Annotated in this window: 65 protein-coding genes (1 of these 65 cut by a window edge); 38 read left to right on the top strand and 27 right to left on the bottom strand. The window is 58.0% G+C overall.

The genetic code is table 11. The features are described from left to right. The 5 genes from DS906_RS17210 to DS906_RS17190 form a co-directional block, all read left to right on the top strand. Window positions 1–362: the end of a PLP-dependent aminotransferase family protein gene (locus tag DS906_RS17210; protein ID WP_113791338.1), read on the top strand. Its footprint begins 838 nt before the window's first position; only the last 362 of its 1,200 coding nucleotides appear in the window; the start codon falls outside the window, past its left edge; it ends in the stop codon at window positions 360–362. A gap of 45 nt (window positions 363–407) precedes the next feature. Beyond that, window positions 408–803: a hypothetical protein gene (locus tag DS906_RS17205; RefSeq protein ID WP_113791337.1), complete on the top strand. Its 396-nt coding sequence runs from the start codon at window positions 408–410 to the stop codon at window positions 801–803. Window positions 804–941: 138 nt separating this feature from the next. Then, entirely contained in the window at window positions 942–4,397 is a 3,456-nt protein-coding gene (locus DS906_RS17200) for a chromosome segregation SMC family protein (protein WP_113791501.1), read from the top strand. A 54-nt stretch (window positions 4,398–4,451) separates the two neighbouring features. Further along, complete coding sequence (locus DS906_RS17195) at window positions 4,452–4,802, top strand: hypothetical protein (RefSeq protein ID WP_113791336.1); 351 nt, start codon at window positions 4,452–4,454, stop codon at window positions 4,800–4,802. A 224-nt stretch (window positions 4,803–5,026) separates the two neighbouring features. Then, window positions 5,027–5,365 carry an acyl-CoA thioesterase gene (locus tag DS906_RS17190; protein WP_113791500.1) on the top strand — a complete coding sequence of 113 codons (339 nt, stop codon included), beginning with the start codon at window positions 5,027–5,029 and terminating at the stop codon, window positions 5,363–5,365. Window positions 5,366–5,410: 45 nt separating this feature from the next. Here the strand turns inward: DS906_RS17190 and DS906_RS17185 are convergent, their stop codons facing one another. The 3 genes from DS906_RS17185 to DS906_RS17175 are packed head-to-tail and all read right to left on the bottom strand — an operon-like array spanning window position 5,411 to window position 8,468. Beyond that, on the bottom strand, window positions 5,411–6,574 hold the full coding sequence (locus tag DS906_RS17185; RefSeq protein ID WP_113791335.1) for a lytic murein transglycosylase: 1,164 nt from the start codon (window positions 6,572–6,574) through the stop codon (window positions 5,411–5,413). 11 nt (window positions 6,575–6,585) lie between these two features. Further along, a complete protein-coding gene (gene cbiB / locus DS906_RS17180; protein WP_113791334.1) occupies window positions 6,586–7,506 on the bottom strand; it encodes an adenosylcobinamide-phosphate synthase CbiB in 921 nt (306 codons plus the stop codon). After that, window positions 7,503–8,468, bottom strand: a complete 966-nt coding sequence (locus DS906_RS17175) for a threonine-phosphate decarboxylase (RefSeq protein ID WP_113791333.1) — start codon at window positions 8,466–8,468, stop codon at window positions 7,503–7,505. The genes cbiB and DS906_RS17175 overlap by 4 nt, the downstream gene beginning before the upstream one ends. Window positions 8,469–8,650: 182 nt before the next feature. Here DS906_RS17175 and DS906_RS17170 point away from each other — a divergent pair, with 182 nt between their 5' ends. After that, window positions 8,651–9,013 (top strand): response regulator transcription factor, encoded by a 363-nt coding sequence (locus DS906_RS17170; RefSeq protein ID WP_108861296.1) that lies wholly within the window; start codon window positions 8,651–8,653, stop codon window positions 9,011–9,013. Here the strand turns inward: DS906_RS17170 and DS906_RS17165 are convergent. Next, entirely contained in the window at window positions 8,995–9,984 is a 990-nt protein-coding gene (locus DS906_RS17165; protein ID WP_113791332.1) for a glutathione S-transferase family protein, read from the bottom strand. The genes DS906_RS17170 and DS906_RS17165 overlap by 19 nt on opposite strands. 215 nt (window positions 9,985–10,199) lie before the next feature. Between DS906_RS17165 and DS906_RS17160 the strand changes: the two genes are divergently transcribed. Continuing rightward, window positions 10,200–10,553: a hypothetical protein gene (locus DS906_RS17160; RefSeq protein WP_113791331.1), complete on the top strand. Its 354-nt coding sequence runs from the start codon at window positions 10,200–10,202 to the stop codon at window positions 10,551–10,553. A 36-nt stretch (window positions 10,554–10,589) separates the two neighbouring features. On the opposite strand, the gene DS906_RS17155 is transcribed toward DS906_RS17160, so the two are convergent. Beyond that, a complete protein-coding gene (locus tag DS906_RS17155; RefSeq protein WP_113791330.1) occupies window positions 10,590–11,762 on the bottom strand; it encodes a MalY/PatB family protein in 1,173 nt (390 codons plus the stop codon). 94 nt (window positions 11,763–11,856) lie between these two features. Here DS906_RS17155 and def (DS906_RS17150) point away from each other — a divergent pair, with 94 nt between their 5' ends. Genes def (DS906_RS17150) through DS906_RS17130 form a run of 5 tightly spaced genes read left to right on the top strand, consistent with a single transcriptional unit; the run spans window position 11,857 to window position 14,281 of the window. Beyond that, window positions 11,857–12,375, top strand: coding sequence for a peptide deformylase (gene def, locus DS906_RS17150; RefSeq protein ID WP_113791329.1), 519 nt, complete (start codon window positions 11,857–11,859; stop codon window positions 12,373–12,375). After that, a complete protein-coding gene (gene def / locus DS906_RS17145; RefSeq protein ID WP_113791328.1) occupies window positions 12,372–12,866 on the top strand; it encodes a peptide deformylase in 495 nt (164 codons plus the stop codon). The genes def (DS906_RS17150) and def (DS906_RS17145) overlap by 4 nt, the downstream gene beginning before the upstream one ends. A 2-nt stretch (window positions 12,867–12,868) precedes the next feature. After that, window positions 12,869–13,774: a methionyl-tRNA formyltransferase gene (gene fmt, locus DS906_RS17140; protein ID WP_113791327.1), complete on the top strand. Its 906-nt coding sequence runs from the start codon at window positions 12,869–12,871 to the stop codon at window positions 13,772–13,774. Between the two features lie 14 nt (window positions 13,775–13,788). Further along, window positions 13,789–14,043 carry a hypothetical protein gene (locus DS906_RS17135; protein ID WP_113791326.1) on the top strand — a complete coding sequence of 85 codons (255 nt, stop codon included), beginning with the start codon at window positions 13,789–13,791 and terminating at the stop codon, window positions 14,041–14,043. Between the two features lies 1 nt (window position 14,044). Next, window positions 14,045–14,281, top strand: a complete 237-nt coding sequence (locus DS906_RS17130; RefSeq protein WP_058273291.1) for a GlsB/YeaQ/YmgE family stress response membrane protein — start codon at window positions 14,045–14,047, stop codon at window positions 14,279–14,281. Window positions 14,282–14,287: 6 nt separating this feature from the next. Here DS906_RS17130 and DS906_RS17125 read toward each other — a convergent pair whose 3' ends face one another. The 7 genes from DS906_RS17125 to DS906_RS17095 all read right to left on the bottom strand — a co-directional run bounded on the left by DS906_RS17125 (window position 14,288) and on the right by DS906_RS17095 (window position 18,774). Then, window positions 14,288–14,890 carry an alpha/beta hydrolase gene (locus DS906_RS17125; protein WP_113791325.1) on the bottom strand — a complete coding sequence of 201 codons (603 nt, stop codon included), beginning with the start codon at window positions 14,888–14,890 and terminating at the stop codon, window positions 14,288–14,290. Window positions 14,891–14,944: 54 nt separating this feature from the next. After that, a complete protein-coding gene (locus tag DS906_RS17120) occupies window positions 14,945–15,568 on the bottom strand; it encodes a trimeric intracellular cation channel family protein (protein WP_058273289.1) in 624 nt (207 codons plus the stop codon). Next, window positions 15,565–16,032, bottom strand: a complete 468-nt coding sequence (rnhA, locus tag DS906_RS17115) for a ribonuclease HI (protein ID WP_108861286.1) — start codon at window positions 16,030–16,032, stop codon at window positions 15,565–15,567. The genes DS906_RS17120 and rnhA overlap by 4 nt, the downstream gene beginning before the upstream one ends. Next, a complete protein-coding gene (locus tag DS906_RS17110; RefSeq protein ID WP_233494829.1) occupies window positions 16,025–16,612 on the bottom strand; it encodes a bifunctional 2-polyprenyl-6-hydroxyphenol methylase/3-demethylubiquinol 3-O-methyltransferase UbiG in 588 nt (195 codons plus the stop codon). Before DS906_RS17110 ends, rnhA begins: the two co-directional genes overlap by 8 nt. Then, window positions 16,609–17,061 (bottom strand): DUF3429 domain-containing protein, encoded by a 453-nt coding sequence (locus tag DS906_RS17105; protein ID WP_113791323.1) that lies wholly within the window; start codon window positions 17,059–17,061, stop codon window positions 16,609–16,611. Before DS906_RS17105 ends, DS906_RS17110 begins: the two co-directional genes overlap by 4 nt. Next, window positions 17,058–18,008, bottom strand: a complete 951-nt coding sequence (ispH, locus tag DS906_RS17100; RefSeq protein ID WP_113791499.1) for a 4-hydroxy-3-methylbut-2-enyl diphosphate reductase — start codon at window positions 18,006–18,008, stop codon at window positions 17,058–17,060. The genes DS906_RS17105 and ispH overlap by 4 nt, the downstream gene beginning before the upstream one ends. Before the next feature lie 193 nt (window positions 18,009–18,201). Beyond that, window positions 18,202–18,774 (bottom strand): NYN domain-containing protein, encoded by a 573-nt coding sequence (locus DS906_RS17095; protein ID WP_058278950.1) that lies wholly within the window; start codon window positions 18,772–18,774, stop codon window positions 18,202–18,204. Window positions 18,775–18,928: 154 nt separating this feature from the next. Here DS906_RS17095 and folK point away from each other — a divergent pair, with 154 nt between their 5' ends. The 11 genes from folK to DS906_RS17040 all read left to right on the top strand — a co-directional run bounded on the left by folK (window position 18,929) and on the right by DS906_RS17040 (window position 27,334). Then, window positions 18,929–19,486 carry a 2-amino-4-hydroxy-6-hydroxymethyldihydropteridine diphosphokinase gene (gene folK, locus DS906_RS17090; protein WP_113791322.1) on the top strand — a complete coding sequence of 186 codons (558 nt, stop codon included), beginning with the start codon at window positions 18,929–18,931 and terminating at the stop codon, window positions 19,484–19,486. A gap of 94 nt (window positions 19,487–19,580) precedes the next feature. Next, on the top strand, window positions 19,581–19,934 hold the full coding sequence (gene rpoZ / locus DS906_RS17085; RefSeq protein ID WP_113791321.1) for a DNA-directed RNA polymerase subunit omega: 354 nt from the start codon (window positions 19,581–19,583) through the stop codon (window positions 19,932–19,934). Window positions 19,935–19,960: 26 nt separating this feature from the next. Beyond that, a complete protein-coding gene (locus DS906_RS17080) occupies window positions 19,961–22,093 on the top strand; it encodes a bifunctional (p)ppGpp synthetase/guanosine-3',5'-bis(diphosphate) 3'-pyrophosphohydrolase (RefSeq protein WP_113791320.1) in 2,133 nt (710 codons plus the stop codon). Window positions 22,094–22,109: 16 nt separating this feature from the next. Continuing rightward, complete coding sequence (locus DS906_RS17075; RefSeq protein ID WP_113791319.1) at window positions 22,110–22,808, top strand: DUF2062 domain-containing protein; 699 nt, start codon at window positions 22,110–22,112, stop codon at window positions 22,806–22,808. Further along, window positions 22,801–23,547, top strand: a complete 747-nt coding sequence (locus DS906_RS17070; protein ID WP_113791318.1) for a pyridoxine 5'-phosphate synthase — start codon at window positions 22,801–22,803, stop codon at window positions 23,545–23,547. Before DS906_RS17075 ends, DS906_RS17070 begins: the two co-directional genes overlap by 8 nt. After that, on the top strand, window positions 23,544–24,167 hold the full coding sequence (locus DS906_RS17065; protein ID WP_113791317.1) for a LysE family translocator: 624 nt from the start codon (window positions 23,544–23,546) through the stop codon (window positions 24,165–24,167). Before DS906_RS17070 ends, DS906_RS17065 begins: the two co-directional genes overlap by 4 nt. A 67-nt stretch (window positions 24,168–24,234) precedes the next feature. Beyond that, on the top strand, window positions 24,235–24,714 hold the full coding sequence (locus tag DS906_RS17060) for a hypothetical protein (RefSeq protein WP_147235295.1): 480 nt from the start codon (window positions 24,235–24,237) through the stop codon (window positions 24,712–24,714). Continuing rightward, the gene (gene acpS, locus DS906_RS17055) at window positions 24,711–25,130 is read left to right on the top strand and encodes a holo-ACP synthase (RefSeq protein WP_113791315.1); all 420 of its coding nucleotides are present in this window, start codon (window positions 24,711–24,713) and stop codon (window positions 25,128–25,130) included. The genes DS906_RS17060 and acpS overlap by 4 nt, the downstream gene beginning before the upstream one ends. Window positions 25,131–25,187: 57 nt before the next feature. Next, window positions 25,188–26,027, top strand: a complete 840-nt coding sequence (gene lepB / locus DS906_RS17050) for a signal peptidase I (RefSeq protein ID WP_113791314.1) — start codon at window positions 25,188–25,190, stop codon at window positions 26,025–26,027. Further along, complete coding sequence (rnc, locus tag DS906_RS17045; protein ID WP_113791313.1) at window positions 26,024–26,701, top strand: ribonuclease III; 678 nt, start codon at window positions 26,024–26,026, stop codon at window positions 26,699–26,701. The genes lepB and rnc overlap by 4 nt, the downstream gene beginning before the upstream one ends. Window positions 26,702–26,857: 156 nt before the next feature. After that, window positions 26,858–27,334, top strand: coding sequence for a hypothetical protein (locus tag DS906_RS17040; RefSeq protein ID WP_113791312.1), 477 nt, complete (start codon window positions 26,858–26,860; stop codon window positions 27,332–27,334). Window positions 27,335–27,361: 27 nt separating this feature from the next. On the opposite strand, the gene DS906_RS17035 is transcribed toward DS906_RS17040, so the two are convergent. After that, a complete protein-coding gene (locus DS906_RS17035; protein WP_113791311.1) occupies window positions 27,362–28,738 on the bottom strand; it encodes a multicopper oxidase family protein in 1,377 nt (458 codons plus the stop codon). A gap of 157 nt (window positions 28,739–28,895) precedes the next feature. Between DS906_RS17035 and era the strand changes: the two genes are divergently transcribed. From era to DS906_RS17020, 3 genes are all read left to right on the top strand, one after another. Next, window positions 28,896–29,804, top strand: coding sequence for a GTPase Era (era, locus tag DS906_RS17030; RefSeq protein WP_113791310.1), 909 nt, complete (start codon window positions 28,896–28,898; stop codon window positions 29,802–29,804). Further along, window positions 29,801–30,130, top strand: coding sequence for a DUF1491 family protein (locus tag DS906_RS17025; protein ID WP_109312284.1), 330 nt, complete (start codon window positions 29,801–29,803; stop codon window positions 30,128–30,130). Before era ends, DS906_RS17025 begins: the two co-directional genes overlap by 4 nt. A gap of 103 nt (window positions 30,131–30,233) precedes the next feature. Further along, window positions 30,234–30,557, top strand: a complete 324-nt coding sequence (locus DS906_RS17020) for a SemiSWEET transporter (protein WP_113791309.1) — start codon at window positions 30,234–30,236, stop codon at window positions 30,555–30,557. Window positions 30,558–30,586: 29 nt separating this feature from the next. Here the strand turns inward: DS906_RS17020 and DS906_RS17015 are convergent, their stop codons facing one another. After that, complete coding sequence (locus DS906_RS17015) at window positions 30,587–30,892, bottom strand: hypothetical protein (protein WP_113791308.1); 306 nt, start codon at window positions 30,890–30,892, stop codon at window positions 30,587–30,589. Window positions 30,893–31,017: 125 nt separating this feature from the next. On the opposite strand from DS906_RS17015, the gene recO reads away from it, so the two are divergent. Then, on the top strand, window positions 31,018–31,743 hold the full coding sequence (recO, locus tag DS906_RS17010) for a DNA repair protein RecO (protein WP_113791498.1): 726 nt from the start codon (window positions 31,018–31,020) through the stop codon (window positions 31,741–31,743). Here recO and DS906_RS17005 read toward each other — a convergent pair. The 3 genes from DS906_RS17005 to DS906_RS16995 form a co-directional block, all read right to left on the bottom strand. Next, entirely contained in the window at window positions 31,727–32,119 is a 393-nt protein-coding gene (locus DS906_RS17005) for an META domain-containing protein (protein WP_113791307.1), read from the bottom strand. The two genes, recO and DS906_RS17005, sit on opposite strands and share 17 nt — an antisense overlap. 49 nt (window positions 32,120–32,168) lie before the next feature. Then, complete coding sequence (locus DS906_RS17000; protein WP_369935167.1) at window positions 32,169–32,723, bottom strand: hypothetical protein; 555 nt, start codon at window positions 32,721–32,723, stop codon at window positions 32,169–32,171. 217 nt (window positions 32,724–32,940) lie between these two features. Continuing rightward, the gene (locus DS906_RS16995; RefSeq protein WP_113791306.1) at window positions 32,941–34,632 is read right to left on the bottom strand and encodes an acyl-CoA dehydrogenase family protein; all 1,692 of its coding nucleotides are present in this window, start codon (window positions 34,630–34,632) and stop codon (window positions 32,941–32,943) included. 145 nt (window positions 34,633–34,777) lie between these two features. Between DS906_RS16995 and DS906_RS16990 the strand changes: the two genes are divergently transcribed. After that, complete coding sequence (locus tag DS906_RS16990) at window positions 34,778–35,542, top strand: sulfite exporter TauE/SafE family protein (RefSeq protein ID WP_113791305.1); 765 nt, start codon at window positions 34,778–34,780, stop codon at window positions 35,540–35,542. Here DS906_RS16990 and DS906_RS16985 read toward each other — a convergent pair. The 3 genes from DS906_RS16985 to DS906_RS16975 form a co-directional block, all read right to left on the bottom strand. Then, entirely contained in the window at window positions 35,539–36,003 is a 465-nt protein-coding gene (locus tag DS906_RS16985; RefSeq protein ID WP_233494828.1) for a hypothetical protein, read from the bottom strand. The genes DS906_RS16990 and DS906_RS16985 overlap by 4 nt on opposite strands. A 111-nt stretch (window positions 36,004–36,114) precedes the next feature. Beyond that, window positions 36,115–36,405: a hypothetical protein gene (locus DS906_RS16980; RefSeq protein WP_058273655.1), complete on the bottom strand. Its 291-nt coding sequence runs from the start codon at window positions 36,403–36,405 to the stop codon at window positions 36,115–36,117. Between the two features lie 366 nt (window positions 36,406–36,771). Beyond that, the gene (locus DS906_RS16975; RefSeq protein ID WP_113791304.1) at window positions 36,772–38,370 is read right to left on the bottom strand and encodes a phosphoenolpyruvate carboxykinase; all 1,599 of its coding nucleotides are present in this window, start codon (window positions 38,368–38,370) and stop codon (window positions 36,772–36,774) included. Between the two features lie 347 nt (window positions 38,371–38,717). On the opposite strand from DS906_RS16975, the gene DS906_RS16970 reads away from it, so the two are divergent. The 7 genes from DS906_RS16970 to DS906_RS16940 are packed head-to-tail and all read left to right on the top strand — an operon-like array spanning window position 38,718 to window position 44,131. Further along, window positions 38,718–39,422, top strand: coding sequence for a response regulator transcription factor (locus DS906_RS16970; protein WP_113791303.1), 705 nt, complete (start codon window positions 38,718–38,720; stop codon window positions 39,420–39,422). 32 nt (window positions 39,423–39,454) lie between these two features. Next, window positions 39,455–41,164, top strand: coding sequence for a sensor histidine kinase (locus DS906_RS16965; protein WP_113791302.1), 1,710 nt, complete (start codon window positions 39,455–39,457; stop codon window positions 41,162–41,164). A gap of 3 nt (window positions 41,165–41,167) precedes the next feature. Beyond that, window positions 41,168–41,638 (top strand): HPr kinase/phosphorylase, encoded by a 471-nt coding sequence (locus DS906_RS16960; RefSeq protein ID WP_113791301.1) that lies wholly within the window; start codon window positions 41,168–41,170, stop codon window positions 41,636–41,638. Next, window positions 41,623–42,516, top strand: coding sequence for an RNase adapter RapZ (rapZ, locus tag DS906_RS16955; protein ID WP_233494827.1), 894 nt, complete (start codon window positions 41,623–41,625; stop codon window positions 42,514–42,516). The genes DS906_RS16960 and rapZ overlap by 16 nt, the downstream gene beginning before the upstream one ends. Beyond that, window positions 42,513–42,905, top strand: coding sequence for a PTS sugar transporter subunit IIA (locus DS906_RS16950; protein WP_108861263.1), 393 nt, complete (start codon window positions 42,513–42,515; stop codon window positions 42,903–42,905). The genes rapZ and DS906_RS16950 overlap by 4 nt, the downstream gene beginning before the upstream one ends. Before the next feature lie 17 nt (window positions 42,906–42,922). After that, the gene (locus DS906_RS16945; protein WP_058273259.1) at window positions 42,923–43,192 is read left to right on the top strand and encodes an HPr family phosphocarrier protein; all 270 of its coding nucleotides are present in this window, start codon (window positions 42,923–42,925) and stop codon (window positions 43,190–43,192) included. 39 nt (window positions 43,193–43,231) lie between these two features. After that, window positions 43,232–44,131 (top strand): lysophospholipid acyltransferase family protein, encoded by a 900-nt coding sequence (locus DS906_RS16940; RefSeq protein WP_113791300.1) that lies wholly within the window; start codon window positions 43,232–43,234, stop codon window positions 44,129–44,131. 71 nt (window positions 44,132–44,202) lie between these two features. Here DS906_RS16940 and DS906_RS16935 read toward each other — a convergent pair whose 3' ends face one another. Then, window positions 44,203–45,078: a 3-hydroxybutyryl-CoA dehydrogenase gene (locus tag DS906_RS16935; RefSeq protein WP_113791299.1), complete on the bottom strand. Its 876-nt coding sequence runs from the start codon at window positions 45,076–45,078 to the stop codon at window positions 44,203–44,205. A gap of 163 nt (window positions 45,079–45,241) precedes the next feature. On the opposite strand from DS906_RS16935, the gene DS906_RS16930 reads away from it, so the two are divergent. Further along, the gene (locus DS906_RS16930; protein WP_233494826.1) at window positions 45,242–46,063 is read left to right on the top strand and encodes a DUF6473 family protein; all 822 of its coding nucleotides are present in this window, start codon (window positions 45,242–45,244) and stop codon (window positions 46,061–46,063) included. Window positions 46,064–46,123: 60 nt separating this feature from the next. Here the strand turns inward: DS906_RS16930 and DS906_RS16925 are convergent, their stop codons facing one another. The 6 genes from DS906_RS16925 to DS906_RS16900 all read right to left on the bottom strand — a co-directional run bounded on the left by DS906_RS16925 (window position 46,124) and on the right by DS906_RS16900 (window position 50,267). Beyond that, window positions 46,124–47,053: an electron transfer flavoprotein subunit alpha/FixB family protein gene (locus DS906_RS16925; RefSeq protein WP_113791297.1), complete on the bottom strand. Its 930-nt coding sequence runs from the start codon at window positions 47,051–47,053 to the stop codon at window positions 46,124–46,126. After that, window positions 47,053–47,811 (bottom strand): electron transfer flavoprotein subunit beta/FixA family protein, encoded by a 759-nt coding sequence (locus DS906_RS16920; protein ID WP_058278923.1) that lies wholly within the window; start codon window positions 47,809–47,811, stop codon window positions 47,053–47,055. Before DS906_RS16920 ends, DS906_RS16925 begins: the two co-directional genes overlap by 1 nt. A gap of 264 nt (window positions 47,812–48,075) precedes the next feature. Then, window positions 48,076–48,648 carry a cob(I)yrinic acid a,c-diamide adenosyltransferase gene (locus DS906_RS16915; protein ID WP_058278922.1) on the bottom strand — a complete coding sequence of 191 codons (573 nt, stop codon included), beginning with the start codon at window positions 48,646–48,648 and terminating at the stop codon, window positions 48,076–48,078. Further along, window positions 48,649–48,852, bottom strand: a complete 204-nt coding sequence (locus DS906_RS16910) for a twin transmembrane helix small protein (RefSeq protein WP_113791296.1) — start codon at window positions 48,850–48,852, stop codon at window positions 48,649–48,651. It lies immediately after the preceding gene. 101 nt (window positions 48,853–48,953) lie between these two features. Next, window positions 48,954–49,781 (bottom strand): SDR family NAD(P)-dependent oxidoreductase, encoded by an 828-nt coding sequence (locus DS906_RS16905; RefSeq protein ID WP_113791295.1) that lies wholly within the window; start codon window positions 49,779–49,781, stop codon window positions 48,954–48,956. Window positions 49,782–49,850: 69 nt separating this feature from the next. Beyond that, window positions 49,851–50,267, bottom strand: coding sequence for an SH3 domain-containing protein (locus DS906_RS16900; protein ID WP_233494825.1), 417 nt, complete (start codon window positions 50,265–50,267; stop codon window positions 49,851–49,853). A 397-nt stretch (window positions 50,268–50,664) separates the two neighbouring features. Here DS906_RS16900 and DS906_RS16895 point away from each other — a divergent pair, with 397 nt between their 5' ends. Together DS906_RS16895 and DS906_RS16890 are read left to right on the top strand one after the other, a co-directional pair. After that, window positions 50,665–53,013 (top strand): DNA topoisomerase IV subunit A, encoded by a 2,349-nt coding sequence (locus tag DS906_RS16895; RefSeq protein ID WP_113791294.1) that lies wholly within the window; start codon window positions 50,665–50,667, stop codon window positions 53,011–53,013. A 97-nt stretch (window positions 53,014–53,110) separates the two neighbouring features. Continuing rightward, window positions 53,111–53,704 carry a hypothetical protein gene (locus tag DS906_RS16890; protein WP_113791293.1) on the top strand — a complete coding sequence of 198 codons (594 nt, stop codon included), beginning with the start codon at window positions 53,111–53,113 and terminating at the stop codon, window positions 53,702–53,704. Window positions 53,705–53,836 lie beyond the last annotated feature (132 nt).

Below are 53,836 nucleotides of genomic sequence, written 5' to 3'. Positions count from 1 at the left end.
ACCAGATGGCCATTGACCAGGTGGCACGGGCTTGCTTCGACACGCATATCCCGATGCTGCGTCGTGTCTACGGTGCCCGCCGCGATGCCATGCTGCAGGCGTTGCAGGACCATATGCCAGACGGGGTTCAGTGGACCAGGCCCGAAGGCGGCATGTTCGTGTGGTTGACATTGCCGGTCGGTACACACGGGGCCGATTTGTTGGCCCGCGCGCTGGACACGGTCAAAGTCGCCTTTGTCCCGGGTGGGGCGTTTTTCCCTGATGGCAGCGGGACCAACACAATCCGGCTAAGTTTCTCGAACTCGGATGAGGATATGATCAGCGAAGGTATTCGCCGATTGGGTGAGGTTTTGCGCGCCTGACCGGCGGAAAGGTTTTGTTAACCTTGATGGCGCAATGCTGGGGGCATGGTCCGGTATCTGTCCCTCCTTGTGCTGGCCGCTTGCTCGGCCGGCACGCCCCACTTTCGCGATGTGCCGGCGACCCGCGTGGCGGTGAACGGCAGTGTATTTGACGTGCGGGTCCGCGATCAACTGGCCGAGGCTGTACGCATCAACTCTCAATATGCTCCGCGCCTTGGCCCCATTCGCGTCCGGGCCGCACTGGCTATGGCACAGGTGTCGGGTTGCCCGTTGTTGGATGTTCTGGGCGACGCTGCGGTCACCGTGGGCATTCTGGGTTGCGACCGAGAATTGGGGAAAAAGCTGATTTTCGGCAGCCTTCTTCGCGGTCCCTATGAATGTACCGACTATGGCTACTATGAAGACTATGGCTATCAGGTTTTTGAGTGCGCTCCCTACTGAGATACGCGCTTTTTCGCGTATTTTGACAAGATATTGTGGATAACTTGGTAAGAAATCCCATATCCTGCGTTACTCCGTTGACTCACCCCCAACGGGTTGCGCAGACTTCCAGATATAGGAATCATGGGACGAGCGGCTTTGCGTTTCAGCAAACTCAAACTCACCGGCTTCAAAAGCTTTGTTGATCCGACCGATCTGATCATCGCGGATGGTTTGACCGGTGTGGTGGGCCCAAATGGCTGCGGCAAGTCCAATCTTCTGGAAGCGTTGCGTTGGGTAATGGGTGAAAATCGCCCCAAATCCATGCGCGGCGGCGCTATGGAGGATGTGATTTTCGCGGGTGCCGCCACGCGCCCAGCGCGCAACTTTGCCGAAGTTGTGCTGACCCTGGACAATTCCGAACGTCTGGCACCCTCGGGTTTCAATGACAGCGATCAGCTTGAGATTTTCCGCCGCATCACGCGAGATGTAGGCAGCGCCTACAAGACTAATGGCAAGGATGTGCGGGCGCGTGACGTGCAGATGCTATTCGCCGATGCTTCGACTGGTGCGCATTCGCCTGCACTGGTGGGGCAGAACCGCATTGCCGAGTTGATCAACGCCAAGCCCCGTGCGCGCCGCCGCATTCTGGAAGAGGCGGCGGGCATCTCTGGCCTGTATCAGCGTCGCCACGAGGCAGAGCTTAAGCTGAAGGGCACCGAATCCAACCTGACCCGTGTCGATGACGTGCTGGAACAGCTGGGTACCCAATTGGCACAGCTTGCGCGTCAGGCGCGTCAGGCCGCACGGTACCGCGAGATTGGCGAGCAACTGCGGCAGGCCGAAGGCATGCTGCTCTATCGCCGCTGGAAAGAGGCTGATATGGCTCGCCAGCAGGCCGAAGACGTCTTGCGCGAGCGGATCACCGAAGCCTCGCGTGCCGAGGCTGAAGCGCGCGCCGCCAGCGCCAAGCGGTTTGAAATCGAGGAAACTCTGCCGCCTCTGCGCGAGGAAGAAGCCATTGCCGCCGCCGTCTTGCAACGGCAGCAGGTGCAGCGCGATCAACTGACCGATCAGGAAACCCGCGCGCGTCAGACGATCGAAACACTGACCAACCGCATTCAGCAGCTGGCCAACGATATCGAACGCGAAACCGGCTTGAACCGGGACGCGGGCCAGATGATTGAGCGTCTGGAATGGGAAGCGCGCGAACTGGCCAAAGCGGCAGAAGGGCATGACGACAAAGTGGCTGAGGCCGCCGAGATCGCGCGCGAAGCCGCATCTGTGCTGCAAGACCGAGAAGATCACCTGTCGCAGGAAACCGAAGATGTGGCGCGTCTTGTGGCGCGTCACCAGTCGGCTCAGCGTTTGGTCGAAGACAGCCGCAAGACGCTGGCCCGGTCCGAGGGTGAGGAAGAGAAAGCCCGTGCTGCGGTAGACGAAGCCCGCGATGCTTTGACCCACGCCAGCGAAGCGTTTGAGGAAGCGCACGAAGGTGAGGAAGAAGCGCGCGAGGCCGCTGAGGCCGCCGACGAAGCGCTGGCCGCAGCGGACGAGCTGCGCAATGAAACGCAGGCGAGAGAAGCCGAAGCGCGCGCTCAGCGGTCTGAGGCCGAAGGCGAGTTGGGTGCGATCCGTGCCGAGACATCCGCCTTGGCCAAGCTGGTCGAAAGGGATACGGCCGAAGGCGGGCAGGTTTTGGATCTGCTGCGGGTCGAGCCCGGCTATGAAAAGGCGCTGGGGGCGGCACTGGCTGACGACCTGCGTACACCTTTGGTCGATGCCGATGGACCATCCGGCTGGGTGCAGGTGTCAGGCTACGATGCAGATCAGCCCCTGCCCGATGGGGCTGAACCATTGGCCCTGCATGTCTCGGGCCCAAACCGTCTAAGCCGCCGGATCGTTCAGATCGGATTGGTTGATGCGGATCAGGGCGCGCGGCTGCAAGCCTCATTGAAGCCGGGGCAGCGTCTGGTGTCCCGTTCGGGTGACTTGTGGCGTTGGGACGGGTTCCGGGCCTGGGCTGAAGATGCGCCAAGCGCTGCAGCCTTGCGGTTGGAACAGCTCAACAAGCTTGAAGCTCTGAAACAGGAACTTACCCGCGCCGAAGCGCAGGCTGATGGTGCCCGCGCCGCGCATGAGGCGCTGTCACAGCAACTGGCGGATGTCACCGAGGCAGACCGTCGCGCACGTGAAGCCCGCCGCGCTGCTGATCAGCGGATGGCGGAATCCGCGCGCCGGTTAAGCCGGGCTGAGGCCGACCGCAATCTGGCTGAGGGCAAGCTGGAAACGCTGACCCTTGCAGTAGATCGGCACAAGGACGATGCCATGTCCGCCCGCGCGCAACTGCGCGAGGCCGAAGGTGCGCTGTCCGGCTTGGGTGATGTCGACAGCGCGCGTGCGCAGGTTGAGGATATCAAGCAGACGGTTGAGGCTGCCCGGATCACCATGCTGACCCACCGCTCATCCCATGATGAGCTGCGTCGTGAAGGCGAGGCACGGACCCGGCGGGCCCAGGAAGTGACCAAGGACCTCAGTGGCTGGCGGCACCGGCTGGAGTCAGCAGAAAAACGTATCTCGGAACTCGTCGAACGCAAGGAAAGCTCTGAGGAGGAACTGTCCGAGGCGATGGCCGCCCCGGGTGAGATCGCCGAAGCCCGCGAAGAACTGAACGAGTTGATCGAGACAGCCGAGGCCCGACGTGCCGAGGCCGCCGACAAACTTGCCGAGGCCGAAACCCAGCAGCGCGAGGTTGTGCTGGCCGAGCGTGAAGCTGAGCGTTTGGCGTCTGAAGCCCGCGAATCCCGTGCGGCGGCTGAGGCGCGCTGTGACGCGGCCAAGGAAAGCGTCGTGGCCGCCGCTGAGCGGATCGCTGAAGATCAGCAGCTGACGCCGAACCAGTTGCTGAACCAACTGGATGTGAACCCCGACCAGATGCCTGCAGCCGACGCATTGGAGGCCGAGGTCAACCGCCACAAGCGCCAACGTGACGCGATGGGGGCCGTAAACCTACGCGCCGAAGAAGACGCCAAGGAAGTTCAGGAAGAGTTTGATACCCTGAACAGCGAAAAGGCCGATCTGGAAGAAGCGATCAAGGCCCTGCGCAGCGGCATCGCCAGCCTCAACCGTGAGGGTCGTGAGCGCCTGCTGACCGCGTTTGAGCAGGTGAACTCGAACTTCGCGATGCTGTTCAAACACCTGTTTGGAGGCGGTGAGGCCAATCTGGTCATGGTCGAAAGCGATGATCCGCTGGATGCCGGGCTCGAAATCATGTGCCAACCGCCGGGCAAGAAGCTGTCGACGCTTAGCCTGCTGTCGGGCGGGGAACAGACCTTGACAGCAACGGCGCTGATCTTTGGCGTCTTCCTCGCCAACCCCGCGCCGATCTGTGTGCTGGATGAGGTCGACGCGCCCCTGGATGACGCCAACGTCACCCGCTTCTGTGACTTGCTGGACGAGATGTGCCGCCAGACGGACACTCGGTTCCTGATCATCACCCACCATGCGGTGACCATGGCACGGATGGACCGGCTGTTTGGCGTGACCATGCAGGAACAGGGCGTCAGTCAATTGGTTTCGGTCGACCTGAAAAAGGCCGAACAGATGGTCGCCTGATCGTTCACTGCAACGTTATGCCTCAATCGCCCGGTGGCGGGGTAAGGTGGCCGCATGACCCGATATCTGATCCTTGCCTTATTGACTGCCAGCCCGATTGTGGCGGCGGAATGGCCAACGAAACCCGGAGATGTTCCGCTTTCATCTGCCGAGCTGGACGCCCTGGCGGGGCGAACGCTGACCTTCTATGACGACGGACAGTCCAAGTTTTCGGCTGGTGGGGCCTATTCCTTTACCTATGCCAGCGGGGAATCCGCGTTCGGGACATACTCCATCGCCGATGACGGCAGTGTCTGCATCGCCTATCGAAACGGGTTCAGCCGCTGTGATCTCTATGTCCGCAGCGGTAAGCGTCTGGTCCTGATTGACGAGAAAGGCGACAGATATCCGGTCCGGTCTGAGTAATTCAGCAAACTTCCCAGTGCTCTCAATACAGCGTCTGGCATTGTGTTTGTGATTGTCAGGGCTCGCAATAAGATCATGGGGCGACAGAGGTGCGCAGACCGTGCTAGCCAAAAAAGGAAAAATAAGTGAGCGAAGCATCCAAAGACACGTTGGCTCTTGGAAAACAACGCAGCTCTCATGGGCGTCAGCAGGACGAAGGCGTGCTGGTGATTCGCAGTATCGCAATGCCGGCAGACACGAACCCTTCAGGGGATATTTTTGGCGGGTGGCTCATGTCGCAGATGGATTTAGCAGCCGGAAACATGGCCGGGCGGGTTTCGCAAGGGCGTGGCGCGACTGTGTCGGTCGAGGCCATGCAATTCCTGCGTCCGGTTAAGGTTGGGGATGAAGTCACACTTTATGCGACGCTGTTGAAAGTTGGGCGCACATCGATGCGCATTCACGTGGATGCATGGGCCCGCCCGAGGTATTCCGAAAAGGCGCAAAAGGTCACGGATGCGGATTTCGTATTTGTTGCGTTGGACGAAAATGGTGCGCCGCGACCGGTATTTGACGAGACATAAGTCGGGGGGGGCGCAAATACGCCCAGCCGACATTTGAGCGTTGCGTCAGAGGCTGTTCAACAACTCTGCCGTCGGCCAAGCATCCGCAGGCAGCCCTAGCCGTACCTGTTCAGCCTGAACAGCTGCGCGCGTTCCCGCACCAAGGATGCCGTCGATCTTGCCCACGTTATGCCCACGCGCTTGTAACTTTGTCTGCAACTGCTTCATCTGCGCACCCGACAGGCCTTGTGGCGGGTTCCCTGCGTCATAGACTTGCCCGCCTTCCAACCGAGTGCCGAAATAGGCGGCGGTCAGGACATAAACAAAGCTTTGGTTCCATTCGAAATAGACGTCAAAGTTTGGGTAGGCCAAAAATGCGGGGCCGTTGCGACCCTGTGGCAGGATCAGCGATGCGGGCAGGTTGGCCAAAGACCCGCTGCGCGCTTGAACGCCCATCGCCTGCCATTCGGACACGGACCGCAACTTGCCGGGGCCGGCCAGGGACCAGTCCATCTGGGCGGGAACAGTTACCTCCTGCAGCCAGGGTTCACCCGGACGCCAGCCCAGATGTGACAGCATCTTGCCACCCGACATCAGCGCATCCGGGGCTGAGGTTTTTAACGAGACCTTGCCGTCGCCATCCCCGTCCACGCCATTTTCCAGAATGTCGCGGGGCAGCATCTGCACCATGCCGATCTCACCTGCCCAGGCACCGGTCGTACGGTTGGGGTCAAAACCCCCTTGGCTGTAGAGCTCGATGGCCGCAAAAACCTGTGGTCGGAACAGCTCAGGTCGGCGGCAGTCATGCGCCAGCGTGACCAGGGCGTTGCGGGTGTTGAAGTCACCTTGTACCGCGCCATAGTCAGTCTCGAACGCCCAGAATGCCAGCAATACACCGCGCGACACGCCGTATTCCCGCTCAATCCGGTCAAACACCGCATCGTATTTGCGAGACATGGATTTACCGCGATCTATCCGGTTCTGCGAGATCAGGCGGCGTGAAAAATCGATGAACGGTATTTGGAATACGCCCTGCGCCCGATCCGCCTTTAGAACCGCGCTGTCCTGCTGAACACCTTTGAAAAAGCTGTTCACGGTGGATTTGTCGAACCCTTGCTGAATGGCCTCGGCCTTCAGACCCTTCACGAAGGAATTGAACCCGCCGCCACATTGGGCCAAGGCGGGAGAGGCGAGCAGGGTGGCGGCAATGATGCCGGAGAGAAAACGCATTTTTAATTCCGTCAGAAAATGAAGCTTGCTCCAACCCACACCGACACGAGGCCCAGCGCAAGCCCCCATACCTGCCAAAGCATGTCACATGCGCGGAAAACCTCCGGCGCGCCGATGTCACGTCGCGCATCACCGTTGACCCAGGCCAGATCGCGGACCTGACCATCATAGCTGCGTGGCCCGGCAAGGGCGACGTTCAGTGCGCGCGCCATGGCGGCCTCGGGCCAACCGGCGTTGGGTGAGATATGGCGACGTGCATCCGCGACCATTTCGGGCCAGCGCGCCCATTGACCGGATAGCGCCACGATCATCACGCAGGTCAGACGGGCGGGGATAAGGTTCAACACATCGTCCAGACGCGCCGCGGCCCAGCCGAAATCGCGGTACTTTTCCGACCGGTAGCCGATCATGCTGTCCGCCGTGTTGACTGCCTTGTAGATCAGCAACCCCGGCAGGCCCGCGACCAGAAACCAGAAGGCGGGCGCAATTACGCCGTCGCTGAGATTTTCGGCAGCGCTCTCAATCGCAGATCGCGCGACCTGCGCCTCGGTCATGTCCCGCGTATCGCGCGAAACGATCATGGCGACTTTGGCGCGGCCCTCGGCCAATGAGATGCGCAGCCCGTCACCGACATCGCGGACATGGGTCACCAGTGACTTCTGTGCCAGCAGAATTGCGGCAAGGATGATTTCGATCACCGGCCCAAACAAGGTCAGGGTGCGGCCCAGAATCAATGCGCCAAAGATCAGCACCACCACGACGGCTACGCCTTTCAGGAGCCTATTCGTTCCGCGGTTCAGGCGCTGGTCCAGCCAGCCGATGGCGGTTCCAATCATCACTGCCGGATGACGAATGCGCGACCAGAGCCAATCTGGCTCTCCAAGCGCCGCGTCCAGACACATCGCGCAAACCAGCAGAAATGCTGTGCTCACAACGCGGCCTCAAGCTGACGCCACCCGTCTGCGGACGGCAAGCCAAGGCGCAGATAAGTGTTTGAGTAGGGGAATATGCGGCTCCAGATATGGGCGCGGGCCAGCTTGGCCTGCCAAGCGGCGGCATCGTCGACGTCATAAAGGCGGAACAACGTGGTGCCCCCGACCAGTTTTGCCCCCTTGCCGGTCATGATCCTGTCCAGCTGTTCTGTCGATGCCGCCAACTGCTGACGGGTCGCTTTGGCCCAGTCTGTGTCCCGCAGCGCCCGTTCCCCGATCCGAAGGGCAGGGCCAGAGACGGACCACGGCCCGGTCAGATCGTTCAGCTTTGTGATCAGGTCAGGGCGGCCAATCGCAAATCCCAACCGTAGCCCGGCCAAACCCCAGAACTTGCCGAAACTTTTCAACACGATCACACTGGGCTGCTCGGCCAGGTGAATTAGGGATGCATCAGGGCAAACGTCACAAAAACTCTCATCAATCACGGTCAGCGGGGCATTGGCGTCCTCTACGGTCCAGATACGTCCATCCGGATTATTCGGGTGCACAAGGACGCGCGCCTCGGCTGGACCGTTCGATTGAACTGTCCAACCCTGCGCCGAAAAAGCTGCCGCGTGTTCGTTGTAGGTGGGGGCTGTGATCTGCACCCGACCCGTCGCAGCAAGGGCAGGCATGCGGGCGATTACTGCTGAAGCGCCGGGCGCGGGCAGAATCGCTGCACCATCTGGAACAGACCAGAACTGGCGTGCTGCGGCAGACAGCCGTTCGAACGCGCCGTGATCCGGCAGCGCGGCCCAGTCCGACGGGGTCAGTCCCGACACCGGATACGGGTGTGGGTTGATGCCAGTGGACAGGTCCAGCCAATTGTCGCGTGCCCCGCCGAACCGGGAGATAGCACCGTCCAGCCCGCCGCCATGGTCGCGCGAGGCACGGGGGTTCAAATCTGCGTTTGGGCTTGCCATCGATGTTCTCGCTGGAATTGCGTGTTTCCGGTGCTTCAAGCGGATTTTCGCCGCTTACACAAGCAAATCCGCGTGATCGACCCGATTGACCGGCACCATTAACACTTTGTTAAGGAATAAGCGTGATCACAAACCACGGGGGTCGGCACCGCACACTCTACCAAGTGCCGAGGTTGTTGCAAATGAATGTACTGATTGTTGAGAGTAACCCCGACCTTGGTCGGGTCTGGAAAAGACATCTGGAACGGCAAGGCGCCGAAGTGACGCTTGTTGCCGGGCAAGAGGCTGCGATCCTTGCGCTGTACGGCACGGATTTCGATATCATCGTGTTGGATCTGGTGTTGGAAAATGGCAGCGCGTTGGCAGTGGCTGATTTCGCCAGCTATCGCCGCCCCGAGGCGCGGGTGATCTTTGTCACCAACACCACCTTTTTTTCAGACGGGTCGATCTTTGCCCACAGTCCAAACGCGTGCGCTTATGTGCAAAGCGGCACGCCGCCAGAAGATCTGGCGGCGATGGTTGAACATTACGCGGCGGGTCGCTGACCGCGCCCGTGCGGTTCCATGTAGTCCAAAACCGGGTTGATCGGGATGATCCGATGCGGGTTGATGCTTTCGTGGCTATAGTGATAGTGGCGCACGATGTGGTGCATGTTGACCGTCGATGCGACGCCCGGCCTTTGATATAGCTCGCGCGTATAAGCCCATAGGTTGGGGTAATCGATCAGCCGCCGCCGGTTGCATTTGAAATGCAGATGATAGACGGGATCGAACCGGATCAGCGTCGTGAATAAGCGCCAGTCGGCCTCGGTCAGGCGATCCCCCATCAGATATCGGTTTAAAGCCAAACGATCCTCTAGCCAGTCCAGCGTTTCAAACAGCGGGTCCACGGCGGTGTCATAGGCCTGTTGACTGGTGGCAAAGCCGGATTTGTAGACGCCGTTGTTGACGTTGGAATAGATGCGCGCATTCACCTCTTCGATCTCATCGCGCATCGCTTCGGGCCAGTAATCGTCGGTGTTGCCGGTGATCCCGTCAAAGGCCGAATTGAACATGCGGATGATTTCCGAGCTTTCGTTCGAAACAATCGTCTGCTGTTTCTTGTCCCACAGGATCGGCACTGTGACACGACCCGAATAGGTAGGGTCGGCCTTGGTGTAAACCTGGTGGGCAAAGCCCAGACCGTACAATGTGTCCCCGGTTGCCCCATGGTCATCAGTCTCGAAGGTCCAGCCCTTGTCCAGCATGTCGGGATGTACCACCGAGACTGAGACGTGCTTGTTCAAACCTTTCAGTTCCCTGAAGATCAGAGTGCGGTGCGCCCATGGACAGGCCAGGCTGACATAGAGGTGGTAGCGGTCGGTTTCAGCGTTGAAGCCACCCTTGCCCGATGGTCCGGCGCTGCCATCTACCGTCAGCCAATTGCGAAACTGCGCGGCGCTGCGTTTGAACGCGCCGCCAGTGGATTTGGTGTCATACCAGGTGTCGTGCCATTTACCGTCGACCAACAGGCCCATTGCTCATGCCCTCCGAAAAGCGTTTGTGCCAAACATAGGCGGGTACATGGGGCGTTCCTATGCGAGGGCGCGCGCATCCTTCCTGCGCATACGCACAGGATGGATTGGGATTTCCGTGCAACAAATTGAAATCCCTGCGCTGACTGTGATCAGGTTCACTGGATTTTTACAATTTGCGCCTCACAATAGAAGACACTGCTGGGGGAGATATTTTTATGAGTACTTATGTTTCAAAGGAAATTACTGCCGAATTGGATGCGGCGCGAATCGCAGGATTGAAAAAGATCAGCCGCCTTCGTGTCGATATTGGCGACAATACCTACAAGATTCTTCGATTGTGGAAAGATGGATTTACAGTTGAGGCCGATACCACACCTCAACTGCGCGGGCTTGTGGATATCTATGATGGTGTCAATCACTTGTACCAATGCCTAATCATCGCGGATGAGGATGAAGCAGGCGAAATGCGATACGAATTCAAGCGCAGCACAGCCGCTGCCGACAAGGCTCCGCTGGATTTCTACCGCGCGCCGGACGCGCCGATTGCGCTGTTGGGACGCGAGGATTGAGGGCAGAGCCAACGACATCGCCGTTGGCCGCCTCGGTCACTGCAAATCAGTAAATGCATGCTTTAGTCGGGCGCATGCCTCTTCGACCCGTGCACGCTGAGTGGCCAGGTTAAACCGTTCGAAGGTCTCACCACCTGCGCCGAAACCGGGGCCTGAGGACGTTGCGATTTTGGCATCTTCGCGGAGGCGGCGGACAAACTCTTCATGGGTCATGCCGGTTCCTGAGAATTCTACCCAAGCCAGATAAGTAGCCTGCAACGGCATGGACCACAGACCAGGGATCTCGGCGATTGCTGCGTCTAAGACCTGGCAGTTGCCCGCCAGATGCGCGACCTGTTCGTCAACCCACGTCGCACCCTCGGGCGAATAGGCGGCAGTTATCATCGCCACGCCCAATGCGCTGGGGTCATAATCCAGCGTCTGAATGCGGTGGCGCATGGCCGCGCGCAGTTTGGGGTCAGGAATAATCATGTTACCGGTCCGTTGACCGGCGATGTTGAATGTCTTGGACGCCGCAGTCAGGGTCACGGTCCACGGTCGCGCATCCGGCGCAGCCACATCCATCGGCACGAACGTATTGCCAGGATAGACCAGATCGTGGTGGATCTCATCCGAGACCAAAATCAACCCATTACGTTCGGCGAATGCGGCCACGGCACGCAGTTCATCCGGTGTCCACACCCGGCCCGAGGGGTTTTGCGGCGAGCACCACAACAACAACTTTTCCGACCCGTCCAGACGCGACTGAGCATCGTCCAGATCCAGGCCATAGGTTTCGCCTTGGCGAACTAGCGGGCACTCGACAACGCGACGTCCCGATTTGTTCACCTTGTGGGCAAACTCATGGTAGACGGGGCTGAAGATGACGGCGCCGTCGCCAGGTTCGCTCCAGACATCCAGAGACAGGGCGATTGCATTGCCTAACCCCTGTGAAGTCAGCACCCAATCGGTGTCAATGTCCCAGCTATGGCGGTTCTTCATCCACCACTGAATCGATGCCAGATATTCCGGGTGAATCCACGAATACCCAAAGACCCCATGGTCAGCCGCTTTTCGAACCGCATCAATTACGCAAGGCGCTGTTGGGTAATCGGAATCTGCCGTCCACATGGCCAACCCGTCCTGCGGGGGCACACCGTAGATTTGCTCCATCTTATCCCATTTTGAACTGTTGGTTTTCCGGCGGTCGATCAGGTCGTTGAAAGTCATGTCTGCTCCATCTGTCCGGTCGAAAGCTAGCCACAATTCCAGCGGGTGCAAGGGGGGCGTTGCGGCGCGGGGCGGGATGGCCTAAATCAACCCCATGAAACGCAATATCCTGATCCATCCCGACCCCCGCTTGAAAAAGGTCTGCGCGCCTGTGGCAGATATCAGCGACGAGCTGCGCAAACTGGCCGACGACATGCTGGAGACGATGTATGACGCGCCTGGCGTTGGTCTGGCCGCGCCTCAGATCGGCGTGCTGGATCGGTTGATCGTGTTGGACTGCATTAAGGAAGAGGGCGAAGCCCCGCGTCCGCTGATCATGTTCAACCCCGAGGTTATCGCCTCGTCCGATGAGACCAATGTCTACGAGGAAGGCTGCCTGTCGATCCCCGAGCAATTCGCCGAAGTCACGCGCCCCAAAGTGGTTGATGTCACGTGGATCGACCGGGATGGCAATTTGCAGCAGGACACATTCGACGGCCTGTGGGCGACCTGTGTTCAGCATGAGATCGACCATTTGAACGGCAAGCTGTTCATCGACTATCTCAAGCCGCTGAAACGGCAGATGATCACGCGAAAGATGCAGAAACTAAAGCGCGAGCAGGCCCGCGCATGACCGCTCGCACCTGCCTGCCATGGCCCGACAAACTCCTGCGCACCAAGGCCGAGGGCGTCGCCGAGATCACCGATGAAATCCGCGCCATCTGGGACGACATGATCGACACGATGGAGGCGATGCCCGGTGTTGGCCTTGCCGCGCCGCAGATCGGCGTCATGTTGCGGCTGGCTGTGGTGGACGGCTCGACCGAACGGGGTAAGGCGGTGCGTCTGGCCAACCCGGAAATCCTGCACAGCTCGATCGAATTGCGCGAACATGATGAGGCCAGCCCGAACCTGCCCGGTGTCTCTGCCAAGGTGAAACGCCCGCGCGCGGTGACGGTCAAGTTCCTGAATGAGCAGGGGATGGTGGATCGCCGCGACTTTGTCGGAATCGAGGCCACAAGCGTACAGCACCAGATCGACCATCTGAACGGAAAGATGTATTTCGACCGGCTCAGCAAGGTCAAACGGGACATGCTGCTGCGCAAAGCCAAAAAGCTGGGGTAGAGATGCGCGTTGTATTCATGGGTACGCCCGACTTTTCGGTTCCGGTTCTGGATGCGCTGGTCGAAGCCGGGCATGATATTGTCGCCGTGTATTGCCAGCCCCCGCGCCCAGCTGGTCGGGGCAAAAAGGACCGTCCGACACCGGTTCACGCACGAGCCGAAGCGTTAGGCCTGACTGTCCGCCATCCGGTGTCTCTGAAATCGTCAGATGAACAGGATGCCTTTGCTGCACTGAACGCAGATGTGGCTGTGGTGGTCGCTTATGGCCTGATCCTACCGCAGCCCGTTCTGGACGCGCCTGCCCAGGGATGTCTGAATATCCATGCCAGCCTGTTGCCGCGCTGGCGCGGGGCGGCCCCGATCCATCGTGCCATCATGTCCGGCGATGCGCAAACCGGTATCTGCATCATGCAGATGGAGGCCGGGTTGGACACAGGCCCGGTTCTTATGCGCGAAGCAACCGATATCGGGATCGAGGAAACCACCGACCAGTTGCATGACCGGCTGTCGATAATGGGCTCCAAACTGATCGTTGAGGCTTTGCATGACCTGCCGGATCTGACGCCCGAGCCGCAGCCCGAGGTCGGTGTGACCTATGCCGCCAAGATCGACAAATCAGAGGCACGGATTGACTGGTCCCGGCCCGCAGCCGAGGTGGACCGGCAGATCCGCGGTCTGTCCCCGTTCCCAGGTGCCTGGACCGAGATTGACGGAGACCGCGTGAAACTACTGGCGTCGCGTCTGGCCGAGGGGCAGGGCGTACCCGGCGAAGCTCTGGACGATGCTTTGACAGTTGCTTGCGGCGAGGGTGCCGTTGATCTGTTGCGCCTGCAACGGGCGGGCAAGGGCGCACAGGATAAGGAAACCTTTCTGCGGGGCTGGCCTGTGGCCAAGGGAAGCCGGATTTAGAAGGAATAACAGACTTGTACATGACTTTGATGGGGACGGTGTTGATCGCAGCCGTCGTTGGAAGCCTCGCGGAAAAAACCGGGTTTACCCGAAACGGCTATCTGCAATCTATCATCATTTGTATCGGCGGTGCCTTTCTGTTTTTCTTTGTTCAGATCATGTTTGGCAGGATGTTCGGGTTTAACCTTGCTTTTGGGTCCCCGGGATTGAACGCTATTGTGTCATCCGTCGGCGCGCTGATCATCGTGCCGACCCATTGGAGGAAGTGACATGCCTGTCATCGCCCTGATCGTCATCGGAGCCGCCGCAGGGTTCCTGGCCACCCGTTTAATGCGGATCGAGGCCAACATCCCCACAACCATGTTGATTGGCATCGTTGGTGCACTGGTTGGCGGATTTCTGTTGCGGGCCTTGATCACCGTGGCAGGATGGTTGTCCGGTTTTGTGGGCGCCGTTCTGGGGGCTCTGCTGGTGATCTGGATCTGGCAGACCTATCTACGACGTTGAGCGGGGCTACCGCTCGTCGCAAATCACTGTTGATCCCAACGATTTCGAATTGCGCGTCGCCATATTGAAGCGATTGGCTTCCTCTGCTGACATCCAGTGCATTTCGTCCTCGGACGCTGCATCAAGCGTGAACCAATAAAAGGCCGGGTCGACACCAATATCATTGAAATAGTCGAGATAGCGATCGTGCTCGGGGTGGTTTTCGGGCAGGTTGGCGGCCACATATCCGCCGCCGCCCCAGCTATGAACCCCGACACATGCGCCAGGTTCCAGAGTGCGACGATTGCCTGCCAGGAACAGATCGGTACCACCAGAGGCGACCAAGCCGTTTGAAGGCACCACTGTATTGAACCCTTCATCCCGAATAACGCGGCTGAAAACGACATTTGCATCATCATCGACCGAGCCTTCGATGTTCTGCAGTACAAGTGTCTTTATCTCGGGGTTGGCCGCAGTGATTTCTTCAAAAGCGCTGAGTGTCGTGTGATCAATAGCCCCCGAAGCAACGATTTCGTCGCCCTGTACAACGAAGCTGACCGCGTCGTATCGCTCTGCACACGCACCCAGAAGAGCCAGTGAGGCGACAAAAACGGGGAAAGTGAATTTCATTTCAGTTCTCACTTCTGTGGCACAGGAAATGCAGATCGAACATTTTGCACCCATTTATTGCCGCGGCGGGCGCGCCTTGTAAACCGGAAGCCGCCAGCCAAACACCAATGATCCCGCCCGCAATGCCCAGCAGATCAACGCACATGCGGCCAGTGTGGCCAGCTCGTCGAAACCAAGTCGGGTCGCGATCACAGCGGCAAAAGCCCCGGCAAACGCGCAAGAGACATAGAGCTCACCCTGTTTCAGGACCAGTGGCACTTCGTTGCAGACCACGTCCCGCATTAAGCCGCCAAGGCAGCCCGTTGTGACGCCCATCAACACAACGATGACACCGGATTGGTTCAGCGACAAGGCTGCGCCAGCACCTGCTGCCGCGGCAATCGACAGGGCGAAACTGTCCAGCCAGACCAGCAAATTGTATCGGCTTTCGACCAAATGGGCAGTGAAAAACACCACCACGGCAGCCGCTGTGGCGATCAGGATATAGTCCGGTTGACCGACCCAAAACACCGGGTGCCGGTCCAGCAGCAGGTCGCGGACGGTTCCGCCGCCCACAGCAGTCAGGCAGGCCATAAAGGCAAAACCGACCAAATCCAGCTGTGCCCGGCTGGCTACCAGTGCGCCCGTCAGGGCAAAAACCAGAACTGAGGCATAGTCGAGCAGCGCCAGACCGCTCACGTTTGCGCCTTTTTTGGTTTGAACGGGGCCATGCCCGCGCGGGCCAGCTCGTCGGCTTTTTCGTTTTCGGGATGGCCCGCGTGGCCCTTGACCCATTCCCAGGTCACGTCATGGCGTGCCTGTGCCTCATCCAGTCGCTGCCACAGATCGACATTCTTGACCGGTTTCTTGTTCGAGGTCTTCCAGCCGTTGCGCTTCCAGCCGAAAATCCAGCCGGTGACGCCATTCTTCACATAGGCGCTGTCGGTCACCACAGTGATCTTCGAAGCCCGCTCCAGCGTTTCCAGCGCACTGATCGCTGCCAGCAATTCCATGCGATTGTTGGTGGTTTCAGCCTCGCCGCCGTTCAGCTCGCGTTCTTTCAGGACTTTCTCGCCATCCATTGCGCGCATCAGCACACCCCAGCCCCCCGGGCCAGGATTGCCCGAACAGGCACCATCGGTATAGGCAAACAACTCAGGCATGGGCGATCACCAGAATGAAGCCGTCATAAGACCCGGCCAGACCTTTGCCCACTCCGGTTGTGATCCGATCGATTGTGAACCCTGCCTCGGCCAGCGCCTCTTCGATCTCGGTCTGTGAGAAATAGGTGTAATAGCGATCAATGTCGTCGCGGTGTTCACCGGTTCCCAGTTTCAGACCAAGGAAAAAGATACTCTCAGGCTTGAGTGCCCGGTGGATGGCCGCCAAATGGCGCGGGAAATCCTTGCGCGGCGCATGCAACAGCGAAAAGCTGGCATAGATGCCGTCAAACGTGGCCGTTTCGGTCACATCGTCAAATGTACCGACATGCGCATCTACGCCATTTTCGCGGGCGTGTTCCACAAAGGCCGGCGTGGCATCCAGCGCCCGAACCCGCAGCCCCTCGCGCAGGAAAAACATGCTGTCCGCGCCGGGACCTGAGCCGAGGTCCAGCACATAACCGCCCGGCGCAACCGCTTCGGCAAAGGCCATACGCGCCTCAACCTGTTCGGGCGGCAATGGGACGCTCAGGTACTCGGCAACACGCGTGGTGTAGGCGTCAATTGTCTTGCGGTCGGTCACAGGTACACTCCTACGGCAAGGCATATCAGGACGATGGCTGTCAGCAGAACGCGCAGCCTCAGCCACCATGTCGGGGTCAGTCGCCAATATGCAAATATCGCGTCCAGCATCAGCAAACCGGCGAAGCCGTACATCAGGTTGATGCCTGCCTCGACAGGTCCACCGCCGGTCATGAAAAACGCCCAAAGCGCCGGGAGGACTGACAGCATATAGCATGTCGCTGCCTTACTGCCCGAGGTCTTGGTGGCGAACCCCCACAGAACACCGGACATAAAGCTGAGGATCACCGAGCCGTAGAACAGTTGAACGTACGGCCCGACGAACCGCGCCCCAAGCTCTTGCCTGCCCCAATCCTGCAAATCGCCGTTCAAGGAGGTCAGCGCGCCCCAAATGAACGGGATCAACCCCGCCAGCGCAATAACCAACGGCGCCCTGGGGACGCCTCTCATGCGGTTTGCCTCAGGACGCGGGGTACTTTGAATTCGACATTTTCGACGGCGGTTTCGACCAGTTCAACCGTCACGTCATAGTGGGTGTTAAAAGAGTCAATCACCTCATTCACCAGCACTTCGGGTGCTGAAGCGCCTGCGGTAATGGCGATGGTTGAGATGCCTTCCAGCGCCCGCCAGTCGATATCGTGGGCGCGCTGCACCAATTGCGCATAGTTGCACCCGGCGCGCGCAGCGACTTCGACCAGTCGGCGTGAGTTTGAAGAGTTCGGTGCGCCAACAACAAGCAAAGCATCCGACTTCGGAGCCACGGCTTTGACGGCCTCTTGCCGGTTGGTGGTGGCGTAGCAGATGTCTTCCTTATGCGGGCCAACGATGGCCGGGAACCGGGCTTCGAGGGCCGCGATAATATCCTTGGTGTCATCCACCGAAAGCGTCGTTTGGGTGACAAATGCCAGCTTTTCCGGATTGCGCACCTGAACCGAGGCCACGTCATCAACGGTTTCGACCAGCAGCACTTCGCCATCAGGCAACTGACCCATGGTGCCGATGGTTTCTGGATGGCCCTTGTGCCCGATCATGATCATCTGCAATCCGGCTTCTGCATGGCGCTGTGCCTCGACATGGACCTTGGAGACCAGCGGGCAGGTGGCATCGACATAGATCATCTCGCGCTGGGCCGCCGACGCGGGAACGGATTTCGGTACGCCATGCGCTGAAAAAATAACGGGTCGGTCGTTAGGACACTCGTCCAACTCTTCGACAAAAACGGCCCCCTTGGCGCGCAGACCATCGACGACGAATTTGTTGTGCACGATTTCATGCCGCACATAGACCGGGGCACCCCATTTCTGCAGCGCCATTTCAACGATCTTGATCGCCCGGTCGACACCGGCGCAGAACCCGCGCGGCGCGGCAAGGTAAAGGGTAAGGGGCGGCTTGGTCATGTCTTGGTCTCCATAGGCCACAGGTAAGTCTTTTCCCGGCTATGGTCCAGACAGGACATTGTCATTGATCTGACATGAAACACCGCTAAACAGCAGGTGTTTCAGTACCTGCTTTTAGTAAAAGAAGCGCGGCCAGGTTGGTACAGCCTGACCGCGCTAATTTCTTCCCTCGGGTTTGGTGAGTGGCCCGGTTTTACTGTCCACCCGCAGCAACGCTGCGTGGCTCCATGGGCATTTCGCGTGGGGGCCGCCCGATCACGTCGCGCAGGTCCTCAAGCTCGATGAAGTTGTCAGCCTGGCGGCGCAACTCGTCCGAGATCATCGGCGGCTGGCTGCGGATGGTCGAAACCACCGAAACGCGCACGCCCTGACGCTGCAGGCTGGCAATCAGCGGGCGGAAATCCCCATCGCCCGAAAACAGCACAATATGATCGACACGCGGTGCCAGTTCCATGGCGTCGACTGTCAGTTCGATGTCCATGTTACCTTTGACTTTCCGACGCCCCATGCTGTCGGTGTATTCCTTCGCCGGTTTTGTCACCATGGTGAAGCCGTTGTAATGCAGCCAGTCAACCAAGGGGCGGATCGGGGAATACTCGTCGTTTTCCAATAGCGCCGTATAGTAAAAAGCCCGAAGCATCTTGCCGCGGCGCATAAACTCCTGGCGCAGCAATTTGTAGTCGATGTCAAACCCCAGTGCTTTTGCGGCCGCATAAAGATTCGAGCCGTCGATGAACAGCGCTAGCCGTTCGTCTTTATAGAACATAAATAGGTCCTTCCGGTACAATACAGAGCGCCGTGGTGTTACGTGAGTGGGTATTTGAAAAATAGGCGGCGCGCTGATCTTCTATAATTAGGCCATTTCGGTCGTATCGCAAGCATGCAATTCGCCGAATATAGTGAATGGAACGTACAAATCTATGTCAAAAGCGGTTATCGCGCTGGGCGCAAATCTCAAATTGAGAGGTATTGGCCCCAAGGTGACACTTCAAAGCGCACTTGACGCGATCTTGCGTCAAGGAGTGGTGATTCGTGCCGTTAGCCGTTTTTTTGAGACCCCGTGCTTCCCGGCCGGTGCCGGGCCGGACTACGTCAACGCGGCTGCTTTGATCGAAACGGACAGGACACCGGCCGATTTGTTGCACCTGCTTCACCAGATTGAGCATCATTTTGGCCGCGAAAGGGTGCAGCGATGGGGTATGCGAACGCTGGATCTGGATCTGGTGTGCTATGATGATCTGGTTCTGCCGGATCGCACCGAATATGATAGCTGGCTGACCCTGCCAGCACAGGAACAGACGCAAAAGGCGCCGGACCGGCTGATTATCCCACATCCGCGCCTGCAGGATCGTGCTTTTGTACTTGTTCCGATGGCGGACGTCGCCCCGGATTGGCGCCATCCTGTGCTGGGCCGGACGGTAACCGAAATGCTGGCAGACCTGCCTGCGGCGGATATTGCAGAGGTCACGGCTGTGTGAACGGTGCATTTGCAGCATTTCTTGCTTGTCAAGGCAGAGATTCGCCCTTAGATAAACCTCTTCCTGACATGGATTCAGTAACGGAGAGCGCCCCATGGCCCGCGTGACGGTTGAAGATTGCGTAGACAAGGTTCCTAACCGGTTTGAACTGGTGGTGCTTGCCGCCCATCGTGCGCGCGAGATTTCTGCCGGCGGCCCGATCACCGTCGACCGTGACAATGACAAGAATCCCGTCGTGTCGCTGCGCGAGATTGCAGACGAAACCCAAAGCGCAGATGATCTGCGCGAGCGCCTGATCGAGGCTAACCAGACCCAGATTGAGGTCGACGAGCCGGAAGAAGATCAGATGGCTCTGTTGATGGGTGCGGAATCGGACAAACCTGCCGATGACGATATGTCGGAAGAGAAGCTGCTGCGCGCTCTGATGGAGGCTCAAGGCCAGGGGTAATCCCCAAAGATAAAGGTGCGGACCGGATGATTTCTGCAGACGACCTGATTGCGCTGGTCCGCAACTACAACCCCAAGACTAATGCTGACCGCATCGCCCGAGCATATGAGTTCGGAAAGCAGATGCATGACGGTCAGTTCCGCCATTCAGGCGAACCCTATTTCACGCATCCCGTTGCCGTTGCCGCCATCCTGACCGAACAGCGTCTGGATGATGCGACGATCATTACGGCGTTGCTGCATGACACGATCGAAGACACCAAGGCCAATTATGGCAAAGTGTCCGAACTGTTCGGGGAAGAGGTTGCCAAGCTGGTCGATGGCGTCACTAAGCTGACCAACCTGCAACTGTCCAGCCGCGAAACCAAACAGGCCGAGAATTTCCGCAAGCTGTTCATGGCGATGTCCAAGGACCTGCGGGTCATTCTGGTCAAGCTGGCCGACCGTTTGCACAACATGCGCACCATCAAGGCAATGCGCCCGGAAAAGCAGGTGCAGAAGGCACGCGAGACGATGGATATTTATGCGCCGCTCGCAGGTCGCATGGGTATGCAGTGGATGCGCGAAGAGCTTGAGGATCTTGCTTTCCGGGTTCTGAATTCCGAAGGTCGCCAGTCGATCATTCGCCGCTTTATCACCTTGCAACGTGAAACCGGCGACGTGATTCATCGGATCACCGGCGACATGCGGCACGAGCTGGAAAAGGCGGGCATCGAAGCCGAAGTGTTTGGTCGCGCCAAAAAGCCTTATTCGATCTGGCGTAAGATGCAGGAAAAGGATCAGGGCTTTTCGCGCCTGTCCGACATCTACGGCTTTCGCATCATCACCCGGTCCGAGGAAGATTGTTATCGTACGCTGGGTGCCATTCACCAACGTTGGCGCGCAGTGCCGGGTCGGTTCAAGGATTATATCAGCCAGCCGAAATCAAACGGCTATCGCTCGATCCACACAACAGTTTCCGGCCGCGACGGGAAACGGGTCGAGGTTCAGATCCGCACCCGTCAGATGCATGATGTGGCAGAAACCGGCGTTGCGGCGCATTGGTCGTACCGCGACGGTGTCCGCTCGGAAAACCCTTTTGCCGTTGATCCGGCCAAGTGGATTGCGAACCTGACTGAACAGTTCGACAGTGAGGAAGATCACGAAGATTTCCTCGAAGCGGTCAAGCTGGAAATGTACTCGGACCAGGTGTTTTGCTTCACGCCCAAGGGGGACGTTGTGAAGTTGCCGCGCGGGGCAACGCCGATTGATTTCGCCTATGCGATCCATACCCGTATTGGCCATGCCTGTGTTGGCGCCAAGGTGGACGGCATCCGCGTGCCATTGTGGACGCGGATCAAGAACGGTCAGTCGGTGGATGTGATCACGGCTGACGGCCAGACGCCTCAGGTTACGTGGCTTGAGATTGCAGTGACCGGCAAGGCCCGCACCGCGATCCGGCGCGCCCTGCGCGAGGTCGACCGCGAGCGGTTTATCAAACTGGGTAAGGAGCTTGCACGTTCCGGTTTCGAACATGTCGGCCGGAAGGCCACTGACAAGACGCTTGATACTGCGGCGAAACACCTGCGCCTGAAGGATCGTCACGAATTGCTGGCGCGTCTCGGCAGCGCAGAGCTAACGGCGCATGATGTGGTCAGCGCCGTTTACCCTGAACTGACACAGGATGAAGGGGACGCCATTTCCCCTCGCCGTGCGGTGATCGGCCTTGAACCCGGTCAGAAATTTGACCGCGCGCCCTGTTGTCAGCCCTTACCGGGTGAACGCATCGTAGGCATCACCTATCGCGGCAAGGGTGTTGTGGTGCATGCTATCGATTGCGACCGCCTGTCCGAGTTCGAAAGCGAACCAGATCGCTGGGTTGATCTGCACTGGCATTCTGGCACGCACCCGGCCGTTCATGGTGCAACACTGGACGTCACGATTGGCAATGATGCCGGGGTGCTGGGCCGCATTTGTACGTTGATAGGCGAGAAAAAGGCCAATATTTCGAACTTGGAATTCGTCGACCGCAAACCCGATTTTTACCGCCTTCTGGTCAGTGTCGAATTGCGTGACCTGGAGCAGTTGCATTCGCTGATGCTGATGCTTGAGGCCGAAAGCGATGTTGCCGCGGTCGAGCGCTATCGTGACAGGACCAAAACCGCCGTAGCGGCTGGCTGAGAAGGGGTGATCAGGAGTGGTATTTAAGCGCCGAGACCGACGCTCGCCTGTCCAGATCGCGTCTGAATTCGTCTATCCCCGTGGTGGATGGACGCGGGCCTTTCACTACGTGAAGCATCGTGTCCGTAGGCTGCCGGACTCGCCCGAGCGCATTGCGCGTGGCATCGGTGCAGGCGTCTTCGCCTCATTCACTCCGTTCTACGGATTGCATTTTTTGGTAGCTGCAGTGGTGGCGCGCCTGCTGAATGGCAATATTCTGGCCGCTCTGAGTGGAACATTCTTTGGCAACCCACTCACCTATGTGCCAATCGGCGTGGTTTGCCTGCAGACCGGGCATTTCCTGCTGGGAACCAAATTCCACAAGGGTGATACACATGGGCTGATGGGCAAGTTCACAGATGCAATGGGTGATCTGAAGAACAACTTTATTGCCATGTTCACCGACCGTGTCGCGGACTGGCATGGGCTCAGCATCTTCTATAACGAGGTGTTCTTTCCCTACATGATTGGCGGTGTTCTTCCGGGCATTCTGGCGGGTGTAATCTGCTCTTATCTCAGCTTGCCGCTGATCCGCACCTATCAGCAGCGCCGTCGCGACAAGATCAAGGCAAAGTTTGACGAAATCAAACGCTTGGCCGAAACAAAGTCTGCCGTTCCATTGATGAATGCCCTAGGTTCAGACCAGGGGCTTAAGAAGGATTCGAGCGATGTCTGAAAACCACCTGCGTCTTGGGGTAAATATCGACCACGTGGCCACAGTTCGCAACGCGCGGGGCGGGGCCTATCCTGATCCGCTGCGTGCCGCCAAGCTGGCAGAAGAGGCTGGGGCTGACGGGATTACCGCGCATCTGCGCGAAGACCGCCGCCATATCTCGGACGCTGATATCGACGGCCTGATGGAGGTCCTGTCGGTGCCTCTGAACTTTGAGATGGCCGCGACGCCCGAGATGCAGAAAATTGCCTTGCGCCATAAGCCGCATGCCGTTTGCATCGTCCCGGAAAAGCGCGAAGAACGCACCACCGAAGGCGGGCTGGAGGTCGCGCGCGAGGAAAACAAGCTGGCTCATTTTATCGCTCCGCTGCGCGATGCCGGGTGTCGTGTGTCGATCTTTATCGCTGCTGATCGGCGCCAGATCGAGGCGGCGCATCGTATCGGCGCCGAAGTGATCGAGCTGCACACCGGTGCATATTGCGATGCCATGGCCGAAGGCCACGACGACAAAGCCAACAGTGAGTTGGAAGCCCTGCGCGAAATGTCCGCTTTTGCGCATTCACTGGGCCTTGAGGTCCACGCGGGTCACGGCCTGACCTATGATACCGTACAACCGATCGCGGCGTTCCCAGAAGTGCGCGAGCTGAATATCGGCCACTTCCTTATTGGTGAGGCCATTTTTCGCGGCCTCACGCCTGCCATGGCCGAGATGCGGCGTCTAATGGATGAGGCGCGCGGATGATCACGCCCGGTTTTGTTGCCATCTGGTTTGCCTGGCTGATGGCTGGCGGTTCTCCGGGGCCTGCAACAATGGGGATCGCCGGAACCGCAATGAATGAAGGTCGCCGCGCTGGCCTGGTGTTTGCCTTGGGCATTTGCGCTGGTTCTGCCGCTTGGGGCATCGCCGCTGCGCTGGGCCTATCAGCAATCATGCTGGCCAATGTTTGGGTATTCGAGGTCATCCGCTATGTAGGGGTGGCCTATCTGGCCTGGCTGGCGATCAAGGCTCTGCGTCGGGCGATGACATCTGATGAGGTTGCTATAGGCAACCCTGTCACCGGCTCTTTTCGCACAATCTTTGCCAAGGGCGCGGCCATTCACCTGACCAACCCCAAGGCGATCCTGAGTTGGGGGTCGATCTATGCCATCGTCGCCCCGAATGATGCCAGCCTGTCGATGTTGATGAGCTATTTCGCCATGCTTTACGCAGGATCGTTGTTGGTCTTCATTGGCTACGCCTTCCTCTTCTCTTCCGAGCGTATGGTGCGCGTCTACAGCCGCGCCCGTCGCTGGTTCGACTTCGCCTTTGCCGGGTTCTTTGGGGTAGCGAGTTACAAGATTTTGACAGTACGACTAGCGTGATGGGTTCAAGGGAGTGAACTTCAGTCTTCTCAGATACCTAGCGGTGTTTTCAGGGGCATACCTTGCCGTGAACGTTTTAGCCTTGGTCGAACTGGTCTGGCTGGCTTTGTCGTTGGAGTTTGAATTCAACAATTACTTGGGAGCACGGCTTTTGTTCCTCAACTCGGGGATATTTCTGGGGCAATACATTGTGGATCAGTTCTTTGCCATGTTGATTGCCATATGCCTTGTCGTGTTTGCCACAGGCGCCCTTGTGGAAGGGTACTACTACAATCGCAATTGCGCTGTGCCATCCAATGCGAACATGTTGTCTGGATCAGTTGCGATGGCGGTGAGTGGAATGGGGATGCTCTACTTGGTCATTGTCTTGATTAACTTCTTTACGTTCGAAGACCTTTCCTTCCTAGATTTGCGGTTCAGCTTTTGGGATTACTATTGGACCGCTGCTTTTGTCGTTGCTGCGTCGCTCGTGTGCCGTATTGCATTCGGCGTTGGCCTCAGACAGGCACACAAGGCACAGCCCGTAACAAAAGGTACTGCCACATGATCCTCGGCATCGGTACAGATCTCGCAAACATCGACCGTATCCAGGGTACGCTGGACCGGTTTGGCGACCGGTTCCGAAATCGTGTCTTCACCGAAATCGAACAAAGCAAAGCGGAACGTCGCGCTGATGTTGCGGGAACATACGCCAAACGCTGGGCCGCGAAAGAGGCGTGCTCCAAGGCGCTGGGCACCGGTCTGGCCATGGGCATTGCCTGGAAGGACATGTCGGTAACCAATCTGCGCACCGGTCAGCCTGTGATGCATGTCACGGGGTGGGCGGCAGATCGGCTGAAAGAGATGACGCCCGAAGGGTATGAGGCCATCATCCACGTCACCCTGACCGACGATCAACCTTGGGCACAGGCATTCGTGGTGATCGAGGCGCGTCCGCTTCACGATGGCCCCGCGCAGCCTTGACTTGCCCTTAACTGACCCGCATGTAGCACCCCAACGAATAAACGACCGGAGAGCAGTATGGCCGAGGAAGCCAAAACAGGTAACGCCGTGTGGGAGACGATCAAGACCATCGTCTATGCCCTGCTGATCGCGGGCGTCTTCCGCACGATCCTGTTTCAGCCGTTCTGGATTCCGTCGGGCTCGATGAAGCCCACCTTGTTGATCGGGGATTTCCTGTTCGTCAACAAAATGTCTTACGGTTATTCCTACGCGTCCTGCCCCAGCCTGATCATCCCAAGCGTCGGCCTGAATGTTGACGCCGAAGATCTCTGTGGCTGGATGCAGAGCGATGAAAATACCCGTATCTGGGGTGGTGACCCCGAACCCGGTGACGTCATTGTTTTCCGCCACCCGGTCAGCGGTCGTGATTATATCAAACGTCTGATTGGTCTGCCCGGGGACCGCATTCAGGTGCGGGACGGTCAGATCATTCTGAACGGTACGCCGGTGCAACAAGAACCTGATGGTGTATTCACCGAAGTCGCCGAACCCCAAGGCTCGCAAGGTTTGCGCCCGCGCTGCGAAAACGGTCCTGTCGGCTTTGGCGGTGTCTGCGAAAAATCGCGGATGATCGAAACATTGCCAAACGGTGTGTCCTACGAAGTGCTGAACATCGGCAATCAGGCGGCCGACAATACCGGCATCTACACGGTTCCTGATGGGCATTACTTCTTCATGGGGGACAACCGAGACAACTCCAGCGACAGCCGCGTGCCGCAATCCGCAGGTGGCGTTGGCTATGTGCCTTACGAAGACCTGATCGGGCGGGCTGATCGCATCCTGTTTTCTTCCGCTGGCCGGTCGATGCTGTTCTTCTGGACATGGCGCGGGGACCGCTTCTTTAAGGCGGTCAATTGAAGCTTTCGACCGAGATAAAGGCGTTCCAGCAGCGTCTGGGGTACGAATTCTCGAGCCCTGAACTGCTGGTGCGCGCACTGACCCATGGATCGGTCTCGTCCTCGACACGACCCGACAATCAGCGGTTGGAGTTTCTGGGCGATCGGGTTCTGGGTCTTGTCATGGCCACCGCCTTGCTGGAGGCCGACAAAAAAGCATCCGAAGGGCAGTTGGCCCCTCGGTTCAACGCGTTGGTCCGCAAAGAGGCTTGCGCCGATGTGGCCCGGCAAATCGATCTTGGCGTGGTTCTGAAACTGGGCCGGTCCGAGATGCTGTCAGGCGGGCGCCGCAAACAGGCCCTGCTGGGTGATGCGATGGAGGCTGTGATCGCCGCAATCTATCGCGATGCCGGTTTCGAGGCTGCGCGCGACGTCATCCTGCGACTGTGGGGGGATCGAGTCCACAACGTTGAAGCGGATGCGCGGGACGCCAAAACATCGCTTCAGGAATGGGCGCAGGCGCGTGGGCAAAAACCGCCCGCTTACATCGAAGTCAAACGCAGCGGTCCCGACCACGCCCCCGTCTTTACTATTGCCGCACGATTGCAGGACGGGGCCGAAGCTCAAGCGACGGCGGGGTCGAAACGTCAGGCAGAACAAGCCGCCGCGAAAGCGCTGCTGGATCAGTTGAAATAACAAAGCTCCGCAGCCCGTTTATGTCACAATTCTCAATCTAACTTGAGGCCTATGGCGGACCTCGGGTCGCAGTCGTATCTGAAGGTCATCCGCTTTGGCGCTTACTTATGAGCAATGGGTCAAAGCGAAACGGATACAATGATTTGAGGCATTCAAATGCAAAACGCAAAACTGACCACCGTGAATATCGGCTTTCTGTTTATCGCCGGTTTTATCGCCACGATCGCCTTCGATTTCTGGGGGCAGGTTGTCAGCCCCGGCATCGGCTGGGCCAATTTGTCGCCCGAAGGGCTGGCCCAAAGCTTGCTGGCCAGTCTCGGCTTGCCCAGCAATGCCTTCCTTGGCTACTTCGTGCATTTCTACCTTGTGGGTCTGATTGCCTATCCGCTGGGATGGTTTCTTATCTTCAAGCCGATCTGGCTTAAGGTCTTTGGCCCCGTTCATATGTTCGCCGCCTCGGCCATCTATGGGTTTGGCCTTTGGGTTTTTGCCCTAGGCGGGATCACCACCTTGTCCGGATTGCCGACTTTCCTGAACTTCTCGGCGATCACCTGGGTCGCGTTGATCGGGCATGTTTTTTACGGGATCGTCATGGTTGCCGTCTTGCGCTTGATTGAGCGCCAGAACGCATGAAACCCCGTGGGGCGTCTAGCACGCCCCTCAGACCACCCGGATAAACCCAGTCAGCCCGGTCTTTTGGTGTTCGATGACATGACAGTGGAACGCCCAATCGCCCGGGTTATCAGCGACCAGCGCGATCTCGACCACTTCGTCCTTCAACAACAACATGGTGTCGGTCATTAGCGGCGGCAGTTGGCGCAGGTTCGACCGTACCGGAACAAAAGCCAGACCGTGCAGGTGGATCGGATGAAGGTTCGGGGACTCATTGCGCAGTCGCAAGACATAGCTTTTGCCCAACTTCAGCGTTGCGAGCGGACCAACATCCTGCGCCGCGTCGCCGGGCCATGGTTTGCGATTGATGGACCAGAAGTTATACCCCAGCGAGCCGCAGAATCCGTTGTTGGGTTCACCACCTTCGGGGGTCCAGCCAAAAACAAACTCGTGCAGCTCGGCATTGGTCAGATCGGGTTTTGCGACCGGGTTGACGGGCAGAGGGCGCAACTCTTGCAGGTCCCGTGACGCCGATGATCCGATTGCGCGCAGCTGTGTCATAGGTCTGTGCGGCTGACCGGGCAGTTTGGCCATCAGGGCAACGCTGCGCCCTTCGTCACCGGGCATTGCTACCGCAAAATCCACACGCTGACCGGGCCCGACAAGAAGTGGCTCATCAGTGCTGGGCATCGGGATGTCATTCTCAAGCGGATGGCCATCCCACGCGATGATCCGTGCATCGCCGCCCTCAAGATGCAGTTTGTAGATACGCGTTGTGTCCGTATTTACGACTCGCAGTCGTACCAGACCGCCTGCGGTGTGATCGTAGACAGGACCCTTCACCCAGTTGGCGGTGTGGACATTGCCAAAGGTCCCGGCCCGTGCCGCGCCGCGTTGGGTATAGGCGGGCAGGAACGCGCCATCTTCATCCAGCCGAAAATCGCGCAAGTTGATCACCTGTTCGCTGTCAAAACCGGGGTCTTCGGGTTCTGCAATCACCATGATGCCGGTCAGGCCATAGGCCATCTGCTCCATAGTCATACAATGCGGATGATACCAGTAGGTGCCGGCGTCGGGCGGAGTGAATTCATAGTTGAAGACCTCACCTTCACCCAACGGCATCTGGGTCAGGTAAGGCACCCCGTCCATGTCGTTGACGATCCGCATCCCATGCCAGTGCATTGCGGTGTATTCCGACAGCGTATTGCGGACCGGGAGCCGTATCACCTCGCCTTGCTTGCCGTGCAAAACCGGTGGCGGTGCGTTCGGGGACAGGCTGACCATTCCGGTCGTCACCGTATCCCGCAGAGCAAAGCTTGCTGGTTGAATGGTCAACTCCGGCGCGCTTTGCGCCAATCCGAAACCGCCCAGACCCAGCGCGCCGGCGGCGGCCCCGCTGCCCAAAAGAAACTCGCGACGTTTCATGTCTTGCCTCATTTTCCGATGGTTGCCTGGCTGGATTTGGCGTGGCATGCGTCAGGGGTGACATCGATTTTGCATGGCCGCAATGCGACAAATCCCTCTGGCCCGCGCGACCTTTCTGCTATAGGGGTGCGCACTTGCAACCAGGAACGCTAGACACATGACCACACGCGCCGGATTTATCGCCCTGATCGGAGAGCCCAACGCAGGCAAATCCACCCTGCTGAACCGCATGGTCGGGGCCAAGGTTTCGATCGTGACGCATAAGGTTCAGACCACCCGTACCCGCATTCGCGGTGTGGCAATGGAAGGCGATGCGCAGCTGGTCTTTGTAGACACACCCGGCCTGTTCAAACCGCGTCGCCGTTTGGATCGCGCCATGGTTGCCGCGGCCTGGGGCGGAGCGGCGGATGCAGATGTCGTCGTTCTGATGATCGAGGCGCATCGCGGCATCACCGAAGGGGTCGAGCGTATCCTCGAAGGTCTGGAAGAGATCGGGCAGGGCCGAAAAGTTGCGCTGGCGATCAACAAGATCGACAAGGTCCAGTCTGAGGTGCTGCTGGCCCTGACAAGTGACCTGAACGCACGCTACCCGTTTTCCGAAACCTTCATGATTTCCGCGGAAAAGGGCTATGGCGTTGACGATCTGCGCAAGTGGTTGGCTGCGGAGTTGCCCGAAAGCCCGTGGCTGTATCCCGAGGATCAGATCGCCGATCTGCCCCTGCGTATGATCGCGGCTGAGATGACGCGCGAGAAACTGACCCTGCGCCTGCATCAGGAACTGCCCTATCAGCTGACGGTCGAGACCGAAAACTGGGAAGAGCGCAAGGACGGCTCTGCCAAGATCGACCAGATCATCTATGTCATGCGCGACGGTCACAAAGGCATCGTGCTGGGCAAAAAGGGCGAGACGATCAAGGCGGTCAGCCAAGCCGCGCGGGCCGAGCTGGAAGAGTTTCTGGACCGCAGAATCCATCTGTTCCTGCAGGTCAAAGTGCGCCCGAACTGGCTAGAGGAATCCGAGCGTTACTCGGAAATGGGTCTGGATTTCAAAGACGGTAATGCATGACTCGCCTAACGGCTGATTTCTGGGTCCACGCCTATCTGGCGCGGCTACGGTTTCAGGAAATCCCGGCTTTTGTCGTGGCACATGGCGACGATACAGCGGGCGCGGTGTTGGTCAAACTAAACACTTTGGACGGGCAAGCGGCCGCATTTCAGCGCAGCTTTGATCTGATGAGCGGTGAGCGCAAATGGGTCGAGCTTTCCTCCGGTGCCGAGACAGAGGTCGACGACGCCATCACCCGGCAACGCAGTTTTGACCCTGACCTTTGGGTGATAGAGGTTGAAGACCGACAAGGGCGTCATCTGCTGGGCGAAGAGGGATTGGACTAGCCCGCCGTTCAACGGGTCTTGGTCGCTCGGGCCAAAACGTCTATTTTACCCACACTATGTCGGCGAGGATCGCCGCACCGTTTGACAGATAATGGGGGTGTGTATGGCCGAAACACTCGCTGAAAAGCTTGAAAAATCAGAACTGGGTCATTGGATGCATCGGTTTGAAGGCTTCATGGTCTTCATTGGCGTTGTCGGCCCTTTTGCCACGCTGCCGCAGCTGATCAAGCTGTACTTCACGCATTCACAACACGCGACCGGCCAGTCTCTGCTGTCTTGGTCGCTCTTTGCTGCGCTGTCATTCCTGTGGTTCGCCTACGGGCTGGTGGTCGGCAAGCTGCCTATTTATGTGGGCAACGGTATCTCGATGGTGCTGAACATTCTGATGGTTCTGGGCATCCTGATCCACGCCGGTTTAACGTTTTGACCAGCCGCCACGGTCGGGGTGCCAAGACGTTACCAGCCGCTGCTTTTTAGCGTGATATCGTGCCCGGTGGTGGTCAATGTCTCACCGGAGAATTGCTTCACTTTGGGTGCGAAGGCCTGGAAATAGGGTTGCGACTGCACATGCGCCAACGTCTCGGCGCTGTCCCAGCGGCCCCAGTGAACCCGGGACTTTCCGTCATCAGCGACCGCAACCTGATAGGTGAATTTTCCGGCCGCCTCGGGGTCAGCGTCGATTGCCTCGATAAAGGTGCGGATAGTGGCCTGCCATTCGGCCTCGTCACCGTCATACCGGTATGAGATTGTGATGCCTCGCATGATCCGACTCCTTATTTAACAATATTGTTAATTAAATATAGGAATGCTCGCGAGTCAAGCATTCGCGGTTGCGGCTGCCCGCAATGCCGGGTCAAGTTGAACAAGGCAAACAGTGCGAGGCCCCATTGGACTGGCGTGATCACGGCATACTTCTGACCGCTCGCGGCCATGGCGAGACAGCGGCGATTATCGAGGTCTTCACCGAAGGCCACGGTCGCCATGCGGGTGTCGTACGCGGTGGCACCAGCCGCAAAATTGCCCCCATCCTGCAATCCGGCGCGCAACTGGATGTTTTGTGGCGCGCGCGGTTGGAAGAACATCTTGGCACTTTTCAGGTTGAACCTTTACGTTCACGCGCAGCAGCGGCGTTTTCGGGTCGGATGGCGTTGGCAGGATTGAACGCGTCCGTTGCGCTGTTGTCCTTTTGCCTGCCAGAGCGTGAACCGCATCCAACGATCTACAAACAGACCGAACAGTTGTTGGATCTGCTGGGGCAGGACGAAATCTGGCCGCTGGCTTATCTGCGCTGGGAATTGGCTTTGCTTGAAGAATTGGGCTTTGGCCTGGACCTGTCGGCCTGTGCTGTGACCGGGGCGGCTGATGGGTTGGTCTATGTCTCACCCAAGACCGGTCGAGCCGTTAGTGCCGATGGTGCTGGCGAATGGGCGGATAAGCTGTTGCCCTTGCCACCCTGTTTGCGCGGTGAGGGGCAAGCACCGGACGCTGAGATTGCCGCAGGGTTTAAAACCACCGGTTACTTTCTGGAACACCATCTAGCCCCGTCCCTGGGGCATAACCCCTTGCCGGATGCGCGGGCAAGATTTGTGGATCAGTTCACTCGGCGGCTTTGAACACCATTTCGTGCCCGTCATCATTGCGCAGTATCAGCAGGTCGCCTGATACTTCGGACTGCGTCATGGCAATCAGCGCAGCGAAATAGAACCCTTCGGCCTCAAGCCCGGCGCAGGCCGCACGTGTTGCGGTCAGGTCCATAATCTCGAACCAGGGGTAGGGCGCGTTCAGGGTGCCGCTATAGCTGTTGCAAGGGGCGTTACCCGCGATCTTGCCCTCTTCGGGGAACCGCAACATGGCGCTGGCCTCGAAAGGCTGACCGTCAATTTCCTGCAGCACCCAAGTCTGGTCTGCGGCGCCATAGGCCGCAACGGATTCGTCCCTGTCGCATTGAAACAGGGCAATCAAGGGCAGTGTCAGGATCAGGCGTATCATACGGGTGTCTTACTTTCTTACCGGTGCCGAGGGAACCGGCGAAGCCAGCTTAGTAGGGGATCTCGCCGCTGATCAGTTCTTCGCGAACGTCCAGGCGTGGCCTCCAGTTGTATCTGGTGTCCTTGCTTACCTGATCCCAGAACAGCGCGCCGCTGTTGCGCCATGGGTCAAGGATAATGCCGTCCTTCATCGTATCTCCCTTGGCGCTGATTGCTGCAGAGTGGTGGATGATCCGGAACGCGGTTGGTGGCGAGGTGGCCCAGTGGATGTCCAAAGTGCGGAAGTTTTCCTTCTGCAAGCGACGGCTCATGGCCTGTGCCCAGTCGTTGCACAACCCCTTTTCCCGGAACCCGTTGATGACCTTGGCGTTATGGATAATCGCCGGGTCTGTGACGTTCCAATCCCGCTTCAGTTGTTGTGAATAAGTGTAGGCGATGTTGGCGGCCTTTTGTGCCTCGGCGGGATCGACTTGGGGTCCAAGGTCTTCGATCGTCAGTGCCAGCTCGTCTATCTCGGTGTAGCCCGCCACAGGTTGGGTGGTGGCGCATCCGCCCAGTATCAGGGCTGCAACGGTCGCCCAAAGCGCAAAAAATAGTCGGATCATTCTGTCATCACCATCCTTGGGCCCGATCTGGGTCGCAGCGTGCCCTAAAGGGGTTTCAACAAAAAGCAAAGGGGGAAGTTTTTTCGGTCGAGGATCACAAAAGGTCTCTATCCGGTCACAGGTCGGGTGACATGAATTTCAAACTGGGGTACGGAATAAAGAAAATGACCCGGCACAAGGCCGGGTCTAGTTGGGGAAACGGGATGCCTAATTCCGGTTAGCCCAGCAAACGCCGTGCAATAACCTGTGCCTGAATTTCGGCAGCCCCTTCAAAAATATTTAGAATGCGCGCGTCACACAGAACGCGGCTGATCTTGTATTCCAGCGCAAAACCGTTGCCGCCATGGATCTGCAGGCCGTTGTCAGCCGCAGCCCAAGCCACACGAGCGCCCAGCAGCTTGGCCATGCCGGCCTCAAGGTCGCAGCGGTGGCCGTGGTCTTTTTCCCAGGCCGAAAAATATGTCAGCTGACGTGCGATCATGATTTCAACCGCCATCATGGCCAATTTGCCGGACACACGTGGGAAGTTGATCAGCGACTTGCCGAACTGTTTGCGGTCCTGCGCGTATTGCATCGCGATATCCAGCGCGCTTTGGGCGACCCCAATGGCGCGGGCAGCGGTTTGAATGCGCGCGCTTTCGAAGGTTTCCATCAGCTGTTTAAAGCCTTTGCCTTCTTCACCGCCCAATAGGTTCTCGCCCTTGACCTTGAAGCCGTCAAAGCCCAGCTCGTATTCCTTCATCCCGCGATAACCCAGAACTTCGATCTCGCCGCCGGTCATGCCGGCGGTGGGGAAAGGGTTCTCATCCGTGCCCGGCGTCTTTTCTGCAAGGAACATGGACAGGCCGCGGTGATCGGTGGTGTCCGGATTGGTCCGGGCCAGCAGGGTCATCACTTGGGTCCGTGCCGCGTGGGTGATCCAGGTCTTGTTGCCGGTGATTTCATAGTCACCGTCCGCGTTTTTCACCGCACGTGCACGCAGGCTGCCCAAGTCCGAGCCGGTGTTGGGCTCCGTGAAAACGGCTGTCGGCAGAATTTCGGCGCTGGCCAGTTTTGGCAGCCAGTTGGCTTTTTGTTCATCGGTGCCGCCTGCGATGATCAGCTCGGCCGCGATCTCGGATCGTGTACCCAATGAGCCAACGCCGATATAGCCGCGCGACAATTCCTCGGACACGACGCACATCGAAGCCTTGGACAGACCGAAGCCGCCGAATTCTTCGGGGATGGTCAGGCCAAAGACACCCATTTCCGCCAGTTCCTCGATGACTTCCATCGGGATCAGTTCGTCTTTGAGGTGCCAGTCATGAGCGTGGGGCTCGACCTTTTCGACCGCATAGCGGCGGAACTGGTCGCGGATCATCTCAAGCTCTTCGTCCAGACCCGAGGCACCGAACATGGTGGCACCGGCCTGATCTTCCATCAGCTTGACCAGACGGCTGCGGGCGGCCTGAGAATTGGCCTGCGCCATCAGCGTTTGAATTTCGCGGATCTGAAAGCCGGAAAGCGCGTCCCACCCAAGACCCATGTCCTGCAGGCGCACGACTTCGCCCTGGTTCATCGGAATACCGCCCGCAACCTGGTGCAGGTATTCGCCAAAGGCGATTTGGTGCAGCAACTGTTCGATTTCACCGAACTTGCCTTCGGCCTCCAGCGCTTCGGCCCAGCGTTGCATCTGTTTCAGCGACTGAGAATACGTGGCTAGCCATGACAGGCCATGGGCGGCAGTTTGATTGGCTTCGATCAAGGCACCGGATACACGGCCATCAGCAGAAACCATACCGCGCACTGACTCACGCGCACGCTCGAACACTGTTTCAACGGCGGGTGCGGCCGCACGGGTCAGCGTCAGAAGATCGGGCAAAATCGCAGGTGTCGTCATCTGGGTCATATCCTGTCCGTCATGGGCCATGAATCGTGTCCTTTTCTCGTGTCGTCTGGTCATATCATGCTGCACGTGCAGCGCAACAAAAATACGTATTACGTTGCGAAAAAGTTCTAATATTTCTCGAACGTTTTTGCAGTGCAGCGCCCGTCAGGAATGATATCAGGGGGCCATGACATTGTTTTCCTTACTGACTCCGCAGGACCTGTTGCTGGCTCTGGGCGTTGCCTTCTTGGCGGGCTGGGTCAAAGGTATCGTCGGTTTTGCCATGCCGATGGTTATGGTTTCAGGGTTGAGTGTCTTTCTGCCGCCCGAGCTGGCCATCGCGGGCCTGATCCTTCCGACACTGGTAACTAATGTCTTTCAGGCTTTGGGACAGGGTGTTTCCGCGGCCGTGTCGTCGATCAGGGAGTTTCGCATCTTTCTAATCGTGGGCTTGGTGTTCCTTCTGGCCGGAGCCAAGCTGGTCACTTTGGTGCCGACATCGACCTTCCTGTTGATGATTGGCGTTCCGGTCACCTTCTTTGCCTTGATTCAGGTTCTGGGTGTAAAGCTGGTGCTGAAAGAGCCATCGGCCCGTGTTGAGGTTCTCATAGGGGCCGTCGCAGGATTTGTCGGTGGTATGTCCGGTATTTGGGGGCCGCCAACAGTGGCGTACCTGACGGCCCTGAACACGCCGAAAGCCGTGCAAATGCGGGTGCAGGGGGTTATCTATGGGCTGGGCGCAATTGCCCTGATGGTCGCCCATATGGGATCAGGTATCCTGCGGGCCGACACCGCGCCGTTTTCGGCTGCCCTGATCGCTCCGGCGGTGATCGGGATGTGGGTGGGCATGCAGTTGCAATCAAGAATCGATCAGGCGCTGTTTCGCAAAGTGACTTTGGTTGTGCTGTTGGTCGCTGGATTGAACCTGCTGCGCCGCGGTCTGATGGGTTAAGTTCTGCGGTCCATAAACCGAAACGTGAAGTAAAGCCCCAGCATCAGGAAAAACAGCCCCGAGATATCACCGATCAGAAAGGCGATGTACTCTACCCCTGCGCTGCCAAAGCTCATGTTTGTCATGGCGGATGCCAGGAACGACGTGATCACGCCGACACCCATGACGCACAGCCAGCAGGGTTTGCGATCGGGTCTGGGAAACAAGTCCCACCCTGCCCATTTGAGCAGGTAGAACACACCTGGAACCGTTGTTACTGCGATGGTGATTGCCAACAAGCGGCTTGGCAAAAAGACATCCGCACCCCCCAGGAATGCGAAAACGGCAAAGACGCCCGGCAACAATGCGAAAATCGCGCGCCACCCCAGTAGCCACGCCGCCAGGACCCTTACCCCGTGAGGTAGGAACAGCAGGCTGGCCCGGCTTGGGTATTCAGGAAAGAACACGTTTTGCAGCGGCATCAAGACCTCGAAGGTGAGGAATGATGCAACTATGTAAGCCAGTGAGGCGAAGAAAGTGTCAGAGGCCCATCTGCGCACGATTATTAGCCATCAACACGCAGGTTGGCGGTGTCACCTGGGCGCATGTACGATATACCGCCCCCGGTTGGCATTGCCGCTTTGGGACAGATAGCCCTTTTGGACCAGAGATTTCAGCGCGCGGAAGAATGTCGGACGCGAGACGCTCTGAACAAGGGTGTGCTCGATCAAACCGAATGTGCGGACTTCCTGATCGGCTTTCGACAGTTCCTCGGCCGCGTAGTAAATGTCACGCTCAACCGGAGAGAGTTGTTCCAGTCCAAGGGTCCGTTCCATACTCTGCATCAATTTGCGAAGTTCGGTCAGTTTCGAGATTTCCGTCATTTGCCTACCTGTTGTTTTCCTTGCCGCCTTTCGCGCTGAAGCGAAAGTTAGAAACCTGTGGAAACTGAAATTCTCCACATGTCTCATATTGACACCCATCCCCGATGGATTACACTAGATACTTGATTAGGTTGCTCAAATCGCGAATGTGAGTGCGCGCCCATGAGTATCCCCAAGGTCTTTTTCTTCACGCCCGGTGCGCAAGCGCCGGGCTTTTTCGTCATAATGACACAGTGAAGTACTGCAATCTGCTGCAGCGGGCAATGAATTTGTATATGCATTGCGCATTATACAACCACAGGAAGATTGCAGAGAGGTTACTCGCCTGGGCAAAAGAAAAGGGGGCGAAAACCGCCCCCTTTGAATTCAACCGATTGCTACGGCTTTGATGTCATCATCGATAAAGGGCAGGTACTGCTCAAAGTTCTCTGCAAACATCTGCACCAGTTTTTCAGCCTGCTTGTCGAATGCGGCCTGGTCATCCCAGGTGCGTCGCGGATCCAGCAGAACTTCGGCCACGCCGGGAACGGATACCGGGACGTCAAAGCCGAAATTGGCGTCTTTGCGGAACTCGGCGTCGCGCAGCGATCCTTCCAAGGCAGCTGTCAGCAACGCGCGGGTTGCGCGGATCGGCATACGGCTGCCAACACCATAGGCACCACCGGTCCAGCCGGTGTTCACCAGCCAGCAAGTCGCACCATGCTGGGCGATCTTGTCGCGCAACAGGTTGCCATACTCTTCCGGGCGACGCGGCATGAAGGGCGCGCCAAAGCAGGTTGAGAAGGTGGGCTGAGGCTCGGTGACGCCTCGCTCTGTTCCCGCCACTTTCGAAGTGAAGCCCGAAAGAAAGTGGTACATCGCCTGCGCCGGGGTCAGCCGTGCGATCGGAGGGAGTACACCAAATGCGTCACAGGTCAGCATGATGATGTTCTTGGGGTGCCCACCCAGCGCGCTGCTCGAGGCGTTCGAGATATACTCCAGCGGATAGGCGCAGCGCATGTTCGCGGTAAGCGAGTCATCCTCGAAATCCAGTTCCTTGGTTTCGGGGTCGAAGACCATGTTCTCGATCACAGTGCCGAATTTGCTGGTGGTCGCGTAGATCTCCGGCTCGGCTTCGGCGTTCAGATTGATGGTCTTGGCATAGCAACCGCCTTCGAAGTTGAAGGTGCCGCGATCCGACCAGCCATGCTCGTCATCGCCGATCAACGTGCGGGCAGGGTCTGCCGACAGGGTGGTCTTGCCGGTGCCGGACAGACCAAAGAACACCGCGGTGTCGACCGGGTTGCCAACAGCGTGGTTGGCTGAGCAATGCATCGGCATAACGCCTTTTTCAGGCAGCATGTAGTTCAGCAGGGTGAAGACCGATTTCTTGTTCTCGCCCGCGTATTCCGTACCGCCGATCAGGATCAGCTTGCGGTCGAAGTTCAGCGCAATCACGGTCTCACTGTGGCAGCCATGCTTGGCCGGGTCGGCCTGGAAGCTGGGGCAGTTGATGACGGTGAAATCTGCAATGAACTCTTCCAGATCTTCGCGATCCGGGCGGCGCAGCAAGTGGCGGATGAACAGGTTGTGCCATGCCAGTTCGGTGACCATGCGCACATTGATCGAATAGGCGGGATCGGCACCGCCGACGAGATCCTGCACGAAATAATCACGGCCCTTCATATGCTCGATCATATCGACATACAGCGCGTCAAAACCCTCGGGGGTCATCGCGGCGTTGTTTTCCCACCAGATGGTATCGGCAACGCTGTCGGTTTTGACGACGTGTTTGTCCTTGGGCGAACGACCAGTGAATTTGCCGGTGGTGACCAGGAAAGCGCCGCCATTGCCAAGAGTGCCTTCGCCGCGCTTCAGCGCCTCTTCGATCAGCGCCGGTTCCATGAAGTTGTAATAGACATTGCCCAGACCCTCGATGCCCTGATCTTCGAGGCGGAATTGCGGGTTAACCCGTCCAGATGTCATGCGTTTCTTCTCCTGTGGCGGCGCGCCGGCAGATGGGCCGGGGGCGCTCTTGGGGCAGTATACCGGGAAAAACCGGCGGATGGGCGGGTCTTAACATGGTCGTTTGGGGCATGAACAGGACGGTTTGGCGCAGTTAGCGCAACCAAGTTAAAGTTTAGCGCCACCACTAATTTCCTGCCGGAAAACAAGGCGCTTTTCCGTGCGCATTAACGGCTTTTTTGCCGCATCTGTGTGACAACAATCTCACGATTCGCAGATACGGATTGATTCGCAGCCATAAAAACGACAAAGATGCCCTACTAATAAGCGAATTATTGCGTGAGTGAGCAGGAATAGGGGTTAACCCGATGTCGAAGATTGCATTGGTGGACGACGACAGAAATATTCTGACGTCCGTATCCATGACACTCGAAGCCGAAGGGTTCGAGGTTGAGACTTATAATGATGGGCAGGCAGCGCTGGACGCTTTCAACAAGAAACTGCCCGATATGGCTGTTCTGGACATAAAGATGCCGCGGATGGACGGGATGGACCTGTTGCAGCGGCTGCGGCAGAAAACCCAGATGCCGGTGATTTTCCTTACATCCAAGGATGACGAAATAGATGAGGTTCTCGGCCTGCGCATGGGCGCGGACGATTACGTCAAGAAGCCTTTTTCTCAGCGTCTTCTGGTCGAACGCATCCGCGCGCTGCTGCGTCGGCAAGAGGCGACAACTGGCGATGTGACAACCGCCAACACAGGTGACGCCAAGGTTATGGAGCGCGGCGAACTGCGGATGGATCCCTTGCGCCATGCAGTCAGCTGGAAGGGTTCGGACGTTTCTTTGACCGTGACCGAGTTCCTGTTGTTGCAAGCGTTGGCTCAGCGTCCGGGCTTTGTCAAAAGCCGCGATCAGCTGATGGATGTGGCTTATGATGATCAGGTCTATGTCGATGATCGTACGATCGACAGTCACATCAAGCGACTGCGCAAGAAAATGCGCGCTGCAGATTCTGAGTTTTCGGCAATCGAAACACTGTACGGAATTGGGTACAGGTACAACGAAGAATAGGCGTGGCCAAATACTAGGGGTAACCAGGTCTCGTGCGGGATACAGAACAAGCCAGCGAAATGCGGGACGGTGATGTCGTTCTCGGGGATGATTGGGTCATCCCGCAGGATCCCGAGTCAGCCGAACTTCGGCATGCACGCCGCCGTCGCGGCCTGTTTACTATGCGCGGCTCGCCGCTTGCGCGCAAGATCATCACGCTCAACCTGATCGCGTTGGTGACGCTGGTTACCGGGTTGCTGTATCTGGACGATTCCCGTGATGAGCAGGTTCAACAGACCGCGCGCAATCTGATCGGGGATGCGCAACTGGTCAGCAACGTGTTCGAAGCACAGCTGCGCCAGACAGCGTCCGGCCTGTCGCAGGATGCCGGCGCCCTTGACGTAAAGGACACGCTTGAGGGGCTCACCCTGCCCGAAGGGGGCGAAGTCTTTGTCTATGACGCACGGGGAACTCTGATTGGATGGGCGCGCGGCGCGGCATCCGAGCAGGCGTTATTGGCGTCCGAGTCTGAGGTGCAAACCGGCAGTACTTTGATCAGCGATGCCTTGAACGCCGTGTGGAAGGGTTTGTCGCGCGTGTTCACCGACACGGAAACCAACGAAGCGCCTACACTGGCGCAACGGGTTCAGACCATCGTACCCGGCGCGCTTCAGGGGCAGATGCAGGTGCAGGCCGTCAAAGATGACTTTGGCGAAACGGTCATCGTTGCAGCCGCCCCAATTCTGCAGGATGGCGTCGCCGTAGGCGCGGTTGCCATGGCCGGTCCATCCGGAGAGATTGACGCCCTCGCCCGCCGCGAGCAGGAGCGTATCCTTCAGATGTTTGTTGTCGCGCTTCTTGTGTCGATCGGACTTAGCCTTGTTCTCGCCTCAACCATCGCAAACCCGTTGGCCGATCTGGCTGCGGCCGCCGAACTGGGCAAGGACCGGGGCGCCGGCGTGAATCCTGGCCGCATCCGTATCCCTGACCTGACCGCACGTCCGGATGAAATCGGTCTGCTCAGCCGCGCGCTGAGGGGCATGGTGACCGCGCTGTACAACAGAATTGACGCAAACGAACAGTTCGCCGCCGATGTCGCGCACGAGATCAAGAACCCTCTGGCCAGCCTTCAGTCTGCCGTGGGCACGTTACGAATGGTCAAACGCGATGACCAACGTGAAAAGCTTATGGGTGTGATCGAACACGACGTTCGCCGTCTGGACCGTCTGGTCAGCGATATCTCGAACGCGTCCCGTCTGGATGCCGAACTCGTCAAGGAAGAAGAACAGCCCTTTGATCTGGTAAAGCTGGTTGGCAGTATCAGCCAGTATCTGGGTGAAGATGCACGGGCAAAGGGCATCGACTATGTGACCGATCTGCCGGCCAACCCGATCATTATCAACGGGCTGGAGGCGCGTCTGGCGCAGGTCTTTGTCAACCTGATCACCAATGCCACTTCGTTCTGCGAGGAAGGCGATGCGATCCGAGTCTGGGTCCGGCGGCGCGAAAACCGCGTGCTGGTCGTGGTCGAGGACACCGGCCCTGGTATTCCGGAACAGGCCCTGACCAAGGTCTTCAAAAGGTTCTATTCTGAGCGACCTGCCGAACACTTTGGAAACAACTCAGGCCTTGGCTTGGCGATTTCAAAACAGATTGTTGAGGCACATAGCGGTGTGATCTGGGCCGAAAACATCCGCCCAACCGACGCCGACATCACCTCGGACCCGCTAGGCGCGCGCTTTGTAGTTGGCTTGCCCGTGTAAATCATGAGCGCCCCGTCAATCTATGATCTGAAAAAACAGGACAGTGCTATTATCCACGCCAGCTGTGTGGCTGTTGGCGGGCGCGGCTTGCTGATTGTTGGCGCGTCGGGGGCGGGAAAATCCGCGCTGGTTTTGCAGATGATGGCACTAGGCGCCGAACTTGTCGGTGACGACCGCGTGGCTTTACGCAATAGCGGCGGTGAAGTGACAGCTGATGCGGCCCCAAATATCCGCGGCGTTGTTGAGGCCCGCGGTATCGGATTGTTACGCGCGCCACCCGTAGGACCAGTGGGGTTGCGCTATGTGGTGGATATGGAGCAGCGGGAAGAAGCACGTTTGCCAGATCCGATCTCGATCCGAGCCCTGGGGCAAACTATCCCCTTGCTTCGCGGTAGCGGCGTCCCCAACTTGGCTTCGGCATTGATGCAACTGATGAAAATGGGGCGCGTGAACCCGGAATGGCCCAGCAAATGAAACAACAGCGGCGGATCGTTTTGATCACCGGCCCTTCGGGTGCTGGGCGGACAACGGCGATCCGTGTGCTTGAAGATTTGGGGTTCGAGGCCATCGACAATTTGCCGATGGGCCTTTTGATGCGCTTGTTGGACGGTCCGGAAAACGATCGGCCCATGGCGTTGGGCATCGATGCCCGAAATCGCGATTTCTCGACCATCGGGTTTATTGATCTTGTTATGCGGCTGCGGCGGACCGAGCAGGTCGAGCTGACGGTTCTCTATTTGGATTGCCGAAACGAAGTGCTGCTGCGGCGGTTTTCGGAAACCCGAAGACGCCATCCCGTTGCGGCCGATGCAGGCCCTGAAGCCGGTGTGCTGCAGGAAAAAGAGCTGTTGGCCCCGATCCGAGAAATTGCGGACATTCTGATCGACACCAGCCAGATTAACGTTCACCAGCTACGCAAGGAAGTCGAGCATTGGTTCGCTCCGGAAGGCGGCCGACATCTGGCGGTATCCATCGAGTCTTTTTCATACAAGCGCGGCTTGCCGCATGGGTTGGACATGGTTTTTGACTGCAGGTTTCTGGCCAACCCATACTGGCGTCCGGAATTGCGGGCCAAGGATGGTCGAAACCCGGACGTGGCGCGCTATGTTCAGTCTGACACGAATTACGCGCCGTTTTTCGACCGCGTTGTCGATCTGCTGAAATTGTTACTGCCCGCCTACCGCGCCGAAGGCAAAGCGCACCTCTCGGTGGCCTTCGGGTGTACCGGAGGGCAACACAGATCGGTCGCAACTGCAGAAGCGGTCGCAAAGGCCCTTGCACAGGAGGGGCAGCAAGTGGCAATTAGACACCGCGAAATGGAACGTCGATCGTTGAATGAGAGGCTGGATTGATCGGGATCGTACTCGTAGCACATGGCGGGCTGGCTCAGGAATATCTGGCCGCAATGCAGCATGTTGTCGGAAATCAACCGGGCCTGGCCGCAATCTCGATTGAGGCTGACCACGACCGGGAAGCCAAGCAGTCAGAAATCTGCACCGCCGCTGACGGTGTGGATGTCGGCGATGGTGTGGTTGTTGTCACGGATCTGTTTGGCGGCAGCCCGTCGAATCTGAGTCTGAAAGCCTGCGCACCGCAGGATCGGCGTATTCTTTACGGTGCAAATCTGCCTATGCTGATAAAATTGGCCAAAAGTCGCCACTTGCCGATCGGGGATGCGGTCCGGCGGGCGATGGAGGCTGGACGTAAATATATCAATGCGCAAAACGTGACGTTGGATTAAGACCGGATTGATTAAGAATGACCAACCGAAGCTTGAAAATAATAAATGAAAAAGGCCTGCACGCCCGCGCCTCGGCTAAGCTGGTCGAAGTGGTCGAGGGGTTTGACGCGCAGGCAGAGGTGTCCAAAGACGGGCTTTCTGCATCAGGGGACAGCATCATGGGTCTTTTGATGTTGGCAGCGTCTCGCGGAACGACTATTGACGTCGAGACGTCCGGACCGGATGCTGAGGCGTTGGCGGATGCATTGGAAACCCTTGTGAACGGAAAGTTCGGGGAAGGGTTCTGATCCTGCCAGTCGCGATACGAAGAACGGGAAAACCAGGAATTGGCGCAAACGACGCACGAAACCAAGACAGGCCCGGTGGTGGACGGGACGGAAGATCAGGGCGAAATCTATGATCGCAGAACCCTGACCTATGCGAATTCCTTCGACGATGCCTGGACGTCTACAGCCATCCGCGCCATTGAATGGTGTACGGGCAAGCTGACTATCCTGCGGATGGTCAATAAGTTCGAAAAAAAGAACGAATACTATCGTGGTCAAAGGTTCTGGGGCGGTGCGCTTGAGGTTATGGGAATCAACCTGACCACGCCGCAGGACCAATATGCAAATATCCCGAAAGAAGGGCCTGTGATCGTCGTGGCCAATCACCCGCATGGCATGGTCGACGGCATGATACTGGCCGAACTGATCGGGCAGGTTCGCAATGACTACCGAATCCTGACCCGCTCGGTCCTGACTGGATTGGACGAGGCCGCGACCTCGTTCATGATCCCGGTTCCTTTTCCACACGACCCCGAAGCGCAAGCCAAAATGCTTGAGATGCGCGGCAAGGCGATGGAACACCTGAAGGAAGGTGGCGTTGTTGCTTTGTTCCCGTCAGGTGTGGTGATGTCCTCGGACGACTGGTTCGGTCCTGCGCAAGAGCAGGAATGGAATGTGTTTACCGCCAAGATGATCCGCCGATCCGGCGCGCAGGTGGTCCCGATTTTCTTCCCCGGCAGCAATTCGCGCGCCTATCAGATTGCCAACAAGTTGTCGTCGATCCTACGACAGGGGCTGCTGTTGCATGAGATCGTCCGCTCGTGCAACAAACCGCAATCTCCAGTGATTGGCGAGCCGATTTCGGTCGAGGATATGAAGCTGCTGGAAAGTGATCCGCGCGGTTTCATGGCGTGGCTCAGAAAGCGCACAATGGCGCTTGGTAAATCACGCAATCCCTGATCCGCTCTTCATCTGGCAAAAATATCCCGGGGGTGAGCCCGGATGAAATCCGGGCGAGGGGGCGGCCCCCTCTAGCGCGTTGGGACCGGTGTTTCACCTCTGTAGTCATAAAACCCGCGTTCGGTCTTGCGGCCCAACCAACCGGCTTCGACGTATTTCGTCAACAGTGGGCAGGGCCGGTACTTGGTGTCTGCCAATCCATCATGCAACACGTTCATGATCGCCAGACAAGTGTCCAGCCCAATGAAATCAGCCAGCTCCAGCGGTCCCATCGGGTGGTTTGCACCCAGTCGCATCGATTGGTCAATCGACTGAACGCTGCCGACCCCTTCGTAAAGGGTGTAAACGGCCTCATTGATCATCGGCATCAGGATGCGGTTCACGATGAAGGCTGGAAAGTCTTCCGCGCTTGCTGCGGTTTTTCCAAGCCGGTCCACAACCGCTTTACACGATTTGAACGTCTCTTCATCCGTGGCAATCCCCCGGATCAACTCGACCAGCTGCATCACGGGCACCGGGTTCATAAAGTGGAACCCCATGAAGCGTTCCGGCCGATCCGTTCGGCTGGCCAGGCGGGTAATCGAGATTGAGGACGTGTTGGATGTCAGAATCGTATGGGGCAGAAGATGCGGCTGCAGGTCTTCGAAAATCGCCTGTTTGATTGCTTCCCGCTCGGTTGCAGCTTCGATCACCAGATCGGTCTGACCCAACTGGGGCAGCTCCAACGTCGTGTTGATCCGGCTCAGCGTGGCTTGCATCAGTTCGTCCGAGATTTTGCCTTTTGATGCCTGTCGGGCCAGATTGCCCTCAATCGTCGCCACGGCGCTGTCCAGCGCGTCCTGCGAGACATCGTTCAGCAGAACGTCATACTCTGCCAGCGCCAGAACATGAGCAATGCCATTGCCCATCTGACCTGCGCCAATCACTCCGACCGATTTTACATCCATGTTCAGGTGCCTTTGTGCCTCGGGATACGGCGACAGTATCGACAGATCGGGGCGGGCGGCAAGGGGATCCGACCGTTCGATTTTGCTTCAAATGCGCACATTAGGATTTTCTCAAGACTTGCGGTTGCAAGATGGCAACCGGGTGAAAAAATGGGTGAGTGATATGAGCTATCATCAAACAGGCTCGGGGGGACCCGGGCATGAGGTATGCCAATATGACGGATCGCGGCTGTGGTTTCGCGGTGCTCGGCGTATTCTGGATCAACCTTACGCAGCTTGCGTTGGCGGGGATGAGACATTTGGGCGATTCGTCGACCGACCATTCTCAGCTATTCTCGAAGACGGGCTTGAAAGGCGGGTTCTGAACTTTGGATGCCTGTTCAGCGGCGTCGATGCGCTGAGCGATGACAGGGGGTTGTGCGATTTGCTAAGAGGCGCAGATCTGTGCGTCATGCAGGTGCCAGGGCTTCTTGGACAGTCCAACCTTTTTTATCGCGTTCATTCCAGGCGCAATGACCGGTTTCTGGCGCCAACGAAGGATTTGATCAGCCTTTATCCCGAAATCGACTTCACCGAGGTTCATTTCGTGCGCCACCTGATGACCTGCCTGCAAAAGGTTCGCGACGCGCGCATCGAAGTTGTTCTGGACGAATTGCGCCAAAACTGGGTTCGGAAGATCGGTAAATTTCTTCAAGGCCTGGAAACCCCGGTGATCCTCTTGCGGCTGCAGGTCCTTCGAGGCGAACAGAGCGCGCATCATATTGACAGCGCTGATGTCGGCGTAACGGATCAGATGATCAAAACCGTTGGCAAACCCTGCGCGGATATCGTCGACGTCAAAACACATGTGTGCGGCCAGTCTGACGAGATTGAGGACATGTTGTTCGGCACACTGCAACAGCCGATGGCAGAGCACATGATTGGCCCAGCTGCCCATCGGACAATTGCGGCAGCTTTGATGGGGCCCATTCGCAATCTGCATTAAAAAAGGCCCACCAATTGGCGGGCCTTTCCAAATTTCGCGATGAAATAGCTAAGCTAGCGGTTAGCCGAGTTTTTCGGTCAGTTCAGGCACGGCCTGGAACAGATCTGCAACCAGTCCGAAATCCGCAACCTGGAAGATCGGCGCCTCTTCGTCTTTGTTGATCGCAACGATGACTTTCGAGTCTTTCATACCAGCCAAGTGCTGAATCGCGCCCGAGATGCCGATCGCGACATACAGATCGGGTGCAACAACCTTACCGGTCTGACCCACTTGCCAGTCGTTCGGGGCATAACCCGAGTCCACGGCGGCGCGCGATGCGCCAACAGCGGCGCCCAGCTTGTCAGCCAGACCTTCGATCAGTTTGAAGTCCTCTTCCGAGCCGACACCACGGCCGCCCGAGACAACAACGCCAGCCGAGGTCAGTTCCGGACGGTCGCTCGCGGCAACCTTGTCCTCGACCCACGACGACAGACCTGGGTTGTCGCCGACCGAGATGGTCTCAACCGCAGCCGAGCCACCTTCGCCAGCCGCGTCAAAGGACGCGGTACGGAAGGTGACGACTTTTTTGGCATCGTGTGATTTTACGGTCTGGATCGCGTTGCCCGCATAGATCGGACGCTCAAACGTCGAGCCGTCAACCACGCCAGATGCATCCGAGATCACCATCGCGTCCAGCAGGGCTGCAACGCGCGGCATCACGTTCTTGGCGTCAGTGGTGGCAGGGGCAACGATGTGCTCATAACCATCAGCCAGACCCACGATCAGCGCTGCGGTTGCTTCCGCCAGGCGGTGGCCCAGCGATGCGTCTTCGGCAACCAGTACCTTGGACACACCGTCGATCTTGGCGGCGGCTTCACCGGCAGCAGCGGCAGAACCGCCCGCGGCCAAAACGGTGATGTCACCCAGTGCCTTTGCGGCCGTGACAGCTTTGGCGGTGGCGTCCATCGCCAGTTCGCCGTTGTTGACTTCTGCGAGAAGAAGAACAGCCATTACACAGCCCCCGCTTCTTTGAGTTTCTCGACCAGCTCATCAACCGAGCCGACGACGATACCAGCAGCACGTGCCGGCGGCTCTTCGGTTTTGACAACTTCCAGACGCGGGGTGACGTCGACGCCGTAATCGGCGGCGGTTTTCTCGTCCAGCGGCTTTTTCTTCGCCTTCATGATGTTCGGCAGAGACGCATAGCGCGGCTCGTTCAAGCGCAGGTCAACAGTGACGATGGTCGGCATCTTGACGCTGATGGTCTGCAGGCCGCCGTCAACTTCACGGGTGATTTTGGCGCTGTCGCCCTCGATGTCCAGCTCGGACGCGAAGGTGCCTTGCGACCAACCCAGCAGGGCCGACAGCATCTGACCGGTAGCGTTCATGTCGTTGTCGATCGCTTGCTTACCAGCCAAAACGATGCCGGGTTGCTCTTCCTCGACCACTTTGGCCAGGATCTTGGCAACGGCCAGCGGTTCGATGTCTTGATGGACGTCATCGGCGGCAACAACCAGAATGGCGCGGTCAGCGCCCATGGCCAGTGCGGTGCGCAGGGTTTCCTGCGATTGCTTGACGCCAATCGAAACCGCAACGATTTCGTCAGCCTTGCCTGCTTCTTTCAGGCGAATCGCTTCTTCCACAGCGATTTCGTCGAACGGGTTCATCGACATTTTGACATTGGCGAGATCAACACCGCTACCGTCCGCTTTCACGCGAACTTTCACATTATAGTCAATCACGCGTTTGACAGGCACGAGTACCTTCATTTTGCGCTTGCTCCTCACAAAAAACGGTAAGCCGCGAAGCGACTCCACCAATGCTCTCGGGGGACTGAATAGCGTCTCAGTTCACGCTGCAACAGGGCAAAATCGTCACGTCATGAACTTGAGACGTCGCGTTTCATGTATTTTGACGCAACGGCGTGAAATTTTATTGCTTTGGTGGCCGGTGCCAGAGCTTTGGGCCCCACCCGTTTGGCTGGGGTTTTGCTTTGTTGGTCGCTGCAGGGTTCGCCGGATCCCGCGCCAACTTCAGCGGTTTGCGCCCGGAACCCACAAAACGTCCGCAGTGCCGTTTTCGTTGGCGCAGCGGGCGGCAACAAAAAACCAGTCGCTCAGGCGGTTGAGGTATTTCACCGCGACTGCATTCACGGGTTCCATGTTGGTCAGCTCGACCGCAAGGCGTTCGGCGCGGCGGGACACGGTTCTGCAGACATGTAGATTCGCTGCCAGACGCGACCCGCCGGGCAAGATGAAGCTGCGCAGCGGCTCTAGCGTTTCGTTCATCACGTCAATCTCGGCTTCCAGCCGATCAATCTGAGACGCTACGATGCGCAGGGGCGGGTAATCGGCCTCGGCGTCTTTTTCCATGTCGGGGCGACAGAAATCCGCGCCCAGATCGAATAGGTCGTTCTGAATGCGCGCCAGCGCGGCATCGACATCGCCTTCCGCCTCGGTCCGGGCAACGCCAACAAAAGCGTTCAGTTCGTCAACGGTCCCATACGCGGCCACGCGACCAGAATACTTGGCGACACGTTCGCCGTTACCCAGCGCAGTTTTTCCATCATCGCCGGTACGCGTGTAGATTTTGTTCAGAACGACCATTTATTGAACTCCTTGTCCGCGCAGGTAGACGTAGAGCACGATCAGCACCACAGCAATGAATTGGAACAGGATGCGAAGACGCATCATTTTGTTGCTTTTCATGGCAGCAGCTTTGCCGCTTTTGCCGAAATTGGAGATGCCGATCGCCAGCACGACGACGACCGCCGCCATGGCCAACAGCAAAATGACCATCAAAAGGTCCATAAGCACACCGTCCGCGTTTCTTGTTTCGTTTGGCTATCATCTTGTTTCGTTTGGCTATCATCTAGCCTCATGTACATGAAAAGCGAACGGGTAATTTCGCCTCAGACGTCCGACAGAATGCGGTCGATGGTGCGGGTGGGCAAAAGGCGGCGCAGATACCCGGCGATATAGGTTGGCGTGGTCACATAGTAGCGTGCGCGCGGCCTTTTTGATTCAACCGCATGTGCCAGCTTGTCGGTCACCGCTGACGCAGGCAATTCGAAACGATCCGGGCCTGAGGATTCGTACAGTCTTTTCAACAGTGAAGCCTCGTATTTTTCGCGCAGGGCCGAGTTCTCCCAGTTGATGAAACGCTCGAAAAAGGGGATCGAATTCTCGCGGATTTTCGACGTGATTGGGCCGGGTTCGATCAGGATGGCCTTGATATTCGTTCCGGCTAGTTCCAGACGCAGCGTGTCGGTAAGACCTTCAATGGCATACTTTGTGGCGACATATGCGCCGCGCCATGGGAAGGCCACCAGGCCCAGAACCGACGAATTCTGAACGATTCGCCCGTGCCCCTGCGCGCGCATGACCGGAATCACCAGTCGGGTGAGTTCATGCCAGCCAAAGAAGTTGGCCTCGAATATCACCCGGAGTCCTTCGGTCGGCAGATCTTCAACTGCGCCGGGCAAGCCGTGCGCTCCGTTGTTGAATAGCGCATCCAGCGTACCTCCGGTGGCCTCAAGCACTTCGGTCAGGCCCGAGGCGATACTTGCGGCGTCGGTATAGTCGATGCGTGGGCTTTCAAAGCCTTGCGCGCGCAGCCGGTCGCAATCGCGCTGCTGGCGGCAGGATGCAAAGACACGCCAACCGCGTGCACGCATACCGTGTGCCGCGTCCAGACCGATGCCGGATGAGCAGCCGGTGATAAGAATGGTTTTCTGCATGATCTTCCTGACCTTCAATTCAGGCCAAAGCTATTGCGAGGTGAGGGTCAGGACAATGACGGTGCAGCGTCAGTTTTGAATTTTTCGAACCAGTGAGGCGGAAATCCAACCGACCTGTTGCGCGGGCAACACGCGCAGGCGCAGCCAGCCGGTTCCGGAATCGCTCAGCACTTCGACCTTTTGTCCGATGGCTGCTTTGCCGACAATTGGGTATATGGTGCCCGGCCCATCGCGCATGTTCACCCGCGTTCCCGAGATTTCGCGGATGTCTTTTTCAGGTTCAGGAATCGCCGCGGCCTCTGATGTTTCCGGCAGGGGCGCATCATCGGTCTGACGCAATCCCGCTACGCCGTCTTCCAGCGAAGCAAGCGTGATGTTTGCGCTCTGATCGTCGAACACCGAGATGCCGTGCAGAGACTGAAGGCTGGCTGGTTCGGCCACGATCTGCACGATCTCTTCGGTTTCAGGTTGGGGTTGTGCACGCACAGTCGGAGTCCGTACGGCCACACTGGTCACAAGTTCTTCTACCCGGGTATGTGCTACCTCCGCAGGTTGGGATTCAGAGGCAACGCTCACAGGTTGATCGCTCCGCAAGCCGCGCGGCTCGAAATCTGGTCCGCCGCTCATAACGTAAAAACACCAGCCAAGTGCGGTGAAAGTCAAAATAATAAGGCGCGTCATGGCGCATCCCCCAGGTCAATCGTTAGGTACAAGAAATCGGCAGCAGTCTAATGAAGACAGCCTACCATATTTCGCGGTCCGAGTCGAAAACCGGGGGAATTCCGGGACTTGGCTCCCCCTGTTGCAAAAAGCGCGACTTGTCCCCAGCAAAATCTAAGCTGATTGCTTTACCAGCGCGCGCTTGCGGCGTATCACATCATATATGAACGATACGATCGACGACCCCAATATGGAGGCCCCCGACAATGGGGGCGAGATAGCTGAACCGCTGCGCCGCGCGATTGGCGAACGCTATCTGACCTATGCGCTGTCCACCATCATGCACCGGGCATTGCCTGATGCGCGCGATGGGCTGAAGCCTGTGCACAGGCGAATCCTCTATGCGATGCGCGAGCTTCGACTCAGCGCAACGGGCGGGTTCCGTAAATCCGCGAAGATTTCCGGCGACGTGATGGGTAACTATCACCCGCATGGCGACGCCGCGATCTACGACGCGATGGCGCGTTTGGCGCAGGATTTCAACGTTCGCTACCCGCTGGTCGACGGGCAGGGCAACTTTGGCAACATCGACGGTGATAACCCGGCGGCCTCACGTTACACCGAGGCGCGGATGACCATCGTGGCCGAAGCGTTGCTTGAAGGGCTGAACGAAGACGCCGTCGATTTCCGCGACAACTATGATGGCACGCTGTCCGAGCCGGTCGTACTGCCGGCGCAGTTTCCGAACCTGCTGGCCAATGGGTCAAGCGGGATCGCGGTGGGAATGGCGACGAACATCCCGCCCCACAATATTGCCGAGCTGTGCGATGCCTGTCTGCATCTGATCAAGGTGCCGGATGCCCGCGATGACACGTTGCTGAACTATGTGCCGGGTCCGGACTTCCCGACCGGTGGCATTATCGTCGAGCCACCTGAGAACATTGCGCAGGCCTATCGCACCGGGCGCGGATCGTTCCGCCTGCGATGCAAATACGAGGTCGAAGATCTGGGTCGCGGCCAGTGGCAGATCATTGTCACCGAGATCCCTTATCAAGTTCAGAAATCCAAGCTGATCGAAAAGATCGCGGAACTGATCCAGACCAAGAAAATCCCGATCCTTGCCGACATACGCGACGAATCTGCCGATGACATCCGCCTGATCCTCGAACCGCGCTCCAAGAACGTGGACCCCGAGGTTTTGATGGGCATGCTCTACCGCAGCTCGGACCTTGAGGTGCGATTCAGTCTGAACATGAACGTGCTGATCGACGGGGTGACGCCCAAGGTCTGCTCGATGAAGGAAGTGCTGCGGGCCTTCCTGGATCACAGGCAAGAGGTACTGCTGCGCCGTTCGCGTCACCGTATGGCCAAGATCGACCACCGGTTGGAGGTCTTGGAGGGCTTTATCGTCGCCTTCCTGAACCTGGATCGTGTGATCGACATCATCCGCTACGACGACGATCCCAAGGCCGCGCTGATGCGTGAGGATTGGGGCATCGACCATATCCGCGCCACCAGCGAGGCTGACTATGTCTCGCCCAAGCCGGGCGAGGGTGAATTGTCTGAGGTTCAGGTCGATGCGATCCTCAACATGCGCCTGCGCAGCTTGCGCCGTCTGGAAGAGATGGAACTGGTCCGCGAACGTGACGCATTGATGCTGGAACGCGCCAATCTCGAAGACCTGCTGGCTGACCCGGCCCTGCAATGGGCCAAAATCGCCGAGCAATTGAAAGAGACTAAGAAGACCTTTGGTAAAGACTATGAAGGTGGCGCGCGTCGAACCCAATTTGCCGAAGCCGGGCAGGTTGAAGAAGTACCGCTTGAGGCAATGATCGACAAAGAACCGATCACGATTGTCTGCTCTCAGATGGGCTGGATTCGCGCCATGACGGGTCACATCGACCTGAAGCGCGAGTTGAAGTTCAAGGACGGCGACGGCCCGCGTTTCATATTCCACGCCGAGACGACTGACCGCTTGCTGGTGTTTGCCTCGAACGGACGATTCTACACGCTCAGCGCCGCCAATCTGCCGGGCGGACGCGGTATGGGCGAACCGCTGCGCCTGATGGTCGACTTGCCGAACGAGGCGCAGATCATCGACATCCTGATCCACAAACCAGGGCGCAAGCTGTTGGTGGCGTCAGACGCGGGCAACGGGTTTATGGTGCCCGAAGATGACGTGCTGGCCCAGACCCGCAACGGTAAGCAGGTGCTGAACGTCAAAGCCGATGAGACGGCGATGATTTGTAAGCCAATTTCGGGCGACCACGTCGCGGTTGTGTCGCAGAACGGCAAGTTCTTGGTGTTCCCAGTGGAAGAGCTGCCCGAAATGGGGCGCGGTAAGGGCGTACGCCTGCAAAAGTACAATATGGCGCGCGGCCGACAGGGGACACTGGAACTGGATGGTGGCCTGTCCGACATCACGACCTTCAACTGGGAAGAGGGGTTGAGGTGGTCCATGGGTGGTGACAAAACGCGGCACGAGGCGGACATGTCACAGTGGCTGGCCAAACGGGCCAGCGTTGGGAAAAAAGCGCCTTATGGTTTCCCACGCGACTATAAATTTTCGTGAGTAAGCGCGCTGGCAAGTGGATTTCTGCCGATACGGCTTGGCACAAGCCGTATCGTTGCGCTAGATCAAAGAAAAACAGGCATATCGAGACGAGAACATGTTGCGAGCTTTGACCCTGATTACCGGACTGGCCCTGATGGGCGCGTGTACGCAGACACAGGTTTACGAAGAGCCTGAGTCGCTGGGCGAATTCAAATTGCGCGTGAATTATGCCTTTGCCGAGAAGGCCCGGAAGGGGCCGGTGTCGCGGGAAGCGACGCCTAAAGAGTGGGAAGACGCCATTCAGAACGCCGTGAATATTCGGCTTGGCCGGTATGAGGGTGCCCAGGAATACGACATAGGAATCAGTCTTGAAGGGTTCATGCTGGCTCCTCCGGGTGTGCCGGTGATCTACAATCCCAAAAGCACGGCAATCGTTCTGGTGAATGTTTACGATGTGCGCAAAAAAGAGTTTCTGGCCAAAGGCAAACAGTTCCAGGTTCTTGAAGACACGACCGGTGAAAGCGCTCTTACGGGATCTGGGCATACCCGCACCAGAGAAGAGCAAATGGACGGATTGGCGCTCAAGGTTGCCGATCGTGTCGAGGAATGGCTGGCCGAGGAACACAAGGACAACGGCTGGTTTGACCGGCGTCCCGACCTGATCCAGCCGTTGGAATCCGTCGAGGTCACGCAAAATCCGGCGTCTTAACCAGCTTTTCACGCAGGATGTGCTTGATTTTCTCCTTTGAACCCAATATCTCGCGCGCGCAGATGTAACCACGGGACCACGGGTCCCCCCAATCGCAAAAGGGCGCCTGAGGAATGGCAAAGGAAAAGTTTG

Origin of the sequence: Ruegeria sp. A3M17, assembly GCF_003318255.1 — a bacterium.
Taxonomy (GTDB): domain Bacteria; phylum Pseudomonadota; class Alphaproteobacteria; order Rhodobacterales; family Rhodobacteraceae; genus Ruegeria.
The sequence above is the reverse complement of the archived record's forward strand: the minus strand, read 5'-3'. Positions and strand labels throughout refer to the sequence as shown.

Excerpts from the sequence above, each read along its gene's own strand:
- DS906_RS17165 (WP_113791332.1), bottom strand. The coding sequence starts at position 9,984 with ATGGGCCTGTTGGTCGACGGTAAATGGCACGACACCTGGTATGACACC.
- DS906_RS17125 (WP_113791325.1), bottom strand. The coding sequence starts at position 14,890 with ATGAAATTCACTTTCCCCGTTTTTGTCGCCTCACTGGCTCTTCTGGGT.
- acpS (WP_113791315.1), top strand. The coding sequence starts at position 24,711 with ATGATCCTCGGCATCGGTACAGATCTCGCAAACATCGACCGTATCCAG.
- era (WP_113791310.1), top strand. The coding sequence starts at position 28,896 with ATGACCACACGCGCCGGATTTATCGCCCTGATCGGAGAGCCCAACGCA.
- DS906_RS17185 (WP_113791335.1), bottom strand. The coding sequence starts at position 6,574 with ATGCGTTTTCTCTCCGGCATCATTGCCGCCACCCTGCTCGCCTCTCCC.
- folK (WP_113791322.1), top strand. The coding sequence starts at position 18,929 with ATGTCAAAAGCGGTTATCGCGCTGGGCGCAAATCTCAAATTGAGAGGT.
- DS906_RS16890 (WP_113791293.1), top strand. The coding sequence starts at position 53,111 with ATGTTGCGAGCTTTGACCCTGATTACCGGACTGGCCCTGATGGGCGCG.
- DS906_RS16905 (WP_113791295.1), bottom strand. The coding sequence starts at position 49,781 with ATGCAGAAAACCATTCTTATCACCGGCTGCTCATCCGGCATCGGTCTG.
- DS906_RS16990 (WP_113791305.1), top strand. The coding sequence starts at position 34,778 with ATGACATTGTTTTCCTTACTGACTCCGCAGGACCTGTTGCTGGCTCTG.
- DS906_RS17000 (WP_369935167.1), bottom strand. The coding sequence starts at position 32,723 with ATGATCCGACTATTTTTTGCGCTTTGGGCGACCGTTGCAGCCCTGATA.
- DS906_RS17190 (WP_113791500.1), top strand. The coding sequence starts at position 5,027 with ATGCCGGCAGACACGAACCCTTCAGGGGATATTTTTGGCGGGTGGCTC.
- DS906_RS16980 (WP_058273655.1), bottom strand. The coding sequence starts at position 36,405 with ATGACGGAAATCTCGAAACTGACCGAACTTCGCAAATTGATGCAGAGT.
- ispH (WP_113791499.1), bottom strand. The coding sequence starts at position 18,008 with ATGACCAAGCCGCCCCTTACCCTTTACCTTGCCGCGCCGCGCGGGTTC.
- DS906_RS17130 (WP_058273291.1), top strand. The coding sequence starts at position 14,045 with ATGCCTGTCATCGCCCTGATCGTCATCGGAGCCGCCGCAGGGTTCCTG.
- def (WP_113791328.1), top strand. The coding sequence starts at position 12,372 with ATGACCGCTCGCACCTGCCTGCCATGGCCCGACAAACTCCTGCGCACC.
- DS906_RS16985 (WP_233494828.1), bottom strand. The coding sequence starts at position 36,003 with ATGCCGCTGCAAAACGTGTTCTTTCCTGAATACCCAAGCCGGGCCAGC.
- DS906_RS17095 (WP_058278950.1), bottom strand. The coding sequence starts at position 18,774 with ATGTTCTATAAAGACGAACGGCTAGCGCTGTTCATCGACGGCTCGAAT.
- DS906_RS17195 (WP_113791336.1), top strand. The coding sequence starts at position 4,452 with ATGACCCGATATCTGATCCTTGCCTTATTGACTGCCAGCCCGATTGTG.
- DS906_RS17205 (WP_113791337.1), top strand. The coding sequence starts at position 408 with ATGGTCCGGTATCTGTCCCTCCTTGTGCTGGCCGCTTGCTCGGCCGGC.
- DS906_RS17025 (WP_109312284.1), top strand. The coding sequence starts at position 29,801 with ATGACTCGCCTAACGGCTGATTTCTGGGTCCACGCCTATCTGGCGCGG.
- rnhA (WP_108861286.1), bottom strand. The coding sequence starts at position 16,032 with ATGCCTGAGTTGTTTGCCTATACCGATGGTGCCTGTTCGGGCAATCCT.
- DS906_RS17065 (WP_113791317.1), top strand. The coding sequence starts at position 23,544 with ATGATCACGCCCGGTTTTGTTGCCATCTGGTTTGCCTGGCTGATGGCT.
- DS906_RS17070 (WP_113791318.1), top strand. The coding sequence starts at position 22,801 with ATGTCTGAAAACCACCTGCGTCTTGGGGTAAATATCGACCACGTGGCC.
- DS906_RS16970 (WP_113791303.1), top strand. The coding sequence starts at position 38,718 with ATGTCGAAGATTGCATTGGTGGACGACGACAGAAATATTCTGACGTCC.
- fmt (WP_113791327.1), top strand. The coding sequence starts at position 12,869 with ATGCGCGTTGTATTCATGGGTACGCCCGACTTTTCGGTTCCGGTTCTG.
- DS906_RS16910 (WP_113791296.1), bottom strand. The coding sequence starts at position 48,852 with ATGGACCTTTTGATGGTCATTTTGCTGTTGGCCATGGCGGCGGTCGTC.
- DS906_RS16935 (WP_113791299.1), bottom strand. The coding sequence starts at position 45,078 with ATGGATGTAAAATCGGTCGGAGTGATTGGCGCAGGTCAGATGGGCAAT.
- DS906_RS17105 (WP_113791323.1), bottom strand. The coding sequence starts at position 17,061 with ATGAGAGGCGTCCCCAGGGCGCCGTTGGTTATTGCGCTGGCGGGGTTG.
- rapZ (WP_233494827.1), top strand. The coding sequence starts at position 41,623 with ATGGCCCAGCAAATGAAACAACAGCGGCGGATCGTTTTGATCACCGGC.
- rpoZ (WP_113791321.1), top strand. The coding sequence starts at position 19,581 with ATGGCCCGCGTGACGGTTGAAGATTGCGTAGACAAGGTTCCTAACCGG.
- DS906_RS17005 (WP_113791307.1), bottom strand. The coding sequence starts at position 32,119 with ATGATACGCCTGATCCTGACACTGCCCTTGATTGCCCTGTTTCAATGC.
- lepB (WP_113791314.1), top strand. The coding sequence starts at position 25,188 with ATGGCCGAGGAAGCCAAAACAGGTAACGCCGTGTGGGAGACGATCAAG.
- DS906_RS17175 (WP_113791333.1), bottom strand. The coding sequence starts at position 8,468 with ATGGCAAGCCCAAACGCAGATTTGAACCCCCGTGCCTCGCGCGACCAT.
- DS906_RS16895 (WP_113791294.1), top strand. The coding sequence starts at position 50,665 with ATGAACGATACGATCGACGACCCCAATATGGAGGCCCCCGACAATGGG.
- DS906_RS17015 (WP_113791308.1), bottom strand. The coding sequence starts at position 30,892 with ATGCGAGGCATCACAATCTCATACCGGTATGACGGTGACGAGGCCGAA.
- DS906_RS16975 (WP_113791304.1), bottom strand. The coding sequence starts at position 38,370 with ATGACATCTGGACGGGTTAACCCGCAATTCCGCCTCGAAGATCAGGGC.
- DS906_RS16915 (WP_058278922.1), bottom strand. The coding sequence starts at position 48,648 with ATGGTCGTTCTGAACAAAATCTACACGCGTACCGGCGATGATGGAAAA.
- DS906_RS17080 (WP_113791320.1), top strand. The coding sequence starts at position 19,961 with ATGATTTCTGCAGACGACCTGATTGCGCTGGTCCGCAACTACAACCCC.
- DS906_RS16930 (WP_233494826.1), top strand. The coding sequence starts at position 45,242 with ATGAGCTATCATCAAACAGGCTCGGGGGGACCCGGGCATGAGGTATGC.
- DS906_RS16920 (WP_058278923.1), bottom strand. The coding sequence starts at position 47,811 with ATGAAGGTACTCGTGCCTGTCAAACGCGTGATTGACTATAATGTGAAA.
- DS906_RS16925 (WP_113791297.1), bottom strand. The coding sequence starts at position 47,053 with ATGGCTGTTCTTCTTCTCGCAGAAGTCAACAACGGCGAACTGGCGATG.
- DS906_RS17020 (WP_113791309.1), top strand. The coding sequence starts at position 30,234 with ATGGCCGAAACACTCGCTGAAAAGCTTGAAAAATCAGAACTGGGTCAT.
- DS906_RS16945 (WP_058273259.1), top strand. The coding sequence starts at position 42,923 with ATGACCAACCGAAGCTTGAAAATAATAAATGAAAAAGGCCTGCACGCC.
- DS906_RS16960 (WP_113791301.1), top strand. The coding sequence starts at position 41,168 with ATGAGCGCCCCGTCAATCTATGATCTGAAAAAACAGGACAGTGCTATT.
- def (WP_113791329.1), top strand. The coding sequence starts at position 11,857 with ATGAAACGCAATATCCTGATCCATCCCGACCCCCGCTTGAAAAAGGTC.
- DS906_RS17035 (WP_113791311.1), bottom strand. The coding sequence starts at position 28,738 with ATGAAACGTCGCGAGTTTCTTTTGGGCAGCGGGGCCGCCGCCGGCGCG.
- DS906_RS17160 (WP_113791331.1), top strand. The coding sequence starts at position 10,200 with ATGAGTACTTATGTTTCAAAGGAAATTACTGCCGAATTGGATGCGGCG.
- DS906_RS17170 (WP_108861296.1), top strand. The coding sequence starts at position 8,651 with ATGAATGTACTGATTGTTGAGAGTAACCCCGACCTTGGTCGGGTCTGG.
- DS906_RS17040 (WP_113791312.1), top strand. The coding sequence starts at position 26,858 with ATGCAAAACGCAAAACTGACCACCGTGAATATCGGCTTTCTGTTTATC.
- DS906_RS17155 (WP_113791330.1), bottom strand. The coding sequence starts at position 11,762 with ATGACTTTCAACGACCTGATCGACCGCCGGAAAACCAACAGTTCAAAA.
- DS906_RS16995 (WP_113791306.1), bottom strand. The coding sequence starts at position 34,632 with ATGGCCCATGACGGACAGGATATGACCCAGATGACGACACCTGCGATT.